Raw genomic sequence first — 56,551 nt, forward strand, 5'->3', positions numbered from 1 at the left:
TTTGAGATTGTGGTTCTTTTTTGCATTGAAAAGGTAAAACATTTATATTTTACTTAAGAGAAGTACAAATGGAGACTAACTCATAACTATTGAAATTATTTTATAATAAATTAGTACCAGGTGTTAGTATCAGGCGTTATAATGAGAACAAGAATTATAAAGGAGAGTGATCAGATTGTTGAATTCTAAAGCAAAGCTTACGGCCCTAGGTACTTATGTACCTGAACGGATTTTGACGAATGCCGACTTGGAGAAACTTGTGGATACTAGTGACGAGTGGATAGTGCAACGAACGGGTATGCGTGAACGGCGAATTGCGGCTGAAGACCAATATGTATCTGATCTATGCATTCAAGCCGTTACACGTATGATTAACCTCTATGACGTAAATATAAACGAAGTTGATATGATCATTGTAGCGACTAGTACGCCTGATTACTACTTTCCAAGTACGTCTTCACGAATTCAGGCCCATTTTAATATTCCGGATACGGGATCAATGGATGTAAGTGCAGCATGTGCAGGATTCACCTATGGACTTCATCTAGCTAATGGCCTTATTACGGGTGGTCTACACCGTAAGGTTTTAGTGGTGGGAGCGGAAACGTTGTCCAAAATTACGGATTACACGGACCGGACGACTTGTGTACTTTTTGGAGACGGAGCAGGGGCTGCTCTTGTTGAATATGACGAGGATGAAGGATCTTTTTTGACCGCAGATATCGGAACTTATGGGCAAGGGGGAGTTCATCTCTATCGGGCAGGTTTATCTGATTATTTAGATGGAGAAAAGCTGCAAGCTAATGGATTTCTTGTTCAAAATGGACGTGAGGTTTATAAATGGGCTGTTCGCTCTGTCCCAGCGGGAGTAGAACGGTTATTGGAGCAGGCTGGAATGAAGAATGAGGACCTTGACTGGTTTGTACCGCATAGCGCCAATCTGAGAATGATCGAATCCATATGTGAACGAGGGGCAATACCTTTGGAAAAGACGCTGACAAGTGTAGAGTTTTATGGCAATACATCGGCGGCATCTATTCCTTTAGCTTTACAGTGCGGTTTGGATGATGGGCGTTTACGGTATGGACAGCGGGTATTGTTATATGGGTTCGGAGGGGGCCTGACTTATGCAGGTCTGCTGTTAAAATGGAGCGTGCCTGATTTGTAAGCTGTCCGGATGGTATAATTAACAATATAAGAGAAAGGGGCGTAACATGAAGGTATTAGTATTAGCAGAAAAACCATCCGTAGCCAGAGAGATTGCACGTGTGATGGGAAGCCGCGAGAAGCATAAAAGCTATATAGAGGGGCCCAAGTATGTTGTGACGTGGGCGTTAGGACATTTGGTTGGACTGGCAGAGCCGGAGGATTATGATTCCAAGTATGCAACCTGGAATTTGGAGGACCTGCCGATCCTTCCGAAGAGTACCAAGCTGAAGGTGCTACGGGAAAGCAATCATCAGTTCAAGGCTGTGCAGCAGCTCATGAAGCGACAGGACATTGGAGAACTTATTGTGGCAACGGATGCTGCACGTGAAGGGGAACTGTTGGCACGTTGGATTATACAAATGGCGAACTGGAAAAAGCCTTTTCGCCGCTTGTGGATTTCATCGCAGACGGACAAGGCGATCAAGGAGGGCTTTGCGAAGCTGTTGCCTGGGCAGCAGTTTGATCGTTTATACGAATCGGCTCGTTGTCGGGCTGAAGCAGACTGGATGATTGGGCTGAATGTGACCCGCGCATTGACGTGTCGCTATAACGCTCAGCTTTCGGCGGGAAGAGTACAGACACCGACGCTGGGGATGATTATGGAACGTGAGAAGGAGATTACTCAGTTTCGTTCTCAGGATTATGATACATTGACGGCAGACTTTGGTGATTTTCAGGCAACTTGGCGTGCGGAAAATGGCGACTCACGCATGTTTGACCGTACTCAAGCAGAGGCTTTGCGCCGCAAATTGGAAGGCGTCAAAGGCACGGTTGCCAGTGTCAAAAAAAGTGAAAAGAATGAGCCACACCCGTTGGCTTATGATTTAACCGAGCTGCAAAGGGATGCAAACCATCGCTACGGCTTTTCGGCCAAGCAGACGTCTAATGTACTTCAGCGTTTGTATGAGCAGCATAAGCTGGTCACGTATCCACGTACAGATAGCCGTTATCTGACATCCGATATGGTGGATACCCTTAAGGAACGGCTCAATAGTGTGGCTGTAGGCCCGTATGCTTCCTTGGCACGCCCGTTACTGCGCAAGAGCTTGACGATCTCGAAGCGAATTGTGGATGACAGCAAAGTAACGGATCATCATGCGATCATCCCTACAGAGCAGACGTTGTTGCTTAATCAGCTAAGCCCGGAGGAACGTAAGCTGTATGATCTGATTGCGCGGCGATTTATCAGTCTTTTCTATCCACCTGCTCGTTATGATGCTGTAGCGGTTTCGGTAACAGTAGAGCAGGAAACGTTTCAAGTCAAAGGCACGACGATAAAAGATAGTGGCTGGCGTGCTGTATATGACGGAAACCTCTATGATACGGACGACGAAGCAGAGGAACGTGAGGACAACGGAAGTGGTGTTATTTTACCTGAACTGAAAAAAGGGGATTCCGTCCGGATTCAACGTTGTCTTGTGCGTGCTGGACGAACGATGCCGCCGAAGCGGTATACGGAAGCGGCGCTACTCGCTCAGATGGAGAAGCACGGTTTGGGTACTCCTGCTACTCGCGCAGATCTGATTGAAAAGCTGGTTAGCTCGGATACAATTGAGCGTCAGGGAAATGTAATGCATCCAACGGGGAAAGGCAAGCAACTGATTGAGCTGGCAGCTCCACAGCTAAGAACACCGGAGCTGACGGCACGTTGGGAAGCGGAGCTGGAACGAATCGCCCGCGGTCAAGGGCAACCGGGACCGTTCTTGGACTCGATTCGTGCGATGGCGAAAGAGCTGGTTTCCACTGTGAAAAATAGCAGTGCTGAATACAAGCCCCATAACGTGACGAACAGCCATTGCCCGGATTGTGGTACAAAGCTTTTGGAGAAGAAGGGCAAACAGGGCAAGTTCCTCGTATGTCCAAGTGTGGATTGCGGCTATCGCCGTTCGGGAGAAAAACGTCTATCGAATCGTCGTTGTCCGCAGTGCCATAAAAAAATGGAAATGAAAGAGGGCAAGGCGGGTTTGTATGTCAGATGTCTGCCTTGTGGCATTACCGAAACACTGGATAAGGACAAGCAACGGGTAAACAAACGTGAACAGCAGAAGCTGGTAAGGCAATATGAAAAGCAGGAATCTCTTGGTTCCAGTCTGGGTGATCTGCTGAAAGCAGCCTTGGAGCAAAAGCAGGGAAAATAACGGGCAGCTACAAGTAATCCAATATCAAGTCAATAGCAAGGGCGATAAGCATCAGCAAATCGGTATAAAATCTCTCGCTCCTTGGCATGGTAAGCCGAGGAGGTGAGTAGTTATGCCCAAGCATAAGTCGCTTAAAATCAATAATCAGCAAAATAAATCAAGTATTTTGGAGGAAGAAATCGCTCCACATCCAGAGAAGCAAGCGAAATATCCTCCAAGCCTGAATGGGATTCCTAAACAACAGTCCTGATACGAGTGACAGGAGCACAGGATTGTAGCAAAATGGAATCAGTTATCCATTGAATGGTATGGATTTAACCATCTGACAGGCAAACTTAAACTTGAAGCTATATCGAGGCTGAGACAATTGGGCTCCGTGTGGAGTTGTGGGTTTGTCATTGTCTTGCGAAAAAGGAGCAACAGTTACGGTATATCACCGTTACTGCTGCTCCTTTTTTAGTGAACTGGCTTTGATATCTTATTGTTCATTGGAAATCACTTATTTGGATTTTTACAAAATCCTCATTTATTAGTATTCATTAAAGAAGGACTGAATTTCTTTAACATCATGCGTTTGAGTCAAAGCAAGCATGAGCAAGATCCGTGCTTTTTGCGGATTGAGTGAGTCAGTGGAAACAAAGTTGGACGCTGCGTCTTTCGTAGACGGAGAGACGACCCCGCTCCCTACACGGCTGGAACGTGCGATGATGACTCCTTTTTTACCTGCTGCCTCAGCACCTTCTGTAGAGGTCTTGGACAAGGAACCATTGCCGGAGCCTGCCACGACGATCCCTTTGGCACCTGCCGCTACGGCTGCATCATACAGATAGCGCCCGTTATTTTGATATTCGTATAAAATATCTACCTGAGGCAGTTGGGTCAGAATGGAAATATCGAACATAGAAGCAGTTGTATGCTTGTGTGTAGATTTGTTGTAGTAGTACACTTGATCTCCCACAACAGCTCCCAGGTATCCCTGCTCCACAGACTTGAACGTATCGACTGCTGTCGTGTTCGTTTTGGTAATGTATCTCGCTGCACCGATACGGTCATTTAGCAGTACGAGTACGCCTTGACCTCTAGAGGCAGAAGCCCCGGCGACTTTGACAGCATTATAAAGGTTAAAAGGACCATCAGCGCTGATTGCTGTAGCTGGACGCATGGAGCCAACGACAACCACAGGCTTATCGCTATTGACGACCAGATTGAGGAAATAAGCGGTTTCTTCCAGCGTATCTGTACCATGAGTAATAACGATTCCGTCTACATCATCTCTGGCGAGCAGTTCATTCGTACGTTTGGCGAGTTTTAAAAGGATATCATTATTAATGTCAGGACTGCCCACGTTGACAACCTGTTCACCGCTGACGTTTGCAATACTTTTCATTTCAGGAACGGCATTAATCAGAGTCTCGATACCCAACGCGCCTGCTTTGTAGTCGGTTGTATCGGTATTTACGGCAGATGATCCTGCGATGGTTCCCCCAGTAGCAAGTATTTTAATGTTGGGTAGATTATTTGTTTGTGGTTTCTCAGATTTATCGGTGATGGTAGTGGCAGATGGAGGTACAGTCGTGCTGGTGGTAGCTGCTGCCGCAGCGTTAGCGGTAAAACCACCACTCCATAAGGTACTTCCGAGAATAAAGCTGGCCAGCAGGGGAATCATTGTCATTTTTTTCATGTTAGTCATATAAAGCTCCTCTCCAATGTGAAAACCATAGATATGAATGATAGATTAACTGACAAAAAAATTGTCGAATTACGTTAATATCACGAATTATAGAGGCTAAAATTGTTTTTAGTCAATATATATGTCACATAATATAACGTTATAACTTGTTTTTTATAAATGTAATCGTTTTATTTTTTGCATGGGGCGTGTGGAGCAAGAAGATAGTGATTACTTTTTATTTGATTTTGTATAGAGTTTATTTAGTAGGATGATAGGGAGAGTTAACTTACAAATTTTTTCATGATTATGAGAACCATGTTTTTCATTTACAGTCCTCAGCAAAATCCTTTTCTACGCTCTTGTCCAAAGATGCGACAGAAGAGCTTGGAGAGGTCTACGGATTCAGTTTGTTGTACAGCGGCGGATTTGTAGCTCAGGCTGAGGTGGAGCAGTATGGGACCGGTCGGGTCAATATCGGTATTCAGCCGTTCGACCTCAATTGGCTGTTGGAGCCTGGAGAGTCGTTCCAGACACATAAAGCTATACTGGTTTCGTTCCTCGGAAGGAATGGGTGGAGATTACAACAAGCAGGCACCTCAAAGGGAGCCTGCTTGTTGTTTTTGCAGAAGCTAAAAGAAGGCAATGTATCTGGTTTTTGCAACATCTAAAGTAAATACATTGCAATCCAAACTGACATTATACGTGAATAACATGGTTTTACAGCTTATACAGCAGGGTACCTGCAATTAAGGATTGTTGGTATGCTGTTTGGTCGGCAAGCTGGCGCTGGGAGTTCCTTTTCCTCTTTTACGATTGCGTTCTGCCTTTTTCGCATTTTCCCGCAGCTTTTCCACGTAATCATGGGTGCTTTCCATCGTAGTCCCTCCTTTAATTCAAGGATATCCGTCATACAACGTTACTATATCCGCAAAAGCGGTATTCCAGTCAGGAGAAGGCGTTGTTTCTGCAAAAGGGGTGGAGTTATAATGAAGGGGAGAGGGCTATAGAAGGACTAATGCCTGAACTCGGTGCGGTGTGCAAAAGGAGGAGAGACATTGCAGACAGGCTTGTTGGTATGGCTGCTGTTTATAAACGCAGTAGGCTATCTGGTAATGTCGGAAGACAAAAAGAGGGCGCGTAAGCACCGTGATCGTGTACCCGAACGGACGCTGTTTTTGCTGGCCTTGATCGGGGGAGCGTTGGGCGTGCTGATTGCGATGTACCGCAAACGCCACAAAACGCGGCATATGAGCTTCAGACTCGGTATTCCTGCGTTGCTGTTCGTTAATGCATTGCTATACGGATATTTTTTACGGTAAAGCCGTGGTTTAGGCTCTCATGGGGATGTTTAATGATGAGTAGGGCGGCTATGCCAGCGTTTGGCAATGTGAATGTACGAACGCCCAAAGGAATACATATTTCAGGCTTTGTTCTAACAAACTGAATAGGAAGAGGTGCATATGTATGTTATTTTCGAAAATATTGCTTGCTTATGACGGTTCCGAGGCATCCAATAAGGCTTTGTTGAAGGCGGCTGAATTAACCAAGGCTTCACCATCCTCAAAGCTTGAGGTCGTCACGGCGTTTGATTTTCCACGTATTTTCATGGGTGAAGGTTTGGCCCCGATTCCAGCATCGGTGAATAAAGAATATTACGATTTGGCGGAGCAAACCACGGATGAGGTCAAAAAACGGCTTGCCGACCAGGGCATTGACGCCAAGGTAGAGCTGATTCAGGGTTCGCCGGCTGAAGTTATTTTGGATTATGCGAATGAAAATGGCTTCGATGTGATTGTGATCGGCAGCCGTGGTTTGGGTGGTATTCGTGAATTTGTGCTAGGCAGCGTCAGCCATAATGTGGTGCAGCATGCGCGCATTCCTGTGCTGGTCGTGAAGTAACAGAATAGAAGGAATAAAAGTCGGATTACTGCCTGCACAGGAAGTACCGGCTTTTATTTTTTTGTGGAGTATAGAGCCGGTCTATGATGGCAGTCTGAGGCAAAGAGTCGGCTAAATGTATAGCTATTGTCCCGGCTTGCGGGTAGAAAAGGGCTAGTGTTTTGTTAAACACGAACATTCAATTGGATGATTTTAATAATGTTCGTTTTCAAGTTGACATAAGGTGTAGGGAATTGTTAAACTATGAAGTGTATTGTCGATAAAAAAAGAACTTTAGGTAAAATTTAATAAGGTACACATGTTTGAGCCGAAACAGACCACGATCATGTTTGTTAGAATATCGTTTGGGGTCGCTTGGGCACAATGCTAACTCGTATAATGCCGGGGATATGGCCCGGAAGTTTCTACCTGGAAACCTTAAATTTCCGGACTACGGGAGACATACGGCTAAAGCCGCATTTGTTGCGGTGAAACAGGCTTGCTTTTGGCATGCCTTTGTGAGGCTTTGTCGTTTGTTTTTCGTAGTCCGGTGTCTTGAAAATAACGTTATTTTCGAGTGCCGGATTTTTGGCGCTTATTGATAAACAGGGAGTGAAGGACATGTCAGTGCAGGTCGCTGTCATTATGGGCAGCACATCGGACTGGGACACCATGCAGCATGCATGTGCAGTGCTGGACGAGCTTGAAATCGGATATGAAAAAAAGGTGGTCTCAGCCCATCGAACGCCGGATCTGATGTTTCGTTTTGCAGAGGAAGCCGCTGGGCGCGGGCTGAAGGTTATTATTGCCGGAGCGGGTGGTGCGGCGCATTTGCCGGGTATGGTGGCGGCCAAGACGACATTGCCAGTCATCGGTGTGCCTGTCCAGTCGAAGGCGCTGAACGGTCTGGACTCCCTGCTCTCCATTGTGCAGATGCCGGGAGGCATTCCGGTCGCTACTGTAGCAATTGGTAAAGCAGGCGCTACGAATGCAGGGCTGCTGGCAGCACAAATATTGGCTGCTTTTGATGAAAAAGTGCGCCAGCGGGTCGAAGCAAGACGCGACCGTATCCGTGATGAGGTGCTGGAAGGCAGTGACTCGCTATGAATGAGGCATGTGAACCCGCAGGCTGTGTTCGACCTCCCGGTACAACGATTGGACTTTTGGGAGGCGGACAGCTGGGAAGAATGCTGGTACTGGCGGGAGCAAAGATGGGATACCGTTTTGTGACGCTGGACCCGACACCGGATAGTCCATGTGGGCAGGTGTCAGAGCAGATTTTCGCTGCCTATGATGATGAACATGCGGCCAGAAAGTTGGCCGGGCGATGCGATGTGATCACGTATGAGTTTGAAAATGTGGATGCGGGTGTAGCCGCGCTTTTGGAACAGGAATCAAGTGTGCCGCAGAGCAGCAGTTTGTTGTACACAACACAGCATCGGTTACGGGAAAAACGCTCCATTGAAGCCGCTGGCGTTCCGGTCGCTCCGTATCGTGAAATCGGCAGCGCTGCCGATATGGTTCAAGCGGTAGCCGAGTTGGGCGTGCCATGTGTACTCAAGACAGCAGTCGGCGGTTATGACGGCAAGGGACAAGCGGTTATTCGCCAACCCGAGGAAGCCGTAGCTGCTTACGAAGGGCTGGTTGGTAGCGGTGCGGAACTGGTGTTAGAACAGTTTATTCGTTTTCGCTGTGAAATCTCGGTAATCGTCGCACGCAGCACGAACGGCGAAGCCAAAGCCTTCCCACCTGCGGAAAACAAACATGTGAACAACATTTTGCACACGTCGATTGTACCCGCGCGCGTGCCACAATCCGTGCAGGAGGAAGCACGCAAGCTGGCTTTGGCTGTGGCGGAGTCGTTAGGTGCGGTGGGGCTGCTCGCTGTAGAGATGTTCGTTACCGAAGACGGACAATTGTACGTCAATGAGTTGGCACCGAGGCCGCATAACTCCGGTCATTACACGATGGAGGGATGCGCAACGTCGCAATTTGAGCAGCATATACGTGCCATTTGCGGCTTGCCGCTGGGAAGCACGAAGCTGCTGACTCCGGTCGTTATGGTCAATGTGCTAGGTGAGCATTTGGATGACGTGGTTCAACGGTTCGTGCAGCCGGATGCCGAAGCTGAAAGATTGGATGTTGTGCCCAAGCTGCATTTGTATGGAAAAAGCGAAGCCAAACCAGGCCGAAAGATGGGACATATGAATCTACTGTGCCAGGATGCGGAACAAGCGCTGGAATGGATTGAACAAACCAATATTTGGGGGAATAAACAGTTATGATCGAACGCTATAGCAGACCGGAAATGAGAGCGATTTGGACGGAAGAAAATAAATTTAAAGCATGGCTGGAAGTAGAACTGTGTGCCTGTGAAGCTTGGGCAGAATTGGGCGTTATTCCGAAAGAGGACACTGTGGCGCTGCGTAAGAACGCAAGCTTTGATATTGACCGGATCTATGAAATTGAACAGGAAACAAGACATGATGTCATTGCTTTTACCCGCACGGTGTCCGAAAGCCTTGGCGACGAGCGCAAATGGGTGCATTACGGCCTGACCTCCACGGATGTGGTAGATACCGCACTGGGCTACCTGTTGAAGCAGGCGAATGAAATTCTGGAGCGCGATATCTTGAATTTTATTGAAATTTTGAAGGAAAAAGCACTGGCTTACAAGCATACGCCGATGATGGGCCGTACACACGGGGTACACGCTGAACCGACGACGTTTGGCCTGAAAATGGCTTTGTGGTACGAGGAAATGAAACGCAATTTGGAACGTTTCCGTTTTGCGGCTGACCAGGTTGAATACGGTAAAATGTCTGGTGCAGTCGGAACGTACGCCAACATTGATCCGGCTGTAGAAGAGTTTGTATGCCGCAAGCTGGGCACCAAGCCTGCGCCAATCTCCACACAAACGCTTCAGCGTGACCGTCATGCCGAATACATGGCGACATTGGCACTGGTAGCCACATCGCTGGACAAATTTGCAACAGAAGTCCGTGCGCTGCAAAAGAGTGAATTCCGTGAGGTGGAAGAAGCCTTCGCGAAGGGTCAAAAAGGTTCCTCTGCGATGCCGCATAAACGCAATCCAATCGGTAGCGAAAATATTTCCGGTCTGGCGCGTGTGATTCGCGGGCATATGGTATCCGCTTATGAGAACGTAACACTGTGGCATGAACGCGACATTTCGCATTCTTCCGTGGAACGTATCATTTTGCCGGATGCAACGATGTTGTTGAACTACATGCTGAACCGTTTTGGCAATATCGTGAAGAACCTGACGGTATTCCCTGAAAATATGAAGCGCAATATGGCGCGTACGTATGGTGTACCGTTCTCCGGTCGTATTATGACGAAGCTGATCGACAAGGGCTTTAGCCGTGAAAAAGCCTACGATACCGTACAGCCGCGTGCTATGCAGGCATGGGAAGAGCAACGCCAATTCCGCGAAATCGTCGAGGCGACTCCGGAAATTACCGCTGTGCTCAACGCGGACGAAATCGAGGATGCTTTCAACCCGGCATGGCATCTGAAAAACGTAGATACGATCTTTAAAAAGCTGGGATTAGGGGAGTAAGAGGGAGTGTTGGTGCGTGGGGAGGCCGCTGCGCGAACGGGTCATTCTTCCGATTGCTGTTGCCCCTGGATTCCTGGATTGGAATAAACCCGTAAAGGTTGGAATCCAGGGGCAAAGGCAAGCGCTCACGCTTCTTCAGAGCGATTCCGTCCGCTCCGCTGCAATCCAGCACCAACCCTCGTGTGGGAGCAGGAATAGGGGGCGGTGCGGTGCATAACATGCCGCACCTTCCCCAAAGAGCGATGGAAAAGCGTGTTCCACTGCTTTTTCTATCGCTAAGCAACGTTCCTGGAAGGACTGCCGAATTTGCGCAGCAAACAGCCCGCAGCCCTTCCAGGAACGCGCAAGGCTCAAGGAGCGAAGCCTTGAGCCAGCGTATAAGTGCGCATGCGTAGCACAAGCGCACAACAGGCGAAGCCTTCACGCTCGGCCGCATGACGTGCCGATTGGTTTAGCGCTATGTAGGCGCTGAACCACGGTCGAGCTGTAAGCGGCATAAAACTTGCCGTTTAGAGTTGGAAGCGTTAATGCGTTGTCAAGCGTAAAAACGGCGCTCCGCACCAACGTAAAAGCGTTGCTGGATTAAAGCTTGTGCCAACAAGCCTTAATCCAGCGGAACGCACTCGTCCCACCCAAACTCCAATAACCCGCACCATCCCCTGCTCACTACGCCAACCCTTGCGGGAGTCCCGAGGGCAGCAGCCCTAGGGGTCCTCCCCGAGGGGAGGATTTAGGAGGGGCAATCTTTAGAAAGAGGTGTAATGAAATGTCATTGTCTACCGCCGAGGGTCTGATCCATGCGCCGCTCTTGTACAAAGGCAAGGTGCGTGAGCTGTATGATCTCGGAGAGCATTTTCTGATTGTCGTGACGGATCGGATTTCGGCCTTTGATTATGTGCTGGAGCCACCCGTGCCGGAAAAGGGGAATGTGCTGAATAAGCTCAGCGCTTTCTGGTTCGAACAGACGAAGGACTTGTTGGAAAACCATGTCGTGCATACCGATGTGAACAAGCTCGGACATGTGATCGACGAACAGAATAAAGAATTGCTGAAAGATCGGATCATGGTCACGTTGAAGGCTGAACGTATCGACATTGAGTGTGTGGTGCGCGGATATATTACTGGAGGCGGTTGGCGTCAGTATGAGCAGAATGGTGAGGTGAACGGCATTCCATTGCCGAAGGGGCTACGTAAAAATGAGCGTTTTCCCAAGCCTTTATTTACACCTGCTGCGAAAAATGATGTCGGACACGACGAGGACATTTCCCTTCATCAGATGAAAGAGCTGGTCGGGGCTGAACTGACAGATGAGCTTGAGGAAAAAAGCCTGGCGTTGTACGAGTTTGCGCGTGCTTTCTGTGAGAAGCGTGGAATTATTTTAGCGGATTGCAAGTTTGAGTTTGGTCTTGTTGACGGAAAGGTTATTTTGATTGATGAAATTTTCACCCCGGATTCATCCCGTTTCTGGGCACAGGAAAAGTATGAACTGGATGTTGAGATTGATAGCATGGACAAGGAGCCGGTACGAAGCTATTTGGCAGCATCCGGTTGGGACAAGAACAGCAAGCCCAATCCATTGCCTGCTGAGGTCGTAGAAGAAACGACTGCAAGATATACGGATATTTGGCGGCGTCTGACGGCACAGTAAATAGTAATCATAATTCAACCAATAGGATTCATCCATTCGGAGGAGGAACTGAAGGAACATGATTAAAGCAACGGTCTATGTCACAATTAAGCAAAGCGTTTTGGACCCGCAAGGGGTTGCGGTGCAAGGCGCACTGCATTCTATGGGCTTCGGAGAAGTGGACAGCGTCAGAATTGGTAAGTATATGGAATTGAATCTGGATACAACAGACCGCGAGAGTGCAGAAAAGCGCGTCATCGAGATGTGCGAAAAGCTGTTGGCCAACACGGTCATTGAAGACTACCGCTACGAACTGGAGGGCTGATTCCATGAAATTTGCAGTTCTGGTTTTTCCGGGCTCCAACTGTGATATTGACTGCTATAAGGCGGTAGAGGACACGGTCGGTGAACCTGTCGATTATGTTTGGCATACTGCGACGGATCTGTCGCCTTATGATTGTATTCTTGTTCCAGGAGGCTTCTCCTACGGGGATTACCTGCGCTGCGGCGCGATTTCCCGGTTTGCCCCGGTGATGAAGGAAGTAGCCAAAGCGGCTGCCGAGGGCAAATACATTTTGGGTATTTGCAACGGTTTTCAAATTTTGACCGAAGCCGGACTGTTACCGGGTGCTTTACGCCGTAATCTGTCGATGAAGTTCCGTTGTCACGATACGGTGTTGCAGGTTGCGAATAATCAAACGCCTTTTACAAAGGATTATGCTGCCGGTGAGGAGATCGTCATTCCCATCGCCCACGGCGAAGGCAACTATTACTGTGATGATGAGACGCTGGCTCGCTTGCAGGCGAATAACCAGATCGTATTTACGTATAAAGATAATCCAAACGGTTCCGTAACGGATATCGCAGGAATTTGTAATGAACAAGGAAACGTGCTGGGCATGATGCCTCACCCGGAACGCGCGGTGGACGCATTGCTTGGAACGGATGACGGCAAACGTATGTTTACATCTATTTTGAACGCTTGGAGGGATCGTCATGGCGCAGCAAGTGTCCGCTAAGGAACCAACGGCAGAGCAGGTTGCCGAACATAAACTGTATCAGCAGATGGGTGTGTCGGACAGCGAATATGCGTTGATCTGTGAATTCATGGGGCGTCAGCCGAACTATACGGAGATAGGCGTATTCAGTGTCATGTGGTCAGAGCATTGTGCTTACAAAAACTCCAAGCCGTTGCTGCGTCGTTTTCCAACGAGTGGCCCACGAGTTCTGATGGGACCAGGTGAGGGCGCAGGGATTGTAGATATCGGTGATAATCAGGCAGTTGTATTTAAAATCGAAAGTCATAACCATCCGTCGGCTGTGGAACCTTTTCAGGGGGCAGCGACAGGGGTAGGCGGCATCATCCGTGATATTTTCTCCATGGGTGCAAGACCTGTGGCGGTGCTCAATTCTCTGCGTTTTGGCAAGCTGGAGAGCGACCGTGTGAAATATTTGTTCGAGCATGTGGTATCTGGTATTGCGGGATACGGGAACTGTATCGGTATTCCGACGGTAGGCGGCGAGGTTGTATTCGATGAAAGCTACGAAGGCAATCCACTCGTCAATGCGATGTGTGTCGGACTGATTGACCATGATAAAATCCAGCGCGGTGTTGCTAAAGGGGTCGGTAACCCGGTGTTCTATGTGGGACCGCCGACAGGCCGTGACGGGATTCATGGAGCGACATTCGCATCGGTTGAGCTGACCGAGGAATCCGAAGCGAATCGGACTGCGGTTCAGGTAGGCGATCCATTTATGGAGAAGCTGGTTATGGAATCATGTCTGGAGCTGATCGACAGCGGTATTGTGCTGGGTATTCAGGATATGGGCGCGGCAGGACTTACCTGCTCCAGTGCGGAGATGGCGAGTAAGGCTGGCAACGGTCTCGAGCTGTATCTGGATCAGGTACCGCAGCGTGAAGAGGGTATGACACCTTATGAAATGATGCTGTCTGAATCTCAGGAACGCATGCTGTTCGTAGTAGAACCGAAGGATGAAGCACAGGCGCTTGAAATTTTCGAGCGTTGGGGTGTGATTTGTGCCAAGGTTGGTAAGGTGACGGATGACGGACGTTTGCGTTTGTTCCATCACAGTGAAGTGGTGGGTGATATGCCAGTGACGGCGCTGGTGGACGAGTGTCCGATTTACGACAAGCCTTCTGAAGTTCCTGCTTATTATGAGCAGAACGCTACCATTGACACACTGCGTTATGCAGAAGTGACGGATTTGAACGGTGCGCTGAAAAAGGTACTGTCTTCGCCAAGTATAGCTAGTAAAAAATGGGTATATGAGCAGTATGATTACATGGTTCGCACTAGCACGGCCGTTCGTCCGGGCTCGGATGCGGCAGTAGTGACCGTGCGCGGAACCCGCAAAGGACTTGCCATGACGACGGACTGTAACGGACGTTATGTATACCTTGATCCAGAGGTAGGCGGACGGATTGCGGTCAGCGAAGCAGCACGTAATATTGTATGCTCTGGCGGCGAACCACTGGCGATCACGGACAACCTGAACTTCGGCAACCCTGAAAAACCGGATATTTTCTGGCAAATGGAAAAAGCCGTAGACGGTATGGCAGAAGCTTGCCGCGTACTGGATACACCTGTCATCGGAGGCAACGTCAGCTTGTACAATGAAAATGCCAAAGGTTCCATCTATCCGACGCCTGTTGTCGGTATGGTGGGTCTGGTGCATGACACGGATCATATTACGACACAAGGCTTTAAAGCCGAAGGTGACGTGATTTTCCTGGTGGGAGAAACGAAGGCGGAGCTGGGAGGCAGTGAGTTCCAGGCTGTCGTACACGGTGTATCCGAAGGACGACCGCCTGAGCTGGATTTGAACGTGGAGAAAAGGCTGCTGACTGCGGTGCTTAGCGCCATCCAATCAGGCTTGGTACAATCCGCGCATGATCTGGCAGAGGGCGGATTGGCTGTAGCGCTTGCCGAATCCGGGATTAGCGGCGGATTGGGAGCACAGGTCAACGTAGAAACGACCTTGCGTCCTGACCATGCTTTGTTTAGCGAAAGTCAGTCCCGCATTTTGTTATCTGCATCGCCAGATAAAGCGTCTGCGCTGGAAGCACATCTGCGTGGTTTGGAAGTGCCAGTTACCGTATTAGGAAAAGTTGAAGGATCACAATTGACAGTTGAGGTGAACGGACAACCCGCTTTGAACGAGGCAGTCGCCAGTTTGAAGCAAATCTGGGAGGATGTCATTCCATGTCTGATGAAATAACAGCACGGACGTTGTGGACTGGAGATTATTATAATGAAGGCTCTGGTAAAGAGGGGCTGTTTGATAAATTAAAAGAGGAATGCGGCGTATTCGGGGTGTACAGACACTCCGATGCTGCTTCTCTAGCATATTACGGATTGCATGCGCTCCAGCATCGCGGAGAGGAAAGCGCGGGCATCTGTGTGAGCAGTGGAGACGAGTTCCATTATCATCGTGGAATGGGCCTTGTTAAAGAAGTATTCAATAAAGATTTGATGGCTTCGCTGACAGGCGATATTGCCATAGGACATGTACGTTACTCGACAAGTGGAGACAGCAAGCTGACGAATGCACAGCCCTTGGTGTTCAAATATCGTGATGGCGATCTAGCGGTAGCGACGAACGGGAATATCGTGAATGCCTTGCAAATCCGGCATGAGCTGGAGCAGGGCGGGTCTATTTTTCAAACGACAAGCGATACGGAGGTCGTTGCGCATTTGATCGCCCGGTCTTCCAAGGATTTGGTGGAAGCGGCCAAGGATGCATTGAAGCGAATTGTCGGTGGGTTTGCTTTTCTCATTATGACCAACGACAAGCTGCTGGTAGCTTCCGATCCTAACGGCTTACGTCCGTTGACGATGGGCAGATTGGGTGATGCATATTTGTTTGCTTCTGAATCCTGTGCTTTGGAAACGATTGGAGCAGAGCTGTTGCGCGATATCGAGCCGGGTGAACTGTTGGTGTTGGACAAAAATGGATTGCACGAAGACCGTTACAGTGAAGGCAAGCATCGTAAAGCACTGTGCGCGATGGAATATATTTATTTTGCTCGTCCTGACAGTGACTTGAATGGTTCTAATCTTCATGCTGCACGTAAAAGAATGGGCAGCCAAATGGCGTTGGAAGCTTTTGTCGATGCTGATTTGGTTACCGGGGTACCGGATTCCAGTATTTCTGCGGCGATTGGTTATGCAGAGCAGACAGGTATTCCTTATGAATTGGGCATGATTAAAAATAAATACACCGGACGTACCTTCATCCAACCGAGTCAGGAGCTGCGCGAGCAAGGTGTGAAAATGAAGCTGAGCGCCGTACGCCGCGTTGTCGAAGGTAAACGGGTCATCATGATCGACGATTCCATTGTGCGGGGCACCACATCCCGTCGAATCGTGAATATGCTACGGGATGCAGGAGCGCTAGAGGTACATGTACGCATTACCTCGCCGCCTTTCAAAAACCCGTGCTTCTACGGCATCGACACGCCGGATCGCCGGGAACTGATCGCGTCGTCCAAAACAGTCGAGGAAATCCGCCAGGAGATTAACGCCGATTCGCTCTATTTTATGAGTGCCGAGGGCTTGATCGCCGCTGTAGGCGGATATAACGAAGAGGATTACAAAGGCGGTTTGTGCCTGGCCTGCTTCGATAATGATTATCCCACTCAAGTGGATTTCAAAGGCGAAGAAAAGCTCGGATGTAGTTGCTGAGAAAAGGGAACAAAAGAGGTACAGCGGTGCATGGTGGGTATGGGGATGGCGGTTCTGAGGGGGCCACTCCGCGAGTGGAAGGTTCTTACGATCGCTGTTGCCGCTGGATTCCTGGATTAAAATGACCCTTACAGGGTTGGAATCCAGCGGCAAAGGCGAACGCTTCGCTTCTCCAGAATCCTTCCACCCGCTGCGTTCCTCAGGTGTGCATCCTTTTGCAGCCGTGCCTGTCCCTCTTCTGTTCCCCACGGGGAAGAGGGACAGGTAAGGTAGTTAAAAACTCATGGCATAACTATTTCATGCCATGAGTTTTTAAAGGGGCGGTGACTCATAAAAAGTCACCCTGCTCTTATAAGGTTGAGCCAGCGAAGCGAAGCTCCATAGCAGGCTGGGCGAAGCTGCCTGCCTCAAACCTGAGGGCAAAGAAGTAAGCCAGCCATTGGCGCTGCTCACTACTTTGCCCGGCACATCCCCGCCTTTGCGAAGCAAACAGCCCGGGATGTGCCCTGCCGCCGCTGCGAAAGGCGGCCGCGCTCTAAAGCGTGTCCTTGTGGTTGGTGGGAAAATCCCGCAAACCACAAGGAAAACACGCGACTCCCAGCACGAACCAATCACCAAGCAACACCAACCCTACGCATCTGACCGACTCTTGAGGGGTCCAGGGGGAGCAGCCCCATGGAATCCTCCCTATTAGGGAGGACTTAGGAGGGTCAATCATTTGAAGGAGTGTTCATGAATGTCCGAAGCATACAAAAACGCAGGGGTAGATATCGCTGCCGGTAATGAAGCAGTAGAACGGATGAAAAAGCACGTCAAACGTACCTTCCGTCCCGAAGTGCTGACGGATTTGGGCGGATTCGGTGCGTTGTTCGGCCTGAATAAGGATAAGTACGAGGAGCCTGTACTCGTTTCCGGTACGGATGGAGTCGGCACAAAGTTGAAGCTTGCTTTCGCGATGGATCGTCATGACACTATTGGTATTGATGCGGTTGCGATGTGTGTGAACGACATTGTCGTCGGGGGCGCGGAGCCGCTCTTTTTTCTCGACTATCTCGCTTGTGACAAGGTTATACCTGAGAAAATCGAAGCTATTGTTGCTGGAATCGCAGAGGGGTGCCATCAATCGGGCTGTGCGCTGGTCGGCGGTGAAACCGCAGAAATGCCAGGGATGTACAGCGAGGGTGAATATGATATTGCCGGATTTACGGTCGGGATTGTAGATAAAAGCAAGATCATTAACGGCAGTTCCATTGCCCCCGGAGATACGGTTATCGGACTGGCTTCCAGCGGAGTACACAGTAATGGCTTCTCACTGGTTCGCAAGCTGCTATTGGAACAGCAAGGATACAGTCTGCATGATGAAATCGAAGGCTTGAACGGCAAACTGGGTGATGTACTGCTGGAGCCAACGAAAATTTATGTAAAATCCGTTTTGGCATTGTTGGACAAGGTAAAAGTAAAAGGTATGGCGCATATAACGGGCGGCGGTTTTATCGAGAATATCCCTAGAGTGCTGCCGGATCACGTTAATGTGGATATAGAATACGGAGCTTGGCCGATTCTGCCGATCTTCCAGCTCATGCAGGAAAAAGGTGCAATCTCCAACAAAGATATGTTCACTACCTTTAATATGGGGATTGGAATGGTTATCGTTGTAAGCGAAGAGCATGCACAGACTGCACTGGAAGTTCTGAAAGAACAGGGCGAGGCCGCTTATGTGATCGGAAAAGTAACGGAAGGCAGTTCTATCGTGACCTTTACGGGAGCCGAGGTGTAATGAACGAGTACCGGGTTGCTGTTTTTGCATCAGGGGAAGGAACGAATTTTCAGTCATTGGTGGATGCGGCTGCGCGAGAAGAACTGGGCGGGGCAACGGTAGAACTGCTGATCTGTGACAAGCCTGCGGCTCCTGCCGTAGCCAGAGCACAGAAAGCCGGAATTGCGTGTCACACTTTTCGACCTAAGGAATATGCTTCCCGCGAAGATTATGAGCTTGAACTGGTATCTTTGCTGGAGCAGAAATCCATTGATCTCATCGTGTTAGCAGGCTACATGCGTTTGTTATCCAGTGTCATGGTAGATGCCTACGCCGGAAAAATTATCAATATTCATCCGTCACTACTTCCTGCATTTCCAGGAAAAGATGCTGTTGGACAGGCATTGGCCTATGGGGTCAAGGTAAGCGGGGTCACCGTTCATTTTGTGGATGGGGGGATGGATACGGGAGCAATTATTGCCCAGCGTATCGTAGAAGTACACGACCATGATACAGCGGAATCCTTATCCGCAGCCATTCAATCCGTGGAACGTCAGTTATATCCAGAGGTGGTTGGCAGACTGGCTCAAGGCAAAATCCAATTGGATGGCCGTAAGGTGATTTCACTTCTCTAAAGATGATTGTAATTTGTCATATCATTGTCATATCAAGGATGCCGTATAGGCATTTTCCGATATTTCTCGGGAAATAAATTGATAAAGGAGAATTTTGCAAAATCCAATAAACGACTTTCAATGAACAATATATAGATCGAAATGCTTTAGTTCGTCTATAGATTGCACTTTGGAGCGCTGGAACCGAATTTTGCAAAATCCTGAAGAGCTAAAGGAGGAGAAATGGTGAGCATTAAAAGAGCGCTTGTCAGCGTATCAGATAAACGGGGGATCGTGGAATTTTGCCGCGAGTTGTCCAAATTGGGTGTGGAAATCGTTTCGACAGGGGGAACGAGCAGCTTGTTGTCGAAGGAGGGTATTCCTGTCATCGGCATTTCAGAGGTAACAGGATTTCCTGAAATTATGGACGGACGTGTTAAAACACTCCATCCTGCGGTACACAGCGGCCTGCTGGCTGTTCGGGATAATGAGGAGCATCAGCGTCAGATGAAGGAGCTTGGACTGGATTATATTGATCTGGTCGTTGTGAATCTGTATCCTTTTGCGGAAACGATCGCCAAACCCGGTGTAACCTATGAGGACGCGATTGAAAATATTGATATCGGCGGTCCAACCATGCTGCGTTCTGCGGCAAAAAATCATGCATTCGTAAGTGTGGTAGTAGATGCGGACGATTACAGTACAGTGCTGGACGAAATCCGCAAGGATGGCGATACCGAGCTGAATACTCGTAAGCGTCTGGCAGCAAAGGTTTTTCGTCATACAGCCTCATACGACGCGCTCATCTCTGATTATTTGTCGAATGTGACAGGCGAGCCTTTGCCTGAGCGTTACACGGTAACCTATGAAAAAATTCAGGATTTGCGCTATGGCGAGAATCCGCATCAGCAGGCAGCATTCTACCGTCAGCCGTTGGCGGCCAAGGGTACACTGACGACAGCGAAGCAGCTTCACGGCAAGGAACTGTCCTACAATAATATCAACGATGCTAATGCGGCCCTGCAAATTGTTAAAGAATTCAGTGAGCCAGCAGTGGTAGTTGTTAAGCATATGAATCCTTGCGGCGTGGGAATCGGCGGCAGCATTTATGAAGCGTACAGCAAGGCGTATGCGGCTGATCCAACTTCCATTTTTGGCGGCATCGTAGCGGCTAACCGGATTATTGACGGCGATACAGCGAAGAAGCTGAGCGAAATCTTTTTGGAAATTGTACAGGCACCGGGCTTTACGGAAGAAGCACTGGAGATTTTGACGAAAAAGAAAAACATCCGTTTGCTTGATCTGGGCGAGTTATCCACATCTGAACAGGCTGAGAGCCGTTTCGTAGTTACTTCCATTGAAGGCGGCATGGTTGTTCAGCAGAACGACATTCACGCTGTAGACCCGGACGCACTTACTGTAGTGACAGATCGTGCGCCTTCCGAGGAAGAACTGAAACAGCTTTTGTTTAGCTGGAAAGTGGTTAAGCATGTAAAGTCCAATGCAATCGTACTGGCAGCAGACAATATGACTATTGGCGTGGGCGCGGGACAAATGAACCGTGTCGGAGCGGCTAAAATCGCTATTGAGCAGGCTGGAGAAAAAGCAAAGGGTGCTGTGCTGGCATCTGACGCATTTTTCCCGATGGGCGATACGCTGGAGCTGGCAGCCCAAGCAGGCATTACGGCAGTTATTCAGCCGGGCGGCTCCATCAAGGACGAAGAATCCATCAAGGTTGCTAACGAGCACGGCATTGCGATGGTCTTCACAGGCGTGCGTCATTTCAAACACTAGCTTGTATTAGCTGAGAATGCAGCAGCATTCTCTCACACGAGGATTTTGCAAAATCTTGACACCATAACGGGAGCGGGAGGAATCACCTGAATGGATATTTTGGTTATCGGTGGGGGCGGCCGCGAGCATGCGATAGTGTGGGCACTGAAAAAAAGCCCCAAGGCCGGACAAATCTACTGCGCGCCGGGCAATGCCGGCATCGGGCAGTTGGCAGAGTGCGTACCGATTCCGGTGAGTGATTTTAACGCGTTGACAGAGCTGGCGGAATCCAAAAAGGTCGGACTTGTTGTGATTGGCCCCGATGATCCGCTGGCAGACGGTATTGTGGATGCGTTTGAAGCGAAAGGCATTCCGGTATTCGGACCGCGTAAAAATGCAGCGGAAATTGAAGGCAGCAAAATCTTTATGAAGGATCTGCTGCACAAATACCATATTCCGACAGCGACCTATCGCAAGTTTTATACCTATGAGGAAGCACATGCCTATTTGAAGGAACAGCCGATTCCTGTGGTCATTAAGGCGGATGGACTGGCAGCGGGCAAAGGGGTCACAGTCGCCTACTCTATGGAAGAAGCGGAAAAGGCTTTATCCGATATTATGGTAGCGAAGGTGTTCGGCGAAGCCGGGGCGCAGGTTGTGATCGAGGAGTTTCTGGCCGGACAGGAAATGTCGATTCTTTCCTTTGTGGATGGTGAAACGGTTCGTCCGATGGCAGCGGCGCAAGATCATAAGCCTATTTTTGATGGTGACAAAGGGCCGAATACGGGGGGGATGGGCACGTATTCCCCATTACCGCATATAGCGGATTCGATTATTGAGGAAGCCATTGAGACCATCATTAAGCCGACGGCAAAAGCGATGGTGGCTGAAGGTCGTCCGTTCCGGGGCGTTTTATTCGCGGGATTGATGATTTCTCCGGACGGTAAGCCGAAGACGATTGAGTTTAACGCACGCTTCGGTGATCCGGAAACGCAGGTTGTACTGCCACGGCTAAAATCTGATCTGCTTGATATTTTCCTGGCTGCTGTGAATGGCACGCTGGATCAGGTAGAGATTGAGTGGAAAGATGAAGCAGCGGTATGTGTGGTGTTGGCTTCCGGGGGCTATCCCGGTTCGTACGCCAAAGGGGTGCCGATCCACGGACTGGATCAGGCGAATGAAGCCACCGTGTTTCATGCCGGTACAGGCATCAATGAACAGGGCGAGTGGGTCACAAACGGCGGACGTGTGTTGGGCGTGGTCGGCTTGGGACGTGATATTGCCGAAGCGCGGGACAAGGCGTATGAACAGGCGGCACGTATTATCTTTGAAGGCAAGCAAAACCGTACGGATATTGCGGCAAAAGCACTGCTATAGAAGCGTTTTTTCAAGATAGAGAGGGCCTCTTCGGAGGTTCTCTTTTTTTCGTTTGACAAAAGTATACTTATCCTATAGGATTAAAAATACAAAACTGACTGACTGATCAATCGGGAGGAGGAAACCCATGCAGCCAAGGAAGGCGAAGCAGTCCGAGACAGCCGCGAATGGATCATTGGTTGATCAAGCGGGAGAAGAAACAGCCGAAACCGATCGCAGAACACAGCTTCTTCACATTGCATTGAAGCGATTCGCCGAGCAAGGGTATCATCAAACGAAGATTTCAGATATCGTGGTCGAGGCCGGAGTGGCCCAAGGCACGTTTTATTGGCATTTTAAAAGTAAAGAAGCGCTGGCACTGGAGATTATCGCTACAGGCCGCGAACAACTGCTGGCAGCAATAGGACAAGGATACCGCCGTGATGCAGGCACGTTGGCTGATATGGTTAAAGCATCCGAAGCGCTGTTTGTCCGTCTGTTTGATTTTGCATTGGAGAACCGCTATCTGATGGGATTACTCCTGATCGGCAGCGGTGTTGATGAACCGGTACGCCAGAGCATTCGGGAGACGAGAATCGCGATGGAACTGGCTTTTCGACGCAATATGGAGCGGGCGATAGAGCTAAACATGCTACCCGCCGGATTGGATATCGAATTACGGGCAGCGCTGCTCATGAGCATGATCGAAGGTGTTATTACACGCTGGCTATTCGGTTCCGAGGGAACACATGACAACATTACGCAGGTAACGGCTAAACGATTAGCGGCAGAAGCGGCTAATTTTGAATTTTACGGACTGTTGGGTCAAAACTAGGCGGGTGGGAGACAACATCGCATGAATTGGCAGTAAGAGGCGAATAATAGAGCCAAAATACACATATGTACTCAATCATTTACATCCAGACAGGAGAGAACGATTCATGAAAACACGTAAAAGAGGGTTCCTGGTAACTACACTTATGGCTTTGGCCATGTTCAGTCTGGTGCTGAGCGCTTGCGGAACGAAACCGGAAGCTGCCAACAGCAGCAACGGAGCGGGCAGCAGCAATGAGGCGGCAGCGGGCAATCAGCTCGAAGCAATCAAGAAGGCTGGAGTGATCAAGGTTGGAATGATGGGTACGTACCAGCCGTACAATTTTTTGAACGATAAAAAGGAATTGGACGGGTTTGATGTTGATATCGCGAATGAATTGGCGAAGCGTATCGGGGTCAAAGCGGAGTTCACGGCACAAGAATTTTCGGGACTCATTCCAAGTCTGCAAAAGAAGAAATTCGATGCGGTGATTAGCCAGGTGACGATTACGCCAGACCGTGAAAAGGTCATTGATTTCACAGAGCCGTATATCACAAACAATGTAAATATTATCGTAAACAACAAAACAAACGATATTACCAAGCTGGAGGATTTTAAAGGTAAAACGATTGGTGTCGGCTTGGGAACAAATGATGAGTCCTATCTGCGTAACGAAGTGCTGCCGAAGGTTGGCGATTTCGAGATTAAAACGTACGATGATGTCATTACTTCCTTGAAGGATCTGAACTCTGGTCGAATTGACGCAACAATCAACAATCTGTATGCGCTCAAGCCCATTGTTGATAAAAACGGCTTCCAGATTAAGGCGGTAGGCGAACCAATTAAATCCGACCAAGCGGGTGTGGCTATTAACAAGGATACTCCTGAGCTTAAAGCAGCCTTGAACAAGGCTCTGAAAGAAATGAAGGAAGACGGCACCTATAAAACGATTTTCAAAAAATGGTTCGGCGAGGAGCCGAAAGAATAACGTAAGCCTGTTACAGGCGTCTGGCTCCGGTCTTGGCTTTCATGCTGACATGGGGCCACTCGTCTGAAAGAAGGGAATATAACCGATGCTTGAATTAATGTGGGAGAACGTCCCTTTTTTATTGAAGGGCGCTTATTATACGCTGTATATCACGATTGTTTCCATGCTATTTGGCCTTATGATCGGCTTGGTGGTGGCAGTCGCCCGGTTGAAGGGAAATCGTCCGGTTCGTTGGCTGGCGCGCAGTTATGTATCTATCATTCGGGGAACGCCGGTTTTGGTGCAGATTGCGGTCATTTACTATGGACTGGATGATTACGGAATATCGTTCGGCTCGCTGACGGCTGCTTGTCTTGCACTGAGTATCAATACAGGAGCGTATTTATCGGAGACGTTTCGTGGGGCTATTTTAGCGGTGCCAAAGGGTCAAACCGAGGCGGCTTATGCAAATGGAATGTCACCGGGTCAAACGATGTGGCGCATCATTCTTCCGCAGGCTGTGCGGATTGCGATTCCGCCGATGGGCAATACGTTTGTCGGAATGCTTAAGGAAACGTCGCTCGTTTCGGTGATCGGGGTAAGTGAGCTGATGCGTCAGGCACAGCTTTTACAGGCACAGTATCTGCGCTATATGCCGTTTTTGCTCGAAATTGGCATCATGTACTGGATCATGAGCATTGGGTTCTCCGCTATACTGGAGCGGGTGGAAAAGCGTCTGGCCCGAGCTTATTAAGGTGGAGATGATAGAGGATGATAACAACAAGCGGTTTGGGTAAACGCTTCGGTCAGATGGAAGTGTTAAAAAGCATTGATTTTCAGGTGGCCGCGCGTGAAATCGTCGTGTTGCTCGGCCCGAGTGGTTCGGGTAAAAGCACCTTGCTGCGCTGCCTGAACGGTCTGGAGGAACTGTCTTCCGGCAAGTTTGAGCTGAACGGGATCGAGGTAAATGCTACGGCTCCTCTTCGTACCCGGCAAGCAGCCATTCGTGATATTCGCAGGCAGACGGGGATGGTATTTCAGCAATTCAATCTGTATCCACACAAAACAGCAGTCGGCAATGTCATTGAAGGGCTGCTGACAGTGAAAAAAATGCCGCGCGACAAGGCCATGTCCATCGGACAGCGGCTGCTGGAGCGTGTGGGTTTGTCGGACAAGCAGGATGTACATCCTGCGCGTTTGTCCGGTGGACAGCAGCAGCGGGTAGCGATTGCGCGTGCGCTCGCGATGGACCCGGCGATTATGCTGTTCGACGAGCCGACATCGGCGCTTGATCCCGAACTGGTTGGGGAAGTGCTGAGCGTAATGCGGGAGCTGGCCCAGGACGGCATGACGATGGTCGTCGTCACTCATGAAATGAAATTTGCCCGCGAGGTGGCGGACAAGGTTGTATTTATGGCGGACGGTGTGATTTTGGAGGAGGCTACGCCACAGGCATTTTTCGAGGCTCCCCAGCATGAGAGAACACAGAAATTTTTACGTCAAATCAGTGAGTTTTGAAGCGAGAATAAGAATAGATCATACATTATGAAGATGGAAAGAAGGCCTTTGAACATGAAAGTATCTACAACCTGGCATGGCAAACGCGCGTTTACTTCGGAGGGACCGTCCGGTTATTCTGTTGGGATGGATGCTACGGCAGCTTATGGCGGCGACGGCAAAGGCATGACACCGATGGAGCTGCTGCTGGCGGGTCTGGCGGGATGTATTGGCATTGATATTACGATGATTTTGGATCGCTTCCTGTCGGACATTACCCGTATTGATATTGACGCAGAAGGTACGCGTAAGGAAGAAATGCCGAAGGGTTTTACAGCGATTGATCTGACGTTCCATGTAGATGGCGATGTTCCGGATTATCGCGTGTGGAAAGCGATTCAGATGGGTAAGGAAAAATATTGTGCCGTATCCGATTCCTTAAAAGCGGAGATTCGCATGCACCTGATCCTAAACGGAACAGAAGTACCACATCCAGCGTAAGGGTGGAAGGTTAGTGAAGGAGAGTCAACCTGTGTTATATGCAGGGAGGCTCTCCTTTTTGAATTTATTTTCAAATATGACATGTAATGAAATTTTTTGTGCTTTGTTTTCGTTTACAATAGAAACTGAAGGTTAAAAATGGGAAAATAAACCTGTATGCTGAGTGCATACGGGGGGAGGTATATAGTGAAACGAAAGCAGCTTGTGATCATAGCGGTGGGCTTGGCTGCGGTACTCATCGTGATTGGTATGGCTGTAGGATTGCCATCATCGAAGCAGGACAGAATGGCTAATACCCCGGATACTGTTCGGCCCGCAACTGCCATTGCAGCAGACACTAGGGAGGAAACGATTGAGCAGGATAGCGCCCATCGCGTGTTGCGCTTTTTGGAGGAACATCCAGAGAAAGCATCCATTACGATTCTGAGGGATGGGAAGAAGCTGGCAGGTCGTGAGGAACACCGGATGATGCCCTTGGCGAGTACGGTCAAGACGGTGATTGCGGTGGAATATGCCAAGCAGGCGGCGGCAGGCACAATCAACCCGGATGAACGGATCAAGCTGACTGCGCTGGAGCGATTCTATCTACCGCGTCTGAATGGTGGCGCACATCCGGCATGGTTGAAGGATATGGAAGCCAAAGGACAGTTAAAGAACGGAACCGTGTCTATGCGCGAAGTCGCTAAAGGTATGATTCGGTTTAGCTCCAATGCCAATACCGAGTATTTAATGGACAGACTGGGCATGGAACAGATTAACCAAACGAAATCTGACCTGGGACTCCAGGATCATGATCCGATTTATCCATTTGTATCTTCCATTCTGATTCCTTATGAATGGATGAGAGAGACCCAGGGACGGGCATGGGATGGTGCAAAGTATAGCGATTCTGCCAAAGCAGCCGTTCAAGCGATGTCTGATGCGGAGTTCCGCCAACATGCCCAGATGATCCATAACAAGCTGGCTCGTGATACGAGCGGTTCTTATAAGAGAAATGCCGCTATTGCGACATGGTATGATCGGGAATTTAATCGAATGAATACGGAACGTTTTATAGCTTCGACGACGGCGGATTATGCGTCCTTGATGAGTAAGCTGAATAGCCGTCAAGGCTTTTCGAAAGCCGAGCAAAAATTATTGTCTGAGGTCATGGAACAGCTGATGGATCATCCGGAAAATCAGGAATGGCTGCAACATTCCGGACAAAAGGGCGGATCTACCGAATATGTCCTCACCCTGGCCATGTATGCGACGGACAAGGAAGGACATTCGACGGAGATGGCGGTCTTTTTTAACGATCTGGACCCGTTCACGAATGCCTCCTTGCAAAATATGATGAATGAATTTAAAGAGCGGCTATTACGTGATGAATCGTTCAGAAAAGAAATCAATCAGCGCATTGGTGTACAGGTGGAAATGTAACCCCTACCCGCTGCTTCTTTGCTTGTGTTCCCGTAACAGCAAATACAGATAATACCGGTGCGCCAATAATGGCTGTCACGATGCCTGCGGGAATTCCATACAGGGCAGAGGTGAGCATATATCGAAAGAATGATCCCAACAGCCCGGTGACCGCCAACACTAAAAGGGATATGAAAAGGATTAGTTTTGTCTGGAAACGCACGTGCATTCACCGCTGTCAAGCAAGATATAGGAGGGGCCGATCGCCTGATTTTCTCTCCAACACGATCCATTTTACTGTATTACAGGAACGCCCGCACTTTTAATCTGTCGAATGAATGGTCTATAATAGAAATAGTTACATAATGTGAGGAGGAAAATATCATGATTATTATTCATGCTGATATGAAAGTTTTACCTGAAAAAAGAGAGGCTTTTCTGGAACAAACCAAGGGTTTGATTAGCGCATCACAAGCCGAAGAAGGTAATGTACGCTACACGCTGATGCAGGATCTGAATGATCCCAACGCTTTTACCATGGTTGAAGAGTGGAAAGATGCTGCTGCTGTAGATTTCCATAACAAGTCTGCCCATTTCCAGGCATTTGTTGCCGCAGCTAAAGAATTGCTGGCTGCTCCGCTTCAAGTCAATGCTTTTCAGGATGCAACAAAATTGTAATCAGCCCGTTTTCTAAATCATAATCAGGAACAGGAGGAGATAGACATGGGGAACATTGCGGATACAACTGTACTGAATAATGGAGTTCAGATGCCTTGGCTGGGTTTTGGTACGTACAAGGCGGAAGGCAATGAGGTCTACGAAGCAGTCAAAACGGCCATCGAGGTGGGCTATCGTCACATGGATACGGCGGCGATCTATGGCAATGAGGAATTGGTTGGACAAGCCATCCGTGACAGCGGGGCGGATAGAGAAAAACTGTTCATTACCACCAAGCTGTGGAATGGGGATCAGGGCTTCGACTCAACACTGCGTGCCTTCGATGAAAGCCGTAAGCGACTGGGATTGGACATCATTGATCTGTATCTCATTCATTGGCCTGGCAAGGACAAGTACAAGGAAACCTGGAAGGCATTTGAACGCCTGTATGAAGAAGGAAGCGTACGCGCCATCGGAGTCAGCAACTTCCAAGTTCACCACCTCGAAAACCTCCTGAAAGACAGCAACATCGTGCCTGCAATCAACCAAGTGGAGCTTCACCCGCGTCTGACACAGCAAGAACTGCATCAATACTGCCAGAAGCACCAGATTCAGCTTGAATCCTGGAGTCCACTGATGAAGGGTAAATTGACCGAGCAAGCGGATATCGTTGAGATAGCTGCAAAATACGGCAAAACCTCGTCGCAGGTTATTTTGCGCTGGCATCTGGATCGGGGTATCGTGACGATTCCCAAATCTGTAACCGCACATCGTATCCGCGAAAATGCTGATTTGTTCGATTTTGAACTGACGGCAGAGGATATTAACCGAATCAACGCACTTCATCTTGATGAGCGTGTGGGCACTCATCCCGATAAGCTGTTGTTCTAGTTTTAGAATGAAAAAGAACCTTCCATTCCACGTGTATCGTGGTTTTGGAGGTTCTTTGTTTATTTATGCATTGGGATTGTCTCATACGCTTTTGTCCGTCTGGACAGGGTTACTTCGTCCTGCATGCCTACTTTTGATTTAATTTGCGATAAAGGAGGAAGGAATAGAGTATGGGGGCGACGACGGATATAACCAGTCCAGTGAGAAAAATGACCGTTCCCGCCACTCCATCGACCCATGCCGCAACCAAACCCGAAGCACCACCTAGCATCATCATAGGGCCCCCGAAACGGTGCGTTTTACGCCATACCTCCGGGTTAGACAAAGTCCACGGCGTGCGGATACCGAAGGTATAGTTTGGCTGTACCTGAGTCAAATAATTACCGAGCATCAGCAGCATCAGGCCCAGCACTCCATAAATGATTGTAACCATCTGCAACCGATAATTCAGGTTATACAGCAGCATTCCCCAACCGGCTATAGCGAGAATGAGCGAAGTGCCTACACGCGTAACCTCATAGGCTTTAGCAAATTTCTCGAAATTTGCTCTGTTAGGGTCCATGTAGCGGGATAGCCGAAGGAGCAAAGGCACCAGCCCCAACAGCACCAGCATGAGAATAGAACTGTTTTTACTCATATACCCGTCTGCTGTATTGTCAAAGCTAAAATGAGAGGCCAGCACATCGGGAAGCCGGTTATACAGCAGTAAAGCGCCTATAGCAGGTGATAAGGCAATCAAAGTCGTTAAAACATCCATAAAGCTCCATCTCACAGGTGATTTCATTCAGATTCCTCCGTATCCTTGATGTCATTCGCATTTTGTTTCGCAGGGGCATCGGAGTGGGCAATGCTGAACATCCAACCGATGACATCCGCGACAACCGTCGTATGCAGGGTGTAAATAATGTTTTGCCCCTGTCGCTCATCCAGCACTAGCCCAGCTTGCTTCAAGATATTCAGATGGTGGGATATGCTGGGTTTGCTGATTTGAAAATGCTCAGCCACTTCGCCTGCGCTCATGCTTTTCTCTTTCAAGAGCTGTAATATTTTACGCCGGGTCGGATCAGCTAAAGCTTTGAAGGCATCATTCAAAATCCATTTCCTCCTTTAGATATTTAGATAATATTCTAAATATCTAATACAATAGTAAAATAGAGCTATGATACTTGTCAACGGATAAATACATCATTTTAGAAAAAGGTTTAAAGCAGGTTTGCTGATTTCGATTGTAAAAGGTAGGGAAGTTCGCTATAATTATTTTATATCAAAAATAAGAATCTTAATTTAAAATAAAAATTAGAGGAGGAAATAGATATGAAACACGTATTCCGTAAAGGAAATCATCCGCAGGCCCCGGTTATTTTGCTGTTGCACGGTACAGGCGGGAACGAACAAGACCTGATCCCTTTGGCTGATATGGTAGCACCGGGAGCGTCTGTGTTAGGCGTAAGGGGAAATGTGTTGGAAAATGGGATGCCGCGTTTCTTCCGTCGTTTGGCAGAGGGGGTGTTCGACATCGAGGATCTCGTATTCCGTACCAAGGAACTGAGTGAATTTGTGGATACGGCTGCGGAGCAATACGATTTTGACCGCAACAACGTTGTGGCTCTTGGCTATTCCAATGGGGCGAACATAGCGGCCAGCATGCTCTTTCACGATGCCAAGGCACTGCGTGGAGCTATTTTGCACCATGCGATGGTGCCGCTGCGTGGGCTGAATCTGCCAGACTTAAACGGTGTCCCTGTATTTATGTCTTCCGGTGAAAATGACCCGATTGTTCCGGTTGCGGAATCTCGTGAGCTGCAAACCTTGCTGGAAGGCGCAGGCGCGCAGGTAGATGCACATTGGGAACGCAATGGTCACCAATTGACCCGTACCGAGGCCGAAGCCGCAGGAAAGTGGTTTGGTGAGCATTTTGTCCTGAATGACCTGGAAAAATAATAGAAGTTACTCCGTTTCATTAATAATGGCGCAGGAATGCATAAAATGATCCGATAACGATCAAGCTACGGATTAGCGCTCCAGTGAGCGATCCCATTATTAGGAGGAGACAAACGAAATGGCAAAACCAGATAATCGAGCCGATAATGTTGAACATTTGCAACAAAGTATCCAGAATACACAGCAGAACCTGCATGAAGCTGAAGGATATCTCAACGAATTTTCCTCTGAAATCAGCAACGAGGAGCGTAAGCAAATCGAAGAAAAGAATGATCGTCGTAAAGAAAGTATTAGATCGTTTCGAGAGGAAGTTAAGGACGAGGCAGCACATTCCCAAGAATAGGTAGAAGAGCGCGACCCACTCTGAATTTTAATTGGAGCCGGGTCGCATTTTTATGCAAAAATCATCATATCCCCATTCAATTCAATTTCCCCCTATAATGCAATGTAGGCGCTAGTTTTGCGCTAAAAATGTATTTTTTATAAATAATGTTCTTGTAAACTAATTTGGCTTGATGTTAAATAAGAAAGAAAGCGCAATCATTTTAATGAATCATCTTTTCATCATGCGAAGGGGGAAGGATATGCTGCTGCGAAGAAAAAGCATGGCGTTGATGCTCATGGCGGTTGTTCTGCTGACTGGACTGCTGCAAGGCTGTTCTTTCAAGGCCGACGAAAAGGATGGGCCGGGAACTGAATTGGTATTGTGGACTTTTAATGAATTGCATGAGAAGTTTTTTCTGCAAATGGCCGACCAATGGAACCAACTGCACCCTGATGAACCGATTGTTTTGAAAGCGAATACATTTCCTTATGATAACCACCACAGCAAGCTGTCGATTGCGTTGCAATCAGGGGTGGGGGCACCGGATATTGCGGATATCGAGGTGAACAAGATCGGTAATTTCCTCAAAGGGATACCGCAACTGGTTCCGCTCAATCCGGTGATTGACCCGGAGATGAAGAACATTGTGCCTTCCAGAGTACAGATTTACGGTAAGGACGGTAAGTATTACGGCATTGATTTTCATGTCGGAGCCGAAGTGATGTATTACAATAAAGAAATTTTGGATCAGGCGGGGGTAAACCCGGATTCTATTGTAACATGGGCAGATTATGCTGCGGCGGGCAAGCAAGTGCTGGCGAAGACGGGCAAGCCGATGGCGACCGTGGAAACGAATGACCTGTGGAATTACTGGCCGATGATCTCCCAGCAAAAATCGGATTTCCTGGATGACAAGGGTGAACTGACGCTGGATAACGAAACGAATATTAAAACACTTGAATTTCTCCAGCAGATGGTGAAGGACAAAATCGCCATTCCTGCGCCGGGCGGCGGACACCATATGGAGGAATACTACGGGTTTATGAACAAAGGCGGGGCCGCTTCGGTGTGGATGCCGATGTGGTATATGGGACGTTTTACGGATTACATGCCTGACCTGAAAGGGAAAATCATCATCCGACCGTTGCCAGCGTGGGAAAAAGGCGGCTCTCGTTCAGCGGGGATGGGCGGAACCGGTACGGTGGTCACGAACCAATCGAAACATCAGGATCTGGCGATGCGTTTTCTGGCTTTTGCCAAGCTGTCCAAGCAAGGGAATGTAGAGATTTGGAAGCAGCTCGGCTTTGATCCGATCCGCAGTGAAGTATGGACGATGCCGGAAGTCAAAGCGAAGAATAAGTTTACGGATTATTTCGGAACGAATATTTTTGATACGCTCATTGAGGTAAAAGATGAAATCAATGCGGTGCATATCGGACCGAAAACGCCTGATATCGCCAGTGCAGTTCGCAATAAAATACTTTACCGAACACTGCTGAATGGCGAAGATCCGGCGACGGTGCTGCATGAGCTGGCAGATGAATTGAGATAGACCTCAACAGGAAAGGGAGTGAGATTCATGGCAACGCCCGTTCATACGAACGCAAATGTACCGACAGGTCAGCCGCCGAAACCTCAGCGTCCGACCAGAAGCCGATGGAGCCGCTTTATTCATTCCAGCCGCACGGCACCGTATGTGTTTGTCCTTCCGTTTCTACTGTCTTTTGCGCTGTTTTTTGCGTACCCGGTCATCTCGACAGTCATTATGAGCTTTCAGGAAGTGCTGCCTGGCATAACGACTTATGTCGGACTGGAAAATTATAAAGACTTGATCAATCCCACGTTTGGAAAAGCGATTCTGAACAGCGTCCTGTATACCTTGCTTACGCTGGTAGTGCTGATTCCGCTGCCGCTGGTGCTGGCGGTCCTGTTGAATTCGCCTAAAATGCCAGGCAGAGGTTTGTTTCGCTCGGTGATGTTTATACCTGCACTGACCTCGGTCGTGGTCGCGGGAACGATTTTCCGGCTCATGTTCGGGGAATTGGACGGTTCGCTGATGAATTCCTTGCTGGGTGTGTTCGGCCTGGAGCCGTACAAATGGCTGATGAACGCCAACACCGGATTTTTAGCGTTGATCGTGCTGGCCTTGTGGAGATGGCTGGGTGTAAATATGCTGTATTACATGTCGGGACTGCAAAACATTCCCCCCGAGCTGTACGAAGCCGCGCAGATTGATGGAGCCAGCCGCTTTGATTCCTTTTGGCGGATTACGATTCCGATGCTGAAACCGGTGACGATCTACGTATTTACGATTAGTATCTATGCGGGGTTGTCGATGTTTACGGAGAGCTACATGCTGTGGAACGGGAATAACTCTCCGAATGATATCGGCTTAACGATTGTCGGTTATCTGTACCGTCAAGGTCTGGAGCAAAACAGTATGGGCTTCGGAGCCGCAGTGGGTATTGTGTTGCTCGTATTTACGCTGCTGCTGAACCTGATCCAGCTCAAATTTTTCGGCTTGTTTCGGAAGGAGGACTAAGCGATGGTTCAGAAGCAAAAAGGCGCGTTATCCGCACTGCTCGTTGTTCTGTTCATCCTGTTTGCCGGGTTTGCCCTGTTTCCGCTATTTGCCGTGACGCTGGCCTCGTTCAAGCCATCGACAGAGTTGCTGCGGTACGGCTTGAATCTCAAGCTGGAGTGGAGCATGATGTCCTTGAAAAATTACGCGTTCATCTTTCAGGGGACGACGGATTATTTTCAATGGTACTGGAACAGTATTGTCATAACCGTTTTATTCACGGTGTTATGTCTGATATTGTCCGCGATGGTGGGCTATGGACTGGAGATGTATCGGTTCAAGCTGAAAAATGTGATTTTTACGCTCGTACTGGTCGTGATGATGATTCCAGTAGAAATTATTATGCTCCCACTCTATAAGCTGATGATCGGCATGAAGCTGATTAACACGGTATGGGGCGTCATTCTGCCATTTGTCGTCGCGCCGATTCCGATCTTTTTCTTCCGTCAATATTTGAGTGGGGTACCGAAGGATTTTATGGATGCTGCACGGGTTGACGGCTGTTCGGAGTATGGCATTTTCGTGCGGATTATGATGCCGCTGATGGCGCCCGCGTTCGCAGCGATGGCTATTTTGCAGGCGATGAATAGCTGGAATAACTTCCTGTGGCCGATGATCGTACTGCGTACCAACGATATGCTGACGCTGCCGATTGGTCTGTCCAGTCTGCTTACGCCGTATGGCAACAATTATGATGTGCTGATCGCCGGGTCGGTGCTGGCTATTTTGCCAATTCTCGTCGTGTTTCTGTTCTTCCAGCGTTACTTTATTGAGGGAATGACCGCCGGCGGGGTAAAAGGATAATGTTCTATGCTATTAAGGGAACGATTGAATAAAAGAAGCGTGTAACGTCAGGAAAAGCAGGTCGGGATCATCCCGGTCTGCTTTTTTTGAATATAATTGATTTTCATTCTCATTTTCATGCTCTATGACCTGCACAAGCTGTAGGTAAACGTGGTATGATATTTGAAAGATTTCAAATACAGACATATTCAGGCGGAGCGTGGAGAACCTATGGAACCAACAGAAACCCAGAAAACCGATCCGGCCCCGATGGCGTCAATCGTCGGCATGGAGGATATTGTACGGGCGCATCATATGCTGCGTGAGGTGATTGTACGTACACCTTTGCAGCGGGATGCCGTCCTGTCGGCCAAATATAACTGTAACGTGTATCTGAAAAGAGAGGATCTCCAGGTCGTACGGTCCTTTAAAATCCGTGGAGCCTACAACATGATTCGCAGCCTGACTCCCGAGCAAATGGAAAAGGGCATCGTGTGTGCGAGTGCGGGTAATCATGCGCAGGGTGTGGCTTTTTCATGTAATGCGCTGGGCATTCACGGCAAAATATTCATGCCGAGCACAACACCCAATCAGAAGGTGAAGCAGGTTCGTCGCTTTGGCGGCAACAGTGTGGAGGTCATTTTGACCGGGGATACGTTCGACGATGCTTATGATGAGGCCATAAAGGTGTGCAGCGAGCAGGAGATGACCTTTATTCATCCGTTTGATCAGCCGAAAATTATAGCGGGCAACGGTACGATTGCGATGGAAGTGATGGAAAGTTTGGATACGCCAGCAGATTATGTGTTCGTGACCATCGGCGGTGGCGGTTTGGCGGCAGGCGTAGGCACGTATTTCAAAACGGTCAGTCCGTCCACCAAGGTAATCGGTGTGGAGCCACTTGGCGCAGCGTCAATGACGGAAGCGATGCGTTTGAACAAGGTGGTTACGCTGGAGCAAATAGACAAGTTCGTTGACGGGGCTGCTGTTAAGCGTGTCGGTCAGTTAACGTATGACATTTGTACACGTACCCTGGACGATATTGTGAAGGTGCCGGAAGGCAAGGCGTGTACCGCGATTCTGGAGCTGTATAATGAAAATGCGATTGTTGTGGAGCCTGCGGGTTCGTTGCCTGTAGCAGCATTGGATATGTATCGTGAACAGATTCAGGGCAAAACGGTTGTCTGCATCGTCAGCGGTGGCAACAACGATATTGACCGTATGCAGGAGATTAAGGAACGGTCCCTGATTTACGAAGGACTGAAGCATTATTTTATGGTGAATTTCCCGCAAAGAGCAGGGGCGCTTCGTGAGTTTCTTCAGGATGTGCTTGGACCGGACGACGATATTACAAGGTTTGAGTATACGAAAAAGAACGACAAGGAGAACGGCCCCGCGCTGGTCGGCATTGAACTGTTTCACAAGGAAGACTATCTTCCTTTAATTGAACGAATGAGCCGCAAGGGGATTAAATACACAGAACTGAACAAAAACGAAAATCTGTTTAATATGCTGATTTAAGAAGGGGCCTGCGGGCTCCTTTTTTGTATCAGGATTTTGCAAAATTCGATTCCAGTCGCTCCAGAGTACATAACGTTATGCGTAGTTTATGAATTTCTTTTTATTTGAAATAAAGCGTTTACAAAAATGAGATTGATAGGTTAATATATATGTAACTTCATAAGTATAAACACTAATGTAATATGTGTGTCAAATGATTTCTATCATATGAAACTATTTCGGAGGTGCGTAGAATGTTGAAATCTTGGAAAAAATCAGTGCGGGGTAAAATAGCCCGGACGGCGTTTGCCGCCGTAACCTCGGCTGCGTTGTTGCTATCTGTGATGCCATCCGCATCGGCAGAGCATTGGGCATTAACTGGCGATGTGGCGGTACATGATCCATCCATCACGAAGGAAGGCAATGCATGGTATATTTTCTCTACGGGTCAGGGAATACAGGTACAAAGGTCAGATGATGGACGCAATTTTTACAGATTGCCGCAAATATTCCTGTCACCGCCATCATGGTGGAAATCGTATGTACCTAAGCAGAAGACTAATGATGTATGGGCACCGGATGCTCAAAAGTACAATGGACGTGTGTGGGTTTACTATTCCATTTCTACTTTCGGGTCACGCATTTCGGCCATTGGATTGACTTCAGCAACGAGCATTGGCGCGGGAAGCTGGAGAGATGATGGACTAGTACTGCGTACGACGGATTCTAACGATTATAATGCCATTGATCCGAATCTGGTCATTGACGCTTCCGGTAACCCGTGGCTTTCCTTCGGTTCCTGGAACACAGGCCTGAAAATCACACGTTTGGACAAGAATACGATGAAGCCTACGGGGCAGATTTATTCCATAGCGAAGCGTACCGCTGGCGGTCTGGAAGCTCCACATGTTACATACCGAGACGGTTATTATTATCTGTTTGCTTCTATTGATAACTGCTGCCAGGGTGTAAACAGTAATTACAAAATTATTTATGGTCGCTCCACCAGTATCACTGGACCTTATGTGGACAAGAGTGGTAAAAATCTGATGGATGGCGGTGGAACCGTATTGGATGCGGGGAATGACCGTTGGAAGGGACCGGGCGGTCAGTCTATTTATAACAATAGTGTGATTGCGCGTCATGCCTATGATGCGACTGATAACGGAAATCCAAAGCTGCTGATTAGTGATCTGAAATGGGACTCCGCAGGTTGGCCTACGTACTAAAAAATGTGGCTTGCATGGAGTCATCCATATAGCGATCTTACCTAGGTATATCCAAAAACTGTTCCTCCATAGGAGGAACAGTTTTTGGCTTGCAATGTCATAGAAACATGCTATTATAAATCAAGTTGATAATAATTATCATTATCGCCATCGTCATGAGCGTATGGTGGTTTTCAGGTATGGAGGGAGTGACCTCACGAATGCAGTTTAAAGGCAAAACGGACAAACATGCGGCTCGGACAGAAGGCACAGCTCCCGAAGTAGCCTTGGTAGCCCGTCCTTTACTCCGGGCGGGCCGGATTCGGCAGGCGCTGCTATTCATAGGTTCTGCTGTGTTGCTGGCCTTGGTCATGTTTGCCGCGATTTCCCTTGGAGCCAAGGACTTGACCTTAGGCACGGTATGGGCGGCGATATTTCACTATGATCGTTCATTGATGACACATCAGATCATTCATGAGCTAAGATTACCGCGTGTGTTGGGGGCGGTTGTCATCGGAGCTGCACTGGCGGTAGCAGGCTCTCTTATCCAAGGTATTACGCGCAATCCGCTGGGAGATACAGGTGTGCTGGGCATTAACGCAGGAGCGATGTTCGTGGTCGCTGTAAGTTTTGCCTTTTTCCCCAACCTTCCTTATGGGACATTAATCGTATTGTCGTTCCTCGGGGCGCTGATGAGCACCTTGCTGGTATTTGGTCTGGGAGCTTCCGCGCCCGGGGGATTGACGCCGATGAGACTGACCGTATCCGGAGCAGTGACAGCTGCTCTGCTAGGCTCTATGACTTCGGGAATTGCGATTTATTTTAATCTGAGTCAGGATTTAGCCTTTTGGTATGCGGGCGGTGTCGCAGGGATCAAATGGTCACAGCTTGAGATTCTTGCGCCGATTTTGCTGATTGTGATCGCCTGGTCTATGGGGCTGGCACGCTCTATTTCACTGATTTCGATGGGCGATGAGGTGGCGCTGAATCTTGGATTAAATCTCAAGCGTATCCGGCTGCTGGGTCTGTTGACTGTGGTGGTACTGGCCGGATTGTCCGTGTCTGCAGCCGGGGCCATCGGTTTTGTAGGGCTGGTTATTCCGCATATCGCCCGCAAGCTGATTGGTGTGGATTACCGCCAGATCGTACCGCTGTCTGCGTTATTGGGAGCTGTGCTGCTGGTGTTGGCTGATTTGGGGGCGAGAATGGCGAATCCGCCCGAGGAGCTCGCTATTGGAATTATGGTGTCCTTTATCGGAGTGCCTTTTTTCCTCTTTCTTGCCCGTAAGGAAAGGAGGGATTTGTAATGAGTCGCTCTTTAGGAACCGGGGATGCAAGAAGGGCAAAGGCTTTGATCGTCTGCTTGGCTTTGGCGGCGATCAGCTTTGCCGTCATTGTATTGAGTTTGAATACCGGAACGATTCGTATTCCACCGCTGCGTGTGCTGGATACACTGTTTGGTGGTGGCAGCGGGCGTGATCATATCGTCCTGTTCGAATACCGTCTGCCGCGTATCGTTGTAACGGTATTGGCCGGGGCCGGATTGGGAGCAGCCGGGGCTGTTATGCAGGGCTTGTCGCGGAACGCACTCGCTGACCCGGGGGTGCTGGGGCTGCATGCAGGGGCTGCGTTAGGACTGGTGATGTTCGTCAGTTTCTTTCGCGATCTTGAAGGATCGGCAGCCGTGCTGATCCCCCTGTTTACTTTTGCAGGAGGTGTCGTGGCGGCGGTGCTGATTGTGCTGTTGTCCTATAACCGGAACAGAGGAATCGTGCCTGTGCGTCTGATCCTGTCCGGCATCGGTGTAGCCTCGGGCCTCAGCGCGATAACGCTGTATTGGTCCTTGCGACTCGATGAGGATACTTACGCGTTCACCGCACGTTGGTTGGCTGGCAGCGTATGGGGCCGGGACTGGATACATGCGGCGGCTTTGCTGCCGTGGATTGTTATTGTGCTGCCCTACGTTCTGTCACAGACGCGCAGCCTGAACAATCTGTCGCTGGGCGACGAGACGGCGGCTGGAATCGGCACGAGTGTGAAACGGCAGCGTCTGTTGCTGCTGGGAGCAGCCGTGGCCCTATCCAGCGCTAGTGTGTCTATGGCTGGAGGCATTGGTTTCATTGGGCTGATTGCGCCTCATCTGGCTCGCCGTCTGGTTGGGCCAATGTATCAGCATTTGCTGCCGGTTGCTTGCTTTGTCGGAATCGTCATTTTGGTTACTGCGGATACGATTGGACGTTCTGTGTTTCAGCCGAATGCGATTCCGGCGGGTGTGGTGGTTGCTGTGGTAGGGGCTCCGTATTTTTTATTTTTGCTGTCCCGTACGAAATGACAGATGGAAAATGACAGATGGAACAGGTACATAAACCAACAAGCAGAAGCTTTCTATATGGATCATTTTAGTTGGAGCTTCTATGACATAGGAGGAATAACGATGAAAAAAAATGGATTCAAGCGTTCATGGGTGGGCATGGTTCTTATTTTATGTATGGTGATGCTGTCCGCTTGTGGACAAGCAGCAGACAACAAAGCTGCCGATACGAAAGCAGCGGACAACGGTGAGAAAACGGTCAGCGCGGATTCGCGCATTGCTTCCATGTCCATTCATTTGACGAACAATCTGTTGGCGCTGGGTATTATCCCGGCTGGCTCGGTTATCGGTGGAGATGTTAAGGACTTTTTACCCCATGTAAAAGATCGTCTCCAAAATACCCGCAAGCTGGGCGTTGTCACAGACCCGGATATGGAAGCCGTGTTGGAACTGCAACCTGACCATATTTTTCTAGACAAAAAATATTCGGGAACCGATGTAGCCAAGTATGAAAAAATCGCGCCAACCGAGGTCTTTGATCTGGACGAGGGCACATGGAAGGATCAACTGACAAAAATAGCTGTTATGGTCAAGCATGAAGCGCAGGCGGACGCTTTCCTGAAAGATTACGATGCCCAACAGGAACGGGTTAAAAAGCTGATCCATCAAAAAATCGGCGACGGAACCGTAATGGCTATTCGTGTTACGGCGAAGGAAGTCCGTGTGATGGGCATGAAGCGCCCGGTAGGACCGCTGTTGTATCAGGATTTGGGCTTGAAGCCAGCCAAGGGTGTGGAAAAGATCAACAAGGCATATCAGGTCGTATCCCAGGAGGTTTTGCCGGATTATGATGCCGATGCGATCTTTGTCATTATCAGTAAAGGCGCGGATGCCCAAAAGGTGTACACACAACTGGAAGGAAACGCGGTATGGCAAGGACTCAAAGCAGTGAAGCAGGGCCATGTCTACATGCTGGACGGACAGCCTTGGCTGGACTATTCGGCAATGGGACACAAAATCGCTCTGGATAATGCAGAGCAACTCTTTTCCAAATAAGCTTTAACGTACATCAAAGCCGTATTCCCAATGCACTTATTACAGGCGGGGAATACGGCTTTTTGGCGAACACCTAAGCTGCAAGTCGGATGCCAGATAGATTATTTTATACGGCTGTACAAGCGCCAGTATGGCACAACTCCGGGGCTGCAAACACGACAGAAAAGACAGGGCCGATCGTAATGGGGAGTTGTAGGAGTTGTAAAATAACCAAAAGAGCCGCCGCGAACAAAAATCGGGCAGCTTCGGTATAAATGAGGATTGCGAGTTATGAACGTTTTTTGCGCAAAAAAATCGGCTTGAGTCCAATAAAGCCGATGGCGGCAAGGATCAGATTCACCCAGGGTGAAATGCTGAACACGGGCAGTACGCGGCGCAGGGCCAACCCTGCGACCAGAATCACCACGACTAACACGACATACATCAAGATGGACTTGAGGTCTATGCGGGGCTTCACAGGCGTATAGTCTTGCTGTGCTTCCTCTCCTTCCTCCGGGCGGTCCATAAAATTCATCAGCGCTTCAACCAGCAGAATGGCCCCTGCGGCGATGATGATCAGGGTGGACAGGTTAACTTTTTCAAAAGGAGCAACATCTCCGCCTGTGAACGTTACAAACCATCCGATGATCGCCTGTGTCAAAAAAAACATGGACAAGGCAATCCATGCAATAAGCGTATAATTTTTGGCTTTATTCATTTCTTCCTCCTGCTTTGCGGGCGTATTCCGGTCTGGCGGAACCGCCAATACGTAACAAAAACAGTATACGTGAGTAAGCTGCGGATGGCAAAAGGCTTTATCTGCGCAATGTATATTACCGCTGCATTCTCCTCAAACTGGATAAAGGGTGAGCACGCGGAGCATCCTGAATGTAAATGTGGAGAGGATGTGGCATTATGAAGCTGGATAAGCAAGCGGATTATACGGTTAATAAACGGCTGGAAGCCACTCCAGTTAGAAACAGCGTGGAGGCCTTGCCTGTGAACGTGAGTCATCAGAACGTTCAGGGGACATTCCCGACGTACCGTATTCTGGACGATGCTGAATGGGCTCAGGATACCGAGTTTGCAGGTGATCTGGGCGAAGAGAGCTACCGCAGCTTATGGTATGAGGATCAGAATAGCGGTGCCTCTTGCAGACTGGAATGGGAGGGGCGCACGGAGACCCACGAAATGTTCAGGAACAGCTACGAATAGTCTGCTGGATGAAGTTAATTTTCCCACCAAGTAATGCAATATGGCGTTCTTCGTTATCGTTGCGGGGAGCGCCATTTGTTTCCTTTTTCTCCGTTATAACTGACAGGTTGACAAGGAAGCAGGGCAATGATAGACTGACTTTACTATAAAACTTATTAAACTTATCGGAATTAAAGTGAATGGATATTTTACTGTGCATCCATGTTACAATATACGTTTGACATATTCGCTTTAAATCATTAATTATCAATCAGTAATCATTACAAGAAGCTTCGCAAGGTAGGGTTGCCCATGCAGCATAGCAGCTTGGTGACGGTGAAGCTTGAAACAGGGGGACAATCATGATGGAACGGCAAATTGGAATTCGCTTTGAAAATGAGAAGCTGGCCGCAACGATTCATTATCCGAGCAATCCGAATGAAGGAGACCGTCAGAGACGGGTACCACTCGTAGTGATATGCCACGGATTTGTGGGCAATCGTATTGGGGTAGATCGGTTATTCGTAAAGACTGCACGTGAGCTTGCGGAAGGGGGATATTTTGTCCTGCGCTTTGATTTTGCCGGTTGCGGGGAAAGCACGGGTGATTACGGCAAGCAAGGGCTGGAGTCGATGATTAACCAGACACGTACCGTACTCGATTATGCCGTGAATTGTGCAGACATCGACCCGACCAAGGTGACGCTGATCGGTCACAGTTTGGGTGGCGCGGTGGCCCTTCTCACAGCGGTACGGGACAAGAGAGTACAAAATCTGGTGCTTTGGTCGGCGGTCGGCTACCCGTTCAATGACATTGTTAAAATTACGGAGCGGAGCGTGTACGATGAATCCGTGAAAAGCGGTCAGGCCGACTATTTGGGCTACAAGTTCACACCTACTTATTTTGAATCGCTTGCCCAGTTCCAGCCGTTTCAGGAGGCTGTCAAGTTTAACGGGGATGTGCTCGTTATTCACGGAACCTCGGATGATATCATTCCTGTGGACTATGCATTCCTGTTTCAAAAGGTATTCTGGATGCGTCCAGAGGGACGTTGCGACAAAGAAATTATTTTTCAGGGAGATCACACCTTCTCTTCCGGTAAAGAACGGCAACGGTTGATCGACCGGACGCTGGAATGGCTGGATGAGCAGGAGAATATTCAGAGGGATTGGCAGCACTGGATGATCTGATTTCAGGCTGTAACGTATTGTATTGGAAATTGCGCCTCCACCGGAGTAAAATGGAAGAGTAACACTATACTGGCGTGTGGAGGTTGGCAGCGATGACATTACCCTCAATTTTTGTTGCGCATGGTTCACCGACACTGGCTTTAGAAAACAATGCATACACCAGCTTTCTTGCAGAGCTGGGCGCGAGCCTGCCCCGACCCAAAGGAATAGTCATTTTTTCCGCGCATTGGGATAGTGCTGATCAATGTATCGGCGCGGATGATCAGCATGCAGCGCTGCACGATTTCTATGGCTTTCCTGAGCAAATGTACACACTCGATTACCCTGCACCAGGCGATCCGAAGCTGTATGAGGAGATAGAGCATCTATTCAGTCAGCATAACCTGTTCCACCAGCCGGTTCGGAACCGGGGACTGGATCATGGAGCATGGGTGGTTTTGCGGCATATATATCCTGATGCGGACATCCCGGTCGTCCCGCTCTCCATTGATTCTAGGCGTGCTCCGCAGGAGCAGTATGAGATTGGGCGGATGCTGGCACCGTTGCGTGAACAGGGCATTTTGATCATCGGTAGCGGCGGGTTGGTCCACAATTTGCGAACACTCAAGCAGACGAATGAGCCTGCGGATTGGGCGGTTCAATATGATGACTGGATCGGTCAGCAGCTTCAGGACTGGAATTTGCGTCATTTGTTCCAATATGACAAAAAGGCTCCTTATGCCAAACAGGCGGTTCCCTCTTATGGGATAGAGCATTTTTCACCGCTGTTTTACGCGATGGGGGCTGCGGATGACCAGCGCTCGGCAAAGAAGCTTTTTCAGTCCTATGTCCTGGGCTCACTGAGTCTCAATTGTTGGGCTTTCGGTCAAGAACGTGATACGTAAATGTGAAAAAGAACTTCCGAATCCACATGGCTAGTGGGAATGGAAGTTCTTTTGTGTATATAACGGGAGTTACTGTAGGGTGTGTTTCTGTAAAACTTGATCAGGAAGTGGGTACGTTCTTTTTCAGCCAGTCGAATACCTGTGCAGTATGTTTATCCCCGTTTTGATCCAGTAGTGCCACGAAGGCTTTTAGTTTTTGTACATAAGGACTAGCTGAGCCACTGTTGCGTTGAATTACCAGTTGATATCCTTTTTTTGCGTTTGGATGAATCTTCTTGGTATCGTAATCGAATAATGGCGTATTGTTTGTGCCGTAGAAGGTATAGAAATAGTACAGATCATGCAATTCTTTGACAGCTAGTGTACGGTTGGAATGTGGATATTTGTTTAAAAAGTCTTCCTGTGCCAGCACCCGTCCAGACAACTGCTGATATCCGATATGCAGCGCGGCATCCTTGGTAGCCGTCTGTCCAGATTCCACTGCCATGATGTCAATATAGCTGCGGATATCTGCCGTGGTGTGCTTTCCGAAAACTTTATATTTTTCATAGTTTATAACAGGATAATACATGCCTTCTGCGGTTTCCAGTTTGTATCCGGCATCTCTGGTTTGGGTCAGTAATTTCTTCAGGCTCGTATCTTTGGTGCGGCTAATTACATTTGTGAACGAATCGCCGGGTTTATAAATAGTATTGATTTTGGTCTGAACAGAAGCTGGGTATAAGGCTTGTGAATAAGAATCCAATTGCTTGGTCTGTGCATTTTCCAGATGAAGCGTTATGATGGTGGCTTGAGAGGCTGGAATGGAGTGAATGTGTTTTTGCAAATAAGCGAATGCCTGAGGTAGCTTGCCGGGTTGACGCAGCAGTTGCTCGAAGGTCTTGGAGATACCTTGAACACTTTCCGATTGAGGCATTGTTGTAGTCGATACTGCTGCTTCGGCTTGTGATGGATATCCCAGTCCCATAGTTTGTACTGTGAAAGTTACTGTCGCGAGCATGAGGTAGGCTTTGGTGATTTTTTTCATGATATAACCCTCCATGGCTTTCTTTGGTGTAACTGTAGTGTATAGGGGGAATGTATCGTGAGCATTCCGGATTGTATCCAACTTGTAAACGTTTGGGGAAATGATGAATCGGATATAAAAAGGGGATTTCAAACCGGGAGGAGGGGCAGCAGCATAACTGCACAAGAACGAAACTTATAAGCCAGAATGGAGCATCGTAGCTGCACAAAGCCGAAACGTATAAAACACAGCAGCATTGCTGCACAAAAAAACAACCATTAGCCCGGAGGATAACGGTTGTTTTTTGGGTAGCTTAAGCTATTTTTCGAGCAGGATCTGCTGGAAAGGTATCTTTATTTTTACGGAACAGTCCACGCAGGAAGGGCAGTACCCAACGATCCAGGCCAATTCGTCCAGCATTTGCACCAGCAACGACAAGGAAGATTTCAAACAGCAGGTAGATTGCATTCGTGCTTACTGTACCCGAGAATAGGAACGAGAAGTTCATGACCATTGCCATCAGAGCAGCTAATGTAGTCAGTGTACCAAGAAGCAGGCCAACTCCGACCAGGAACTCACCCAGTGGGATCAGTACGTTGAACAAACCGACATTTGGCAGGGCAAAGGCCTCAAGGAACGATCCCCACCAGCCTTGTACAGCGGGATGTTCTCCGCCTGTTTTAGCAATGGCCCCCGAGATAAATCCGCCTGCATCGAATCCGCCAGTCAGCTTCTCAAGTCCATGGGTCATCCATTCATATCCCAGATAAACCCGTACTACAGTCAGCAGCCACATTGCTACTTTATTTTCACGCAACCAGTTGTTAAACATTCAAACCACTCCTCTTTCGTATCTTATAATGTTGTTTGTATTTCATTTGGTTTGGGATGATCATCTCTGCTACACCCTTATTGTATTAGGTTCAGTTACAGTTATTTGTGATAAAAATCACAAAGTCTGAATATTTTTTAAATTTTAATGTCTTCAGATAAGTATTCTATAGAGATGAGGTGTTTCAATCAAGACAAAAACAGGAAATAACGCTTATAATGAAAAAAATGTCTAACTGGAGGGATGAACTTGTCCGGGCCCATTTTCAATCGAAGACGATGGTTGCGTGTGATGACCTCGGTTTTGCTATGTATGACCATAATGTCTTGTTCTGCTTTGTCCAAATCGGGTGAATCAGAACCCGCACCTCAACCGCTTAAGCAAGAAACACAGCCGGAGGCGCTTGAGCCGTCCAAGGAACCGACTATTTCGGCATTTACAGCTCCGCTTACGGGTCTTCCGGTGGAGCAGCCTGTTCTGGAACGACCGCTTGCCATTATGATTAATAACGCTCCAGCTGCACGGCCTCAGGCGGGACTTAGCGAGGCGGATATGGTATATGAAGTTCTCGCGGAAGGTGGAATTACCCGTTTGGTAGCTTTTTTCCAAAGTCATGGCGGAGATGTGAAAATAGGTCCGGTCCGCAGCATCCGGCCTTATTTGATTGAGCTGGGTGAAACTTATGGGGCGTTGCCGATACACGCCGGGGGAAGTACAGATGCCTATGCGATTTTACAGCAGAAACGAAAGGAGCATCTGGATGAGATTTCGAATGGGGGAGCTTACTTCTGGAGAAGCAAGGATCGCCGTCCTCCACACAATCTGTACACAGATGTGAACAGACTTCGCCAAGGAAGCGAAAGCAAAGGCTACTCCAGGCAGACGGTGGTTCCGGTATATAACTACCTTAAATCCGGTGAAACCTCGGTCATGGGAGACGGGGATGCAGTATCTTTACAAATCCGCTTTTTGCTTAAAAGCTACAAGGTATCTTACACCTACGATCCGTCAGATCAGCAATACAAGCGTTTTGTGAACGAAAAGTCACATGTGGATCAAAACAATAACAAGCAGCTCTCTGCGGCCAATGTCATTGTCATGAGCACCAGGCACCAAACGCTGGATGATGTAGGCAGATTGAGCGTTGAGCTGAATGGCAGTGGAGAGGCCATGGTGTTTCAACAAGGACGGCTGATACATGCTGAGTGGCAGCATTCATCCGGTGATGCCATTCGTTTTATGAAAAATGGAGTTGAAATTCCGTTAGTACCAGGTACATCCTATATACATGTGGTTCCTGCGGACGTTTCGTTGAACGAGCATGTAAGTGTAGAAGTGAAGTAAAGTAGGCGAAATTCACCTTTTGAGGTAGATATTGTCGGATAATGCACTTCCTTGTCGGGTAATGTATACTTAATATTGTGAAATTTGCCTTTACAAACTTTACAAAAACATTGATGAGTGTGATAAGATAGCAAAGGTTGTCTAATGCAGTCGAAACAGGTTGCGGATATTTTCGTAAAGGGGTAATCGTTAATGAGATTGAAGAAAAAGGATATATTCTTCGAGACGTTGGAAAATATGGCAGATACAATCGTGCAAGCAGCCGATTACTTTGCCCAACATACTTCAAATCTTCAAGATGTGGTTCTGTTTACTAATGAAATGAAGAAGTATGAAAATAAGTGTGATGATTACACACACACGATTATTACTGAGCTGAACAAGACCTTCATTACGCCGCTGGAACGCGACGACATCATGGAACTGACAACGACCATGGATGATGTGCTGGACGGTCTGGAAGCGACGGCCTCTCGTTTTTATATGTACAACATTACGGAGCCGGACGAGTATATTGTGCAGTTCGCTGATATTTTGCGTCAGTCGGCTTATGAAATTCAGAAGGCTGTACATTTGCTTTCACAGAAGAAGCTGCTGGCCATCCGTGAATACACCATTCGCCTGAATGATTTGGAAAACCAGGGGGATGAGCTGTTGCGTATTTGCATCAAAAACCTGTTTGCAACTGTGACTGATCCCATTGAACTGATTAAACGCAAAGAATTGTACGAACGCCTAGAAACGACAACGGATTCATGCGAGGATGTTGCAAATATGCTGGAATCCATCATTATGCGTAACTCGTAAGGGAGTCCTTTTACATGGATACAAGTTTACTGGTATTGGGTATTGTTATTTTTCTTGCTCTGGCATTTGATTTTATTAACGGTTTTCATGATACAGCGAACGCTATCGCAACCTCGGTATCTACCCGTGCGTTGACGCCGCGTCGTGCGATTATTATGGCTGCGGTCATGAACTTTCTCGGAGCCATATTGTTTACAGGGGTTGCCAAGACGATTGGTGGCAGTGTCGCTGACCCTACCAAGCTTACGAACGGGATTGATATCGTCATTGCGACGCTGATCGCAGCGATTATCTGGAATCTGCTCACATGGTGGTTCGGTATTCCTTCCTCATCTTCCCACGCATTGATTGGTGCGCTGGCGGGGGCTGTGTATGTAGGAGCCGGATCGGAGAAATTGAACTGGAGTGGCTTCATCGGAATTGTCGAGGGACTTATTTTCTCCCCGCTGATTGCTTTTGTAATCGGTTATATCGTAATGATGATTTTAAAATACATCTTCGCTCGTCGCAGTCCGCATACGGTGAATAAAGGTTTTCGCACGATGCAGGTCATTACGGCAGCGCTTCAATCGTTCACGCACGGTACGAATGATGCTCAGAAGGCAATGGGGATTATCACATTTGCACTTGTTTCGGCGGGTTATCAGGATCATCTGGAAGTGCCGATGTGGGTTAAAATTTCGGCCGCAACAGCAATGGCGCTTGGTACGTCTATTGGGGGCTGGAAGATCATCAAGACGATGGGCACCAAGATTTTTAAAATCGAGCCGATCAATGGCTTCGCCGCTGATATTTCCGGAGCTTCGGTTATTTTCACAGCCACGTTGCTTCATTTACCGGTAAGTACCACTCATGCCATTACTTCGGCTATCTTGGGTGTTGGTTCTGCGAAGCGTTTTTCCGCTGTGCGTTGGTCGCTGGCTGGTCGCATTGTCATTACTTGGGTTATTACGATTCCAATTTCTGCCTTATTGTCAGGTTTGATTTTCAAAATTCTTTTTTAGTCATCATTATTTCTCGGAAAATAAGTACACACTATAGGATACACAATAAGCTTCCGTCCGCTTTTGCGGCAGGGGCTTATTGGCATTAAAGGGGTAAAAAAACAGGTCTTTTAAACCTTACCCGACCAGACAGATCCATGAAACATTATAAAAAAATATCTGACATCAAAGTAGTCAATTTTTGATAACTCCTGTAGAATAAACAGAAAACTTTGAACCGTTCAACTGACTGGAGGAACTTATGCAAAAATCTAGAAAACTAATAGCACTCATGATTTGTCTGTTTTTTGTGGTTGCCTTGGCCGGTAATTTTGGCTTAGTGGCACATGCAGAAAACAAAACAAAATATGATATTGGCACGGATACAACGTTCGCGCCTTTTGAGTTTGAAGATGTAGATGGTAAATTTGTCGGAATCGACATGGATCTGCTAGCTGCTATTGCCAAGGATCAGAATTTTGACTATACCATTAAGCCTCTTGGCTTTAATGCGGCAGTGCAGGCTCTTGAAACGAATCAAGTGGACGGCGTCATTGCCGGCATGAGTATTACAGATGAACGTAAGCAAAAATTTGATTTTTCTGAACCGTATTTTGATTCAGGTGTGGTCATGGCGGTCCGTAAGGATAATGATACGATTAAACGCTATGAGGACCTGAAAGGGCAGCGTGTCGCTGTCAAAACAGGAACAGAAGGCTATACGTTCGCAGAGTCCGTTAAGGCCAAATATGGCTTTACTACGGTTCCGTTCGATGATTCCTCTCAAATGTATGATGAGGTTAAGACTGGAAACTCAGTTGCATGTTTTGATGACTATCCGGTGTTGGCATACGGAGTGACACAGAATAATGGACTCAAGCTTGTGACAGACAAGGAAAAAGGCGGTTCTTACGGTTTCGCTGTCAATAAAGGCAGAAACCAGGAACTGGTGGAGAAATTTAATGCAGGGCTTGTGAATCTTCGCAACAGCGGGGAATATGACAAAATCATGTCCAAATACCTGGGCGAATCCGGCAAAGGTGCGGCACCTGTAGAGCGTGGTCGTTGGGAACTCATTTCCGCTTCTCTGCCTTCGCTGATCAAAGGAATGGGAAATACGCTGCTGTACACGCTTGTATCCCTGCTGGTAGCTTTTGTGCTGGGTCTGGTGTTCGGCTTTATGAAGGTGAGTCACAATAAACTGTTTCGTGGTATTGCAACAGTTTTTGTCGATGTTTTCCGTGGTATTCCGCTGATCGTACTTGCTTTTTTTATTTACTTTGGGATTCCGCAGGCACTGGATTTCAAAATGCCGCTCTTTGTTGCAGCCGTACTGACGTTGTCTCTGAACGCGGGAGCTTATGTGACAGAGATTATCCGTGGCGGTATTCAGTCCATTGATCCGGGACAAATGGAAGCTGCTCGTTCGCTTGGCTTGCCATACCGGACGGCTATGCTCAAAATCATTTTGCCGCAGGCTGTGAAAATCATGATCCCGTCGTTTATCAATCAGTTGGTTATTACGTTGAAGGATACTTCGATTTTGTCCGTTATCGGCCTGGTCGAATTGACCCAATCGGGTAAGATTATTATTGCGCGGACATTCCAATCCTTTGACATTTGGCTGGTGGTTGCGGTGATGTATCTCATCGTCATTACAGTCCTGACCAAAATTTCCAATCGTCTTGAAGGGAGAGTTCGCCGTGGGTAAAATTATCGTCAAGAACCTGAAAAAAAGCTATGGCAGTAACGAAGTACTGAAAGGCATTGATATGCAAGTACAGGAAGGCGAGGTTGTCTGCGTCATTGGCCCCTCGGGTTCGGGGAAAAGCACGTTTTTGCGTTGTATGAACATGCTGGAGGAAATTACCGCAGGCGAGGTCATCGTGGATGACTACAACTTGAGTGACAAGAGTGTGGACATTAACAAGGTCCGTGAAAATATAGGCATGGTGTTTCAGCATTTCAACCTGTTCCCGCATATGACGGTGCTCAAGAACATTATGTTCGCGCCGACAGAGCTGGGTAAACAGTCCAAGGCAGAGGCACGGGAGACAGCCTTAAAGCTGCTGGAGCGTGTGGGCTTGTCCGATAAGGCAGATGCATTGCCAGGACAGTTGTCCGGCGGTCAGAAGCAGCGTGTAGCGATTGCACGCGCGCTGGCCATGAACCCGGATATTATGCTGTTTGACGAGCCAACCTCGGCGCTTGATCCTGAAATGGTTGGAGAGGTGCTCGGCGTCATGAACGATCTGGCCCGTGAAGGCATGACGATGATGATCGTGACGCATGAGATGGGTTTTGCACGCGAAGTAAGCGACCGTGTCGTGTTCATGGACGGCGGCTACATCGTGGAGGAAGGAACGCCACAAGAGGTATTCGGTAATCCGCAAAATGAGCGTACGATTAGTTTCTTGGAGAAAGTATTGTAAGTGGGGCGGGGTTTGTGGATGTCTTCGGGGATGTGCTCGTGTGTGACGCTCCGCGGTCCATTTGATCTTACGATCGCTGTTGCCCCCGGATTTCCTGAATAAGCTCATGGCTGGAGAAATCCGGGGGCAAAGGCGAGCGCTGACGCTTCTTCAGATTCAAATGTACCGCTGCGCTACTACTCGCTGATCCCTCCTTTTTTCACAAAAGCCTGCCCCACTCTTTTGGGGTGGAGCAGGAGGAGGGAATTGGCGCAGCGCTGTGCTTGCTGCGCTGGGGGAATAACGAGGTAAGTATTATATTCTGGTAGTAGATTCATTTTGATTTTTTTACAAAATGAACTAAAGAATACAACGAGTTGAACGAGAACGAAGTGGGCGCAACAGCGATGGGAAGCACCATCCGACCACGGAGTGGCACTTCGTGACATAGGTGGTTGTTCTTTTATGATGTTTATTTTCATAAGTGGAGGGCTTACTTTGAAGATAAGGACTGCTCATCACGAGATATTCCGGCCTTGGCTTATTTGATGGAGGAGCTGGGTTATCCTACATCTGTAGAGGAAATGAAGTTGAGATATGATCGTATCGCTTGTGGTGGGGATGGTTGGGTTACACTCTGATATCTTTTATGAAAGAAATGAAGATTATGCGCGTATCGTTGTTTTTGTGATGGATTCAAAACATCGTAATAAAGGCATCGGCAAGGCGCTAAATCAGGAAGCGGAAGCTTGGGCTAAAGAGAATGGTTTGGTTGCCATATCAGATAGAGAGATGGAACAAATCGTTTGAGTTGGATTTATATTTTATAAGGATATCTTGGGGGATTGTGATGGCCCGGAGATATCCTTTTCTTTATTTGGCTGTATGAAGCATGAATATGGAACTTGAGATTTGTATAACGCTGAATAGCTTATATACAATGTAAATGGAATCAAAGACAGTAGTGTTAGGCGAGGGGGTTATACGGTGATACGTACATTGACTATAGGCCATGATCATCAGGTAATAGTGGGGCAGCCGCTGGAGCAGATCGTCATGGAGGATTATATATGGATGTGGGTGGATTTTAGCGAGCCTACCGATCATGAATCGGAGCTGCTGACGAGTTATTTCCATTTTCATCCGTTGGCTGTAGAAGATTGTTTGCATGTTCTGCAACGTCCAAAACTGGATTACTACGAGGATGTGCAGTTTCTGGTAGTACATGCGCTGGATGTAGATACATTGGATGCGGAAGAAGTGGATATGTTTATTAGCAGCCGTTTTTTGGTGACATACCATCATCATGAACTGGAGGAGCTGGATCAGGCTTGGGAACGGATTGTCCAGCATGCCAATGAACGCAAAATTTGGTCGCGTGGGCCGCTGGCTGCGGCTTATACCGTGGTGGACAAGCTGGTGGATAACTATTTCCCGAGTTTGTTCATGATTGAGGATGAGCTGGCAGAGCTGGAGAGCCTGGGCGGGCGTGAATCGGTGGAGGACTTGATGAAGCAGGTATTTGCCCTGCGAGGCAGGTTGCTCAAGCTGCGCCGTACAATTGTGCCCATGCGGGATTTGATGTACCGGGTCCTTAATTCGCAGCATGTGCAGGGGAAAGGAGAGCATATGGCCTATTTTACAGATATTTATGACCATCTGCTCAAGCTGACCGACATGCTGGAGGCCGACCGCGAGATGACAGCCGACCTGAGAGACAGTTATATTTCGTTAAATTCCAATCGTATGAATTCGATCATGAAGACGCTGACCGTCATTACGACTGTTTTTATGCCCCTGACGCTGATTGCGGGTATCTATGGTATGAATTTTTCGTATATGCCCGAGCTGGGCTGGAAATACGGTTATTTTGGAGTACTGTTCTTTATGTTCATATTAAGTGCGGCGATGGTAATCTGGTTTATGCGTCGGGGCTGGTTCAAATAAAATAGCCTACTTTCTTTTGCGCTTGCGCGGACGTCTGCGCGGGGTAGTGGTGCTTTTGCGCTGCGTCTTTTTCCGGCGTGGGCGCGGTGGTGTGTATTCATCCAATTCCTCGGCGATTTCCGTTGCAGAATTTTTGCCCGCGGATTTGCCGAATGCTGGGAGCGCGCCCATTATAAGCTTCGCCATCGGAGCAAACTGCTGCACGCTGGACATGACCTTTTGTACCTTGCCGAAAGTAGCGACAATCCCGTCAATACCGCCCATACGGTCAATGATGCCTTTAATTTCGCCGAGATTGGGAAGGTTACCAAGGTTGCCGAGACCGCTGAGCAGTCCTCCTTTGGCCGGGACCGGATCAGGTGTGACCACGGCGGCGGATTCTGTAATACTTGATGGTGCCTCATAAGGCACGATTCCGGAGGAATCGACTTGCGGAACATCGCTGTACGTGTCGAGTCCCGGATACGAAGATGAATTATACGGATCGGAAAGGGAACGCTGTGGCGGCCTCCGATGATAGTAGTTTCCAGGCATGAGATCACATTCCTTTGTAGGTTGATACTCTACTGTATGTTACAAACGCACAGTGGGTTTAGGCGCGTGTCCCGAAATCAGGTATAAAAGCGGATTTGGGCTCAAGCACAGTACGATCCTGCTGAAAAATAATGCTGTTCTGTGATGCGTGAAATCGTTAACGCTTGAAAAACCGACTATTCCTCGGGTACAATGGGGATAGATCGTAACCTTGGGAGATGATAATCCATGCAGCTCAAAAAGCTTAATGATAAAAGTATTGATCAATTGTTCGAAGCCATCCTAACTTTAAAAAATTTGGAAGAGTGCTATGTATTCTTCGATGATTTGTGCACAATTAATGAAATTCAATCCCTCTCTCAACGTCTGGAAGTTGCCCGTATGCTGGGCAAAGGCAGTACGTATAACCAGATTGAAGCAGAGACGGGTGCCAGCACAGCTACGATTTCACGTGTTAAACGTTGCTTGAACTATGGTAATGACGGGTATAAATTGACACTTGAGCGTCTGGGGCGCTAATGCGAAGCCCTGGGGTACTGGTCATTAGCCATGGCTCAAGGGAGTCGTATTGGGTGGAACAGGTGGATCAGGCAGCCGGAAAGCTTCATTTGCCGAAGGACATGCCGTTAGAGGTTTCATTTTTGGAAACGGTTAAAGGAAGATTGATGCAGGATGGTATTGACCGTTTGGAAGCCCGAGGTGTGACAGATTTGCTGGTTGTGCCCTTATTTATGTCGTCCGGCAGCACGCATGTAGACGAGATCAGTTATGCGCTGGGAGTCAAGGATACGCCAGACAAAGAAACAGATTTGGAGCCTTTTCGAGTCAAGGCGCGTGTGCATTTTGGCAGTCCGCTGGATGATGGAGAAGATGTGGCTCACATGGTTTGGGACAAGGTTAGCCCATTGTCGGCCAACCCTGCGAGAGAGACTATTTTGCTTGTGGGACATGGCAGTGTGCATGATGGCTTTTTTCAGCGCTGGGAGCGAGGGATTTCTTCGTTAGCCCGTACGGTGCAAAGGGTGAGTAGTATCGCAACGGACTATGCCTTGCTGAATCCTGAGAGTGTATATGATAAGGTAGCGTATTGGAAGCAGGAGCGGGGTCATGATGTTATTGTGGCACCGCTTTTTTTAAGCTCGGGATATTTTACAAGTCATATCATTCCTGGACGATTACAAGGGCTTGAATTCCGTTATTCAGGAGATCCTCTGCTGCCGCATCCCCTGCTCACAAGCTGGATGAACGGGCAAATTCATGAACTCCTGCAAAGAATGCAGAAGCAAGATTGAGCAACAGGCCGCTTGTTTCAGCTACAGCTTTATCATAGCCTGAAATTTCCTTATTTAGGCAAGCATTGGCTTCTTTTATTGTAAAAGAGGCCTTTTTCCAGTATGATGATATTTTGTATAGAGTGAATATGATGAATGAGAATATAAACATAAATATCATTAAATATACGGGTGGCGTAACGGGAATGAAAAGTGCTAGATTGATCTATAATCCGACCTCCGGACGTGAGGAAATGAAGCGTCGCCTTGCGGACATTTTGCAGCGTCTGGATGAAGGTGGTATTGAAGCCTCTTGCCATGCAACTACGGGCGAAGGGGATGCAACTCGTGCGACAGCAGAAGCCATTGAGCGCGGGTATGATATGATCATCGCCGCAGGCGGGGATGGTACATTGTACGAAGTTATTAACGGGATGGCCGAAAAGGAAAACCGTCCGCCCTTGGGCGTATTCCCGCTAGGGACGACGAATGATTTTGCAAGGGCATTGGGCATACCGAGGCAGTGGGAGGATTATTGTGATTTGGTTATTCGCCAAAATCCGAAGCCGCTGGATATCGGAAAAGCCAATGACCGCTATTTTATTAACATCGCGGGTGGCGGTACTTTGACCGAGCTTACGTATGAAGTTCCCAGTAAGCTGAAAACGATGATTGGACAGTTGGCTTATTATTTTAAGGGTGTGGAGAAAATGGTCAGCCTTGCCCCGCAAGAATTGATTATCAAGGCATCGGGTCAGGAAGTGATACACGACGAGTTCATGCTTTTCCTGATTGCTAATACGAACTCGGTAGGCGGATTCGAAAAGCTGGCGCCCGGCGCGACCATTGATGATGGGCTGCTCGATGTGATCGCTGTGCGCAAATGTAATTTGGCGGAAATGATCCGGTTGGTGACACTCGCGCTGCGTGGTGAGCATTTGCAGGACAAGAAGATTGTTTATTTTAAAACGGATTACATGGAAGTAACCTCGCCCGGCTATGTCCAGCTTAATCTGGATGGCGAACTGGGTGGTACCCTGCCAGCTACTTTCCGTAATTTGCCGCAGCATTTGAATGTTTTTCGGTAAGGAATGACGGTGAGTGTTCTCGCTTTTCATCGCAGTACAGTACAGTATATGGAATGTAGAGTTGGAAGTTATTTTTCGCTGTGACGATATCGGTTCTTGCCGTTCTCCGTGGGGAGTAACGGCATTTTCGAGTTCACGGTATTGGTGTTAATGTGTAGAGCGATGACCGTATGATTATATATGGGGTTGTATGCCAATCATGAGCATAAACAGGTTTGAAAAGATTATCAGAAAGAAGTGACATCTATAATGACGACTAACCGTAGCGGACGTGGAAAAAGCCGCCGGAATGCAGCAGCTCCCATTCAAGGGAATCAGGAGAAAAAGACCGTGCCGATG

General features: G+C 48.3%; 60 protein-coding genes, 1 pseudogene and 1 riboswitch (1 of these 62 cut by a window edge). Of the genes and pseudogenes, 51 read left to right on the forward strand and 10 right to left on the reverse strand.

Features of this window, described 5'->3' with window-relative positions; genetic code table 11:
- Positions 1-175: 175 nt before the first annotated feature.
- From ACWXW9_RS25520 to ACWXW9_RS25530, 3 genes are all read left to right on the forward strand, one after another.
- Complete coding sequence (locus ACWXW9_RS25520) at positions 176-1,168, forward strand: ketoacyl-ACP synthase III (RefSeq protein WP_494931709.1); 993 nt, start codon at positions 176-178, stop codon at positions 1,166-1,168.
- Positions 1,169-1,214: 46 nt separating this feature from the next.
- Complete coding sequence (locus ACWXW9_RS25525; RefSeq protein WP_494931710.1) at positions 1,215-3,347, forward strand: DNA topoisomerase III; 2,133 nt, start codon at positions 1,215-1,217, stop codon at positions 3,345-3,347.
- A 112-nt stretch (positions 3,348-3,459) separates the two neighbouring features.
- A complete protein-coding gene (locus ACWXW9_RS25530) occupies positions 3,460-3,597 on the forward strand; it encodes a hypothetical protein (protein WP_023987042.1) in 138 nt (45 codons plus the stop codon).
- Positions 3,598-3,876: 279 nt separating this feature from the next.
- On the opposite strand, the gene ACWXW9_RS25535 is transcribed toward ACWXW9_RS25530, so the two are convergent.
- Positions 3,877-5,037 carry a type II asparaginase gene (locus ACWXW9_RS25535; RefSeq protein WP_494931711.1) on the reverse strand — a complete coding sequence of 387 codons (1,161 nt, stop codon included), beginning with the start codon at positions 5,035-5,037 and terminating at the stop codon, positions 3,877-3,879.
- 312 nt (positions 5,038-5,349) lie between these two features.
- Here ACWXW9_RS25535 and ACWXW9_RS25540 point away from each other — a divergent pair.
- Positions 5,350-5,595 (forward strand): annotated as a pseudogene (locus tag ACWXW9_RS25540) (glycoside hydrolase family 36 N-terminal domain-containing protein); the annotation flags it as partial.
- Positions 5,596-5,765: 170 nt separating this feature from the next.
- Here the strand turns inward: ACWXW9_RS25540 and ACWXW9_RS25545 are convergent.
- The gene (locus tag ACWXW9_RS25545) at positions 5,766-5,894 is read right to left on the reverse strand and encodes a DUF4023 family protein (RefSeq protein ID WP_494931712.1); all 129 of its coding nucleotides are present in this window, start codon (positions 5,892-5,894) and stop codon (positions 5,766-5,768) included.
- 180 nt (positions 5,895-6,074) lie between these two features.
- Here ACWXW9_RS25545 and ACWXW9_RS25550 point away from each other — a divergent pair, with 180 nt between their 5' ends.
- The 5 genes from ACWXW9_RS25550 (at position 6,075) to purB (ending at position 10,477) form a co-directional block, all read left to right on the forward strand.
- Positions 6,075-6,338, forward strand: coding sequence for a DUF1294 domain-containing protein (locus ACWXW9_RS25550; RefSeq protein WP_044647005.1), 264 nt, complete (start codon positions 6,075-6,077; stop codon positions 6,336-6,338).
- Between the two features lie 145 nt (positions 6,339-6,483).
- Positions 6,484-6,918 (forward strand): universal stress protein, encoded by a 435-nt coding sequence (locus ACWXW9_RS25555; RefSeq protein ID WP_494931713.1) that lies wholly within the window; start codon positions 6,484-6,486, stop codon positions 6,916-6,918.
- Positions 6,919-7,269: 351 nt separating this feature from the next.
- Positions 7,270-7,371, forward strand: a riboswitch (purine riboswitch).
- A 147-nt stretch (positions 7,372-7,518) separates the two neighbouring features.
- Positions 7,519-8,004, forward strand: coding sequence for a 5-(carboxyamino)imidazole ribonucleotide mutase (purE, locus tag ACWXW9_RS25560; RefSeq protein ID WP_283654683.1), 486 nt, complete (start codon positions 7,519-7,521; stop codon positions 8,002-8,004).
- Entirely contained in the window at positions 8,001-9,182 is a 1,182-nt protein-coding gene (gene purK / locus ACWXW9_RS25565) for a 5-(carboxyamino)imidazole ribonucleotide synthase (protein WP_494931714.1), read from the forward strand. The genes purE and purK overlap by 4 nt, the downstream gene beginning before the upstream one ends.
- The gene (purB, locus tag ACWXW9_RS25570) at positions 9,179-10,477 is read left to right on the forward strand and encodes an adenylosuccinate lyase (protein ID WP_342416634.1); all 1,299 of its coding nucleotides are present in this window, start codon (positions 9,179-9,181) and stop codon (positions 10,475-10,477) included. Before purK ends, purB begins: the two co-directional genes overlap by 4 nt.
- A 350-nt stretch (positions 10,478-10,827) precedes the next feature.
- Here the strand turns inward: purB and ACWXW9_RS25575 are convergent, their stop codons facing one another.
- Entirely contained in the window at positions 10,828-10,974 is a 147-nt protein-coding gene (locus tag ACWXW9_RS25575) for a hypothetical protein (RefSeq protein WP_494931715.1), read from the reverse strand.
- A gap of 269 nt (positions 10,975-11,243) precedes the next feature.
- Between ACWXW9_RS25575 and ACWXW9_RS25580 the strand changes: the two genes are divergently transcribed.
- The 6 genes from ACWXW9_RS25580 to ACWXW9_RS25605 all read left to right on the forward strand — a co-directional run bounded on the left by ACWXW9_RS25580 (position 11,244) and on the right by ACWXW9_RS25605 (position 17,078).
- Entirely contained in the window at positions 11,244-12,125 is an 882-nt protein-coding gene (locus tag ACWXW9_RS25580; protein ID WP_494931716.1) for a phosphoribosylaminoimidazolesuccinocarboxamide synthase, read from the forward strand.
- A 58-nt stretch (positions 12,126-12,183) separates the two neighbouring features.
- Positions 12,184-12,429, forward strand: a complete 246-nt coding sequence (purS, locus tag ACWXW9_RS25585; protein WP_014279841.1) for a phosphoribosylformylglycinamidine synthase subunit PurS — start codon at positions 12,184-12,186, stop codon at positions 12,427-12,429.
- A gap of 4 nt (positions 12,430-12,433) precedes the next feature.
- Positions 12,434-13,123 carry a phosphoribosylformylglycinamidine synthase subunit PurQ gene (gene purQ, locus ACWXW9_RS25590; RefSeq protein WP_494931717.1) on the forward strand — a complete coding sequence of 230 codons (690 nt, stop codon included), beginning with the start codon at positions 12,434-12,436 and terminating at the stop codon, positions 13,121-13,123.
- The gene (purL, locus tag ACWXW9_RS25595) at positions 13,101-15,344 is read left to right on the forward strand and encodes a phosphoribosylformylglycinamidine synthase subunit PurL (RefSeq protein WP_494931718.1); all 2,244 of its coding nucleotides are present in this window, start codon (positions 13,101-13,103) and stop codon (positions 15,342-15,344) included. Before purQ ends, purL begins: the two co-directional genes overlap by 23 nt.
- The gene (gene purF, locus ACWXW9_RS25600) at positions 15,329-16,810 is read left to right on the forward strand and encodes an amidophosphoribosyltransferase (protein WP_192512948.1); all 1,482 of its coding nucleotides are present in this window, start codon (positions 15,329-15,331) and stop codon (positions 16,808-16,810) included. Before purL ends, purF begins: the two co-directional genes overlap by 16 nt.
- Positions 16,811-16,907: 97 nt before the next feature.
- Positions 16,908-17,078, forward strand: a complete 171-nt coding sequence (locus tag ACWXW9_RS25605) for a hypothetical protein (protein ID WP_494931719.1) — start codon at positions 16,908-16,910, stop codon at positions 17,076-17,078.
- Between the two features lie 44 nt (positions 17,079-17,122).
- On the opposite strand, the gene ACWXW9_RS25610 is transcribed toward ACWXW9_RS25605, so the two are convergent.
- Complete coding sequence (locus ACWXW9_RS25610; protein WP_494931720.1) at positions 17,123-17,428, reverse strand: hypothetical protein; 306 nt, start codon at positions 17,426-17,428, stop codon at positions 17,123-17,125.
- Positions 17,429-17,546: 118 nt separating this feature from the next.
- Here ACWXW9_RS25610 and purM point away from each other — a divergent pair, with 118 nt between their 5' ends.
- From purM to ACWXW9_RS25670, 12 genes are all read left to right on the forward strand, one after another.
- Entirely contained in the window at positions 17,547-18,587 is a 1,041-nt protein-coding gene (gene purM, locus ACWXW9_RS25615) for a phosphoribosylformylglycinamidine cyclo-ligase (protein ID WP_483873258.1), read from the forward strand.
- Positions 18,587-19,201 carry a phosphoribosylglycinamide formyltransferase gene (gene purN, locus ACWXW9_RS25620; RefSeq protein WP_494931721.1) on the forward strand — a complete coding sequence of 205 codons (615 nt, stop codon included), beginning with the start codon at positions 18,587-18,589 and terminating at the stop codon, positions 19,199-19,201. The genes purM and purN overlap by 1 nt, the downstream gene beginning before the upstream one ends.
- 225 nt (positions 19,202-19,426) lie before the next feature.
- Entirely contained in the window at positions 19,427-20,974 is a 1,548-nt protein-coding gene (gene purH, locus ACWXW9_RS25625; RefSeq protein ID WP_494931748.1) for a bifunctional phosphoribosylaminoimidazolecarboxamide formyltransferase/IMP cyclohydrolase, read from the forward strand.
- Positions 20,975-21,064: 90 nt separating this feature from the next.
- The gene (gene purD / locus ACWXW9_RS25630) at positions 21,065-22,330 is read left to right on the forward strand and encodes a phosphoribosylamine--glycine ligase (RefSeq protein ID WP_494931722.1); all 1,266 of its coding nucleotides are present in this window, start codon (positions 21,065-21,067) and stop codon (positions 22,328-22,330) included.
- 127 nt (positions 22,331-22,457) lie between these two features.
- Positions 22,458-23,144, forward strand: a complete 687-nt coding sequence (locus ACWXW9_RS25635; RefSeq protein ID WP_494931723.1) for a TetR/AcrR family transcriptional regulator — start codon at positions 22,458-22,460, stop codon at positions 23,142-23,144.
- 106 nt (positions 23,145-23,250) lie between these two features.
- Complete coding sequence (locus ACWXW9_RS25640; RefSeq protein WP_044647018.1) at positions 23,251-24,111, forward strand: transporter substrate-binding domain-containing protein; 861 nt, start codon at positions 23,251-23,253, stop codon at positions 24,109-24,111.
- Between the two features lie 85 nt (positions 24,112-24,196).
- Complete coding sequence (locus tag ACWXW9_RS25645) at positions 24,197-24,844, forward strand: amino acid ABC transporter permease (protein WP_342416646.1); 648 nt, start codon at positions 24,197-24,199, stop codon at positions 24,842-24,844.
- Between the two features lie 17 nt (positions 24,845-24,861).
- Complete coding sequence (locus ACWXW9_RS25650; RefSeq protein ID WP_494931724.1) at positions 24,862-25,608, forward strand: amino acid ABC transporter ATP-binding protein; 747 nt, start codon at positions 24,862-24,864, stop codon at positions 25,606-25,608.
- A gap of 54 nt (positions 25,609-25,662) precedes the next feature.
- Positions 25,663-26,088: an OsmC family protein gene (locus ACWXW9_RS25655; protein WP_044647021.1), complete on the forward strand. Its 426-nt coding sequence runs from the start codon at positions 25,663-25,665 to the stop codon at positions 26,086-26,088.
- Positions 26,089-26,274: 186 nt separating this feature from the next.
- Positions 26,275-27,510 (forward strand): serine hydrolase, encoded by a 1,236-nt coding sequence (locus ACWXW9_RS25660; RefSeq protein ID WP_494931725.1) that lies wholly within the window; start codon positions 26,275-26,277, stop codon positions 27,508-27,510.
- A 363-nt stretch (positions 27,511-27,873) separates the two neighbouring features.
- On the forward strand, positions 27,874-28,167 hold the full coding sequence (locus ACWXW9_RS25665) for a putative quinol monooxygenase (RefSeq protein ID WP_134911171.1): 294 nt from the start codon (positions 27,874-27,876) through the stop codon (positions 28,165-28,167).
- 45 nt (positions 28,168-28,212) lie between these two features.
- Entirely contained in the window at positions 28,213-29,037 is an 825-nt protein-coding gene (locus ACWXW9_RS25670) for an aldo/keto reductase (protein WP_494931726.1), read from the forward strand.
- A gap of 127 nt (positions 29,038-29,164) precedes the next feature.
- Here ACWXW9_RS25670 and ACWXW9_RS25675 read toward each other — a convergent pair whose 3' ends face one another.
- Together ACWXW9_RS25675 and ACWXW9_RS25680 are read right to left on the reverse strand one after the other, a co-directional pair.
- On the reverse strand, positions 29,165-29,821 hold the full coding sequence (locus ACWXW9_RS25675; protein ID WP_494931727.1) for an SdpI family protein: 657 nt from the start codon (positions 29,819-29,821) through the stop codon (positions 29,165-29,167).
- Positions 29,818-30,129 (reverse strand): autorepressor SdpR family transcription factor, encoded by a 312-nt coding sequence (locus ACWXW9_RS25680; RefSeq protein WP_134911168.1) that lies wholly within the window; start codon positions 30,127-30,129, stop codon positions 29,818-29,820. Before ACWXW9_RS25680 ends, ACWXW9_RS25675 begins: the two co-directional genes overlap by 4 nt.
- A gap of 222 nt (positions 30,130-30,351) precedes the next feature.
- Between ACWXW9_RS25680 and ACWXW9_RS25685 the strand changes: the two genes are divergently transcribed.
- The 10 genes from ACWXW9_RS25685 (at position 30,352) to ACWXW9_RS25730 (ending at position 40,742) form a co-directional block, all read left to right on the forward strand.
- On the forward strand, positions 30,352-30,978 hold the full coding sequence (locus ACWXW9_RS25685) for an alpha/beta hydrolase (RefSeq protein WP_494931728.1): 627 nt from the start codon (positions 30,352-30,354) through the stop codon (positions 30,976-30,978).
- 118 nt (positions 30,979-31,096) lie between these two features.
- On the forward strand, positions 31,097-31,321 hold the full coding sequence (gene tlp / locus ACWXW9_RS25690; protein ID WP_192512936.1) for a small acid-soluble spore protein Tlp: 225 nt from the start codon (positions 31,097-31,099) through the stop codon (positions 31,319-31,321).
- 241 nt (positions 31,322-31,562) lie between these two features.
- Positions 31,563-32,855, forward strand: coding sequence for an ABC transporter substrate-binding protein (locus tag ACWXW9_RS25695; protein WP_494931729.1), 1,293 nt, complete (start codon positions 31,563-31,565; stop codon positions 32,853-32,855).
- 27 nt (positions 32,856-32,882) lie between these two features.
- Positions 32,883-33,845: a carbohydrate ABC transporter permease gene (locus ACWXW9_RS25700; RefSeq protein WP_134911164.1), complete on the forward strand. Its 963-nt coding sequence runs from the start codon at positions 32,883-32,885 to the stop codon at positions 33,843-33,845.
- 3 nt (positions 33,846-33,848) lie between these two features.
- Entirely contained in the window at positions 33,849-34,688 is an 840-nt protein-coding gene (locus tag ACWXW9_RS25705; RefSeq protein ID WP_494931730.1) for a carbohydrate ABC transporter permease, read from the forward strand.
- 210 nt (positions 34,689-34,898) lie between these two features.
- Complete coding sequence (gene ilvA, locus ACWXW9_RS25710; protein WP_494931749.1) at positions 34,899-36,188, forward strand: threonine ammonia-lyase IlvA; 1,290 nt, start codon at positions 34,899-34,901, stop codon at positions 36,186-36,188.
- Between the two features lie 233 nt (positions 36,189-36,421).
- Entirely contained in the window at positions 36,422-37,396 is a 975-nt protein-coding gene (gene abnA / locus ACWXW9_RS25715; RefSeq protein WP_494931731.1) for an arabinan endo-1,5-alpha-L-arabinosidase AbnA, read from the forward strand.
- A 266-nt stretch (positions 37,397-37,662) separates the two neighbouring features.
- Entirely contained in the window at positions 37,663-38,682 is a 1,020-nt protein-coding gene (locus ACWXW9_RS25720) for a FecCD family ABC transporter permease (protein WP_494931750.1), read from the forward strand.
- Positions 38,682-39,707 (forward strand): FecCD family ABC transporter permease, encoded by a 1,026-nt coding sequence (locus tag ACWXW9_RS25725; RefSeq protein WP_283654709.1) that lies wholly within the window; start codon positions 38,682-38,684, stop codon positions 39,705-39,707. The genes ACWXW9_RS25720 and ACWXW9_RS25725 overlap by 1 nt, the downstream gene beginning before the upstream one ends.
- A 102-nt stretch (positions 39,708-39,809) precedes the next feature.
- Positions 39,810-40,742: an ABC transporter substrate-binding protein gene (locus ACWXW9_RS25730; RefSeq protein ID WP_494931732.1), complete on the forward strand. Its 933-nt coding sequence runs from the start codon at positions 39,810-39,812 to the stop codon at positions 40,740-40,742.
- 268 nt (positions 40,743-41,010) lie between these two features.
- On the opposite strand, the gene ACWXW9_RS25735 is transcribed toward ACWXW9_RS25730, so the two are convergent.
- Positions 41,011-41,439 (reverse strand): hypothetical protein, encoded by a 429-nt coding sequence (locus tag ACWXW9_RS25735; protein ID WP_494931733.1) that lies wholly within the window; start codon positions 41,437-41,439, stop codon positions 41,011-41,013.
- Between the two features lie 197 nt (positions 41,440-41,636).
- Here ACWXW9_RS25735 and ACWXW9_RS25740 point away from each other — a divergent pair, with 197 nt between their 5' ends.
- From ACWXW9_RS25740 to ACWXW9_RS25750, 3 genes are all read left to right on the forward strand, one after another.
- Complete coding sequence (locus tag ACWXW9_RS25740) at positions 41,637-41,936, forward strand: hypothetical protein (RefSeq protein ID WP_494931734.1); 300 nt, start codon at positions 41,637-41,639, stop codon at positions 41,934-41,936.
- Between the two features lie 344 nt (positions 41,937-42,280).
- Positions 42,281-43,105: an alpha/beta hydrolase gene (locus ACWXW9_RS25745; RefSeq protein WP_494931751.1), complete on the forward strand. Its 825-nt coding sequence runs from the start codon at positions 42,281-42,283 to the stop codon at positions 43,103-43,105.
- 92 nt (positions 43,106-43,197) lie between these two features.
- Positions 43,198-43,989, forward strand: coding sequence for a dioxygenase family protein (locus ACWXW9_RS25750; protein ID WP_192512931.1), 792 nt, complete (start codon positions 43,198-43,200; stop codon positions 43,987-43,989).
- A gap of 100 nt (positions 43,990-44,089) precedes the next feature.
- Here the strand turns inward: ACWXW9_RS25750 and ACWXW9_RS25755 are convergent, their stop codons facing one another.
- Positions 44,090-45,016 (reverse strand): hypothetical protein, encoded by a 927-nt coding sequence (locus tag ACWXW9_RS25755; protein ID WP_494931735.1) that lies wholly within the window; start codon positions 45,014-45,016, stop codon positions 44,090-44,092.
- Between the two features lie 292 nt (positions 45,017-45,308).
- On the reverse strand, positions 45,309-45,827 hold the full coding sequence (locus ACWXW9_RS25760; protein WP_044647040.1) for a DoxX family membrane protein: 519 nt from the start codon (positions 45,825-45,827) through the stop codon (positions 45,309-45,311).
- 243 nt (positions 45,828-46,070) lie between these two features.
- On the opposite strand from ACWXW9_RS25760, the gene ACWXW9_RS25765 reads away from it, so the two are divergent.
- From ACWXW9_RS25765 to corA, 7 genes are all read left to right on the forward strand, one after another.
- Entirely contained in the window at positions 46,071-47,171 is a 1,101-nt protein-coding gene (locus tag ACWXW9_RS25765; protein ID WP_494931736.1) for a DUF3048 domain-containing protein, read from the forward strand.
- 192 nt (positions 47,172-47,363) lie between these two features.
- Positions 47,364-47,978, forward strand: a complete 615-nt coding sequence (locus ACWXW9_RS25770; RefSeq protein WP_014279877.1) for a DUF47 domain-containing protein — start codon at positions 47,364-47,366, stop codon at positions 47,976-47,978.
- A gap of 14 nt (positions 47,979-47,992) precedes the next feature.
- Positions 47,993-48,982 carry an inorganic phosphate transporter gene (locus ACWXW9_RS25775; protein ID WP_014279878.1) on the forward strand — a complete coding sequence of 330 codons (990 nt, stop codon included), beginning with the start codon at positions 47,993-47,995 and terminating at the stop codon, positions 48,980-48,982.
- Between the two features lie 241 nt (positions 48,983-49,223).
- Positions 49,224-50,672: an amino acid ABC transporter substrate-binding protein/permease gene (locus ACWXW9_RS25780; RefSeq protein WP_494931737.1), complete on the forward strand. Its 1,449-nt coding sequence runs from the start codon at positions 49,224-49,226 to the stop codon at positions 50,670-50,672.
- Positions 50,665-51,393: an amino acid ABC transporter ATP-binding protein gene (locus ACWXW9_RS25785; protein WP_494931738.1), complete on the forward strand. Its 729-nt coding sequence runs from the start codon at positions 50,665-50,667 to the stop codon at positions 51,391-51,393. Before ACWXW9_RS25780 ends, ACWXW9_RS25785 begins: the two co-directional genes overlap by 8 nt.
- A 576-nt stretch (positions 51,394-51,969) precedes the next feature.
- A complete protein-coding gene (locus ACWXW9_RS25790) occupies positions 51,970-52,182 on the forward strand; it encodes a GNAT family N-acetyltransferase (RefSeq protein ID WP_494931739.1) in 213 nt (70 codons plus the stop codon).
- A gap of 177 nt (positions 52,183-52,359) precedes the next feature.
- The gene (gene corA, locus ACWXW9_RS25795) at positions 52,360-53,319 is read left to right on the forward strand and encodes a magnesium/cobalt transporter CorA (protein ID WP_431090398.1); all 960 of its coding nucleotides are present in this window, start codon (positions 52,360-52,362) and stop codon (positions 53,317-53,319) included.
- A gap of 6 nt (positions 53,320-53,325) precedes the next feature.
- Here corA and ACWXW9_RS25800 read toward each other — a convergent pair whose 3' ends face one another.
- On the reverse strand, positions 53,326-53,853 hold the full coding sequence (locus ACWXW9_RS25800; protein WP_494931740.1) for a tyrosine protein kinase: 528 nt from the start codon (positions 53,851-53,853) through the stop codon (positions 53,326-53,328).
- Positions 53,854-54,081: 228 nt separating this feature from the next.
- Here ACWXW9_RS25800 and ACWXW9_RS25805 point away from each other — a divergent pair, with 228 nt between their 5' ends.
- The 4 genes from ACWXW9_RS25805 to rlmD form a co-directional block, all read left to right on the forward strand.
- The gene (locus tag ACWXW9_RS25805) at positions 54,082-54,372 is read left to right on the forward strand and encodes a YerC/YecD family TrpR-related protein (protein WP_014279885.1); all 291 of its coding nucleotides are present in this window, start codon (positions 54,082-54,084) and stop codon (positions 54,370-54,372) included.
- Entirely contained in the window at positions 54,372-55,145 is a 774-nt protein-coding gene (locus tag ACWXW9_RS25810; protein ID WP_494931741.1) for a sirohydrochlorin chelatase, read from the forward strand. The genes ACWXW9_RS25805 and ACWXW9_RS25810 overlap by 1 nt, the downstream gene beginning before the upstream one ends.
- Positions 55,146-55,330: 185 nt before the next feature.
- Positions 55,331-56,212, forward strand: coding sequence for a diacylglycerol kinase (locus ACWXW9_RS25815; RefSeq protein WP_404521052.1), 882 nt, complete (start codon positions 55,331-55,333; stop codon positions 56,210-56,212).
- Between the two features lie 249 nt (positions 56,213-56,461).
- Positions 56,462-56,551: the beginning of a 23S rRNA (uracil(1939)-C(5))-methyltransferase RlmD gene (rlmD, locus tag ACWXW9_RS25820; RefSeq protein ID WP_494931742.1), read on the forward strand. It continues 1,575 nt past the right edge of the window; only the first 90 of its 1,665 coding nucleotides appear in the window; its start codon is at positions 56,462-56,464; the stop codon falls past the right edge of the window.

Source organism: Paenibacillus sp. LT-B23 (assembly GCF_059417685.1).

Excerpts from the sequence above, each read along its gene's own strand:
- ACWXW9_RS25735 (WP_494931733.1), bottom strand. The coding sequence starts at position 41,439 with ATGAATAAAGCCAAAAATTATACGCTTATTGCATGGATTGCCTTGTCC.
- purL (WP_494931718.1), top strand. The coding sequence starts at position 13,101 with ATGGCGCAGCAAGTGTCCGCTAAGGAACCAACGGCAGAGCAGGTTGCC.
- ACWXW9_RS25530 (WP_023987042.1), top strand. The coding sequence starts at position 3,460 with ATGCCCAAGCATAAGTCGCTTAAAATCAATAATCAGCAAAATAAATCA.
- purM (WP_483873258.1), top strand. The coding sequence starts at position 17,547 with ATGTCCGAAGCATACAAAAACGCAGGGGTAGATATCGCTGCCGGTAAT.
- ACWXW9_RS25800 (WP_494931740.1), bottom strand. The coding sequence starts at position 53,853 with ATGCCTGGAAACTACTATCATCGGAGGCCGCCACAGCGTTCCCTTTCC.
- ACWXW9_RS25665 (WP_134911171.1), top strand. The coding sequence starts at position 27,874 with ATGATTATTATTCATGCTGATATGAAAGTTTTACCTGAAAAAAGAGAG.
- ACWXW9_RS25750 (WP_192512931.1), top strand. The coding sequence starts at position 43,198 with ATGACATTACCCTCAATTTTTGTTGCGCATGGTTCACCGACACTGGCT.
- purN (WP_494931721.1), top strand. The coding sequence starts at position 18,587 with ATGAACGAGTACCGGGTTGCTGTTTTTGCATCAGGGGAAGGAACGAAT.
- ACWXW9_RS25780 (WP_494931737.1), top strand. The coding sequence starts at position 49,224 with ATGCAAAAATCTAGAAAACTAATAGCACTCATGATTTGTCTGTTTTTT.
- ACWXW9_RS25670 (WP_494931726.1), top strand. The coding sequence starts at position 28,213 with ATGGGGAACATTGCGGATACAACTGTACTGAATAATGGAGTTCAGATG.
- ACWXW9_RS25765 (WP_494931736.1), top strand. The coding sequence starts at position 46,071 with ATGAACTTGTCCGGGCCCATTTTCAATCGAAGACGATGGTTGCGTGTG.
- ACWXW9_RS25705 (WP_494931730.1), top strand. The coding sequence starts at position 33,849 with ATGGTTCAGAAGCAAAAAGGCGCGTTATCCGCACTGCTCGTTGTTCTG.
- ACWXW9_RS25640 (WP_044647018.1), top strand. The coding sequence starts at position 23,251 with ATGAAAACACGTAAAAGAGGGTTCCTGGTAACTACACTTATGGCTTTG.
- ACWXW9_RS25770 (WP_014279877.1), top strand. The coding sequence starts at position 47,364 with ATGAGATTGAAGAAAAAGGATATATTCTTCGAGACGTTGGAAAATATG.
- purE (WP_283654683.1), top strand. The coding sequence starts at position 7,519 with ATGTCAGTGCAGGTCGCTGTCATTATGGGCAGCACATCGGACTGGGAC.
- ACWXW9_RS25545 (WP_494931712.1), bottom strand. The coding sequence starts at position 5,894 with ATGGAAAGCACCCATGATTACGTGGAAAAGCTGCGGGAAAATGCGAAA.
- ACWXW9_RS25555 (WP_494931713.1), top strand. The coding sequence starts at position 6,484 with ATGTTATTTTCGAAAATATTGCTTGCTTATGACGGTTCCGAGGCATCC.
- purS (WP_014279841.1), top strand. The coding sequence starts at position 12,184 with ATGATTAAAGCAACGGTCTATGTCACAATTAAGCAAAGCGTTTTGGAC.
- ACWXW9_RS25760 (WP_044647040.1), bottom strand. The coding sequence starts at position 45,827 with ATGTTTAACAACTGGTTGCGTGAAAATAAAGTAGCAATGTGGCTGCTG.
- tlp (WP_192512936.1), top strand. The coding sequence starts at position 31,097 with ATGGCAAAACCAGATAATCGAGCCGATAATGTTGAACATTTGCAACAA.
- ACWXW9_RS25745 (WP_494931751.1), top strand. The coding sequence starts at position 42,281 with ATGGAACGGCAAATTGGAATTCGCTTTGAAAATGAGAAGCTGGCCGCA.
- ACWXW9_RS25580 (WP_494931716.1), top strand. The coding sequence starts at position 11,244 with ATGTCATTGTCTACCGCCGAGGGTCTGATCCATGCGCCGCTCTTGTAC.
- ACWXW9_RS25755 (WP_494931735.1), bottom strand. The coding sequence starts at position 45,016 with ATGAAAAAAATCACCAAAGCCTACCTCATGCTCGCGACAGTAACTTTC.
- ACWXW9_RS25675 (WP_494931727.1), bottom strand. The coding sequence starts at position 29,821 with ATGAAATCACCTGTGAGATGGAGCTTTATGGATGTTTTAACGACTTTG.
- purF (WP_192512948.1), top strand. The coding sequence starts at position 15,329 with ATGTCTGATGAAATAACAGCACGGACGTTGTGGACTGGAGATTATTAT.
- abnA (WP_494931731.1), top strand. The coding sequence starts at position 36,422 with ATGTTGAAATCTTGGAAAAAATCAGTGCGGGGTAAAATAGCCCGGACG.
- ilvA (WP_494931749.1), top strand. The coding sequence starts at position 34,899 with ATGGAACCAACAGAAACCCAGAAAACCGATCCGGCCCCGATGGCGTCA.
- ACWXW9_RS25775 (WP_014279878.1), top strand. The coding sequence starts at position 47,993 with ATGGATACAAGTTTACTGGTATTGGGTATTGTTATTTTTCTTGCTCTG.
- ACWXW9_RS25695 (WP_494931729.1), top strand. The coding sequence starts at position 31,563 with ATGCTGCTGCGAAGAAAAAGCATGGCGTTGATGCTCATGGCGGTTGTT.
- ACWXW9_RS25730 (WP_494931732.1), top strand. The coding sequence starts at position 39,810 with ATGAAAAAAAATGGATTCAAGCGTTCATGGGTGGGCATGGTTCTTATT.
- ACWXW9_RS25635 (WP_494931723.1), top strand. The coding sequence starts at position 22,458 with ATGCAGCCAAGGAAGGCGAAGCAGTCCGAGACAGCCGCGAATGGATCA.
- ACWXW9_RS25700 (WP_134911164.1), top strand. The coding sequence starts at position 32,883 with ATGGCAACGCCCGTTCATACGAACGCAAATGTACCGACAGGTCAGCCG.
- ACWXW9_RS25725 (WP_283654709.1), top strand. The coding sequence starts at position 38,682 with ATGAGTCGCTCTTTAGGAACCGGGGATGCAAGAAGGGCAAAGGCTTTG.
- ACWXW9_RS25575 (WP_494931715.1), bottom strand. The coding sequence starts at position 10,974 with ATGCCGCTTACAGCTCGACCGTGGTTCAGCGCCTACATAGCGCTAAAC.
- ACWXW9_RS25740 (WP_494931734.1), top strand. The coding sequence starts at position 41,637 with ATGAAGCTGGATAAGCAAGCGGATTATACGGTTAATAAACGGCTGGAA.
- ACWXW9_RS25810 (WP_494931741.1), top strand. The coding sequence starts at position 54,372 with ATGCGAAGCCCTGGGGTACTGGTCATTAGCCATGGCTCAAGGGAGTCG.
- ACWXW9_RS25655 (WP_044647021.1), top strand. The coding sequence starts at position 25,663 with ATGAAAGTATCTACAACCTGGCATGGCAAACGCGCGTTTACTTCGGAG.
- ACWXW9_RS25685 (WP_494931728.1), top strand. The coding sequence starts at position 30,352 with ATGAAACACGTATTCCGTAAAGGAAATCATCCGCAGGCCCCGGTTATT.
- ACWXW9_RS25535 (WP_494931711.1), bottom strand. The coding sequence starts at position 5,037 with ATGACTAACATGAAAAAAATGACAATGATTCCCCTGCTGGCCAGCTTT.
- purQ (WP_494931717.1), top strand. The coding sequence starts at position 12,434 with ATGAAATTTGCAGTTCTGGTTTTTCCGGGCTCCAACTGTGATATTGAC.
- ACWXW9_RS25815 (WP_404521052.1), top strand. The coding sequence starts at position 55,331 with ATGAAAAGTGCTAGATTGATCTATAATCCGACCTCCGGACGTGAGGAA.
- ACWXW9_RS25645 (WP_342416646.1), top strand. The coding sequence starts at position 24,197 with ATGCTTGAATTAATGTGGGAGAACGTCCCTTTTTTATTGAAGGGCGCT.
- ACWXW9_RS25525 (WP_494931710.1), top strand. The coding sequence starts at position 1,215 with ATGAAGGTATTAGTATTAGCAGAAAAACCATCCGTAGCCAGAGAGATT.
- ACWXW9_RS25805 (WP_014279885.1), top strand. The coding sequence starts at position 54,082 with ATGCAGCTCAAAAAGCTTAATGATAAAAGTATTGATCAATTGTTCGAA.
- purB (WP_342416634.1), top strand. The coding sequence starts at position 9,179 with ATGATCGAACGCTATAGCAGACCGGAAATGAGAGCGATTTGGACGGAA.
- purK (WP_494931714.1), top strand. The coding sequence starts at position 8,001 with ATGAATGAGGCATGTGAACCCGCAGGCTGTGTTCGACCTCCCGGTACA.
- ACWXW9_RS25650 (WP_494931724.1), top strand. The coding sequence starts at position 24,862 with ATGATAACAACAAGCGGTTTGGGTAAACGCTTCGGTCAGATGGAAGTG.
- ACWXW9_RS25790 (WP_494931739.1), top strand. The coding sequence starts at position 51,970 with ATGATCGTATCGCTTGTGGTGGGGATGGTTGGGTTACACTCTGATATC.
- purD (WP_494931722.1), top strand. The coding sequence starts at position 21,065 with ATGGATATTTTGGTTATCGGTGGGGGCGGCCGCGAGCATGCGATAGTG.